Raw genomic sequence first — 56,233 nt, 5'->3', positions numbered from 1 at the left:
CGCGCACCGCCTCTTCGATCTGCTGCGGCTTGCTGGCCCCGGCAATGGGGGAGGTCACGCCCTTGTGCAGCAGCCAGGCATAGGCCAGCGTGGCCGCGCTCACGCCTTTTTCCGCGGCCAGCACATGCAGGCGCGAACGCGTGGTGAGGTCTTCCTGCCTGCCGTAAAAGCGCTGGGTGGTCGCGTCCGCGGCAGCGCGCGCCGACGTACTGGCGCCATCGCCCTGCGACGCCAGAAAGCCGCGCGCCAACGGGCTCCAGGGCAGCAGCGCCACGCCGGAGTCCTGGCACAGCGGAATCATCTCGCGCTCTTCTTCGCGATAGACCAGGTTGTAGTGGTTTTGCATGCTGATGCAGCGGCTCCAGCCGTTGTCGCGCGCGACCTGCTGGATCTTCGCGAACTGCCAGGCCCACATGCTGCTCGCTCCCAGGTAGCGCACCTTGCCGGCCTTGACCACGTCATGCAAGGCCTCGAGCGACTCTTCGAGCGGGGTGGCGGGATCGAAGCGGTGGATCTGGTAGAGGTCGATATAGTCCACGCCCAGGCGCTGGAGCGAAGCATCCACCGCATGCAGGATGCGCTTGCGCCCCAGGCCGTCCTTGTTGGGGCGGCGGCGAAACCCGGCCGCGGCATCGCCTTCGAAAGCCATGTCGACCGGGTTGAACACCTTGGTGGCAATCACCGCCTCCTCGCGCCGGCTGCCCGGGAAAAATTCCGCGAGCAGCTTTCCCGTGACCACCTCGCACTCGCCACCGGAGTAGGTATCGGCGGTGTCGAAGAAGTTGATGCCCAGCTCCACGGCCTGGCGAAACAGCGGGCGCGAGCCCGCCTCATCCAGAACCCAGGACCGCCACGCGGGCGAGCCGAAATTCAGCGTACCCAGGCAGATCCGGGAGACCGCCAGTCCGGAATGGCCGAGATGGACGTATTGCATGCAGGCCTTTCTTCGCCAGTCGCTGGGGTGTCGGCTTATTGCGGTTCTACGCCCGCGGCTTTGAGAATCGCGCCGTAGTTGGCTGAATCCTGGCGGATCATTTCCGCCATTTCCTGCGGCGTGCCGCCGATCGGGTCGAGGCTGAAGTCGGCGAACTTCCTGCCCATCTCGCCCTTGAGGGCCTTGTTGAGTTCGGCATTGAGCCGCGTGATGATCGCGGGCGGCGTGCCGGCCGGCGCCGTCAGCCCTATCCAGGTGATCGAGTCGAAGCCCGGCACACCGGACTCGGCCACCGTGGGCAGATCGGGCACCAGCGGCGAGCGCGTGGCGCTGGTGATGGCGACTGCGCGCAGCTTGCCGTTGCGCTCCTTGGCGTAGGGCAGGGCGGTGGGCGACGTCTCGAACATCACCTGGATCTGTCCGCCCAGCAAATCATTCATCGCCGGCGCGCCGCCCCTGTAGGGCACATGCAGCATGTTCAGATCGAAGGCCGACGCGAACTGGCGCGCGGCGATGTCCTGCCCCGTTCCAATGCCGGCGTTGCCGATGATGATCTTGCCGGGCTGGGCCTTCGCCAGCTTGATCAGGTCCTGCACGCTGTTCACCGGAACCGACGGGTGCACCAGCAGGATGTTGGGCTGATTGACCAGGCGGATCACGGGCGTCAGATCCTTTTGCGAATCAAAGCCCGGGCGCTTGTAGAGGAACTGATTGGCGGTGAGCACGCCCGAACTGCTCACGAACAGCGTCTGGCCGTCGGGCTTGGCGTTGGCCACCGCAGTCGCACCGATGTTGCCCGAGGCCCCGGGGCGGTTGTCCACCACAAAGGTCTGGCCCAAGGCGTCACCCAGTTGTCTGGCGATGGAGCGCGCCACCATGTCGACGCTGCCGCCCGGCGGGAACGGCACGACCAGCGTTACCGGGCCCTTGGGGTAGGAGGGCTGCGCACTCGCCAAGCCGGCGACGGCGAGCAACGACAGCGCCAGCAGGCTGCGGCGGCAGAGGTTCTTGACGGAAGTGGAGTGAATTGACGACACGGTGAGCTCCTGAGGGTGGATGGGTAAATCGGTCTGCGGTCGAACGCGTGCTGGCCGGTGCGCTATGCGGCGCCCTTTGCGGCCTCGATGGCCTTCTCTATCACCTGGGTCGAACCCATGATGTCGGGGTATTTCTCGCCGGCGTCTATGCGCGCCAGCGTCTTCTTTTCGTCCTGCATCATCTGCAGCGCGCGCCTGGCGCTGGCCTCGATATCCGCCGCGGGCAGCACCAGAATGCCGTTTTCGTCGGCCAGGATGGCGTCTCCGGGCACCACGGAAACACCGCCGCAACTTACGTGCCCGCAGAACTCGCCGCCCAGCCCCAGGGTCTTGACCGTGACGGCCGAGGTGCCGCGCGACCAGACCGGCACGCCGTACTGGCGCAGCTCGCCCAGGTCGGTCACCAGGCCGTCGACGATGATTCCCACGACGCCTGCGGCGCGCGCCGCATAGGCCACGGCGCCGCCCAGTGCGGCGATGGATTCGTCGCCGCAGCGGTCGATGACCAGAAAGTCTCCGGGCCGGGCCTGGCCGACCGCGTAGTGCACCATGGCGCCGTCCATTGCGGGGGCGCACACGGTCACGGCAGTGCCGGCAACGCGGCGGTCCTGGAAATGCGCCTTGATTGCCGGGCTCATGAACCCGGTGTAGCGAAAGTGGCCGATGACGGCAGGCTCGGCCTGCACGAGCAACGACAGCAACTCGGGGTCCACAGGCTTGGGCAGGGCATTGAGTACGTACATGGCTTGCAAAGAAAATTGAATGAGCCACCAATCTATCAGCGGGCTTTTTGAAAGAAAAACGCCTTATTTGAGGAATAGTTGATAAGATTTCTGAATCATGCGGACAACCCTGAGGCAAATCGAAGCATTTTTCTGGACGGCCAAACTGGGCAGCATCCATGCCGCGGCCGAGCACCTGAATTTCAGCCAGCCGGCGATTTCAAGCCGCATCAAGGAGCTGGAAGCGGCGCTGAATCTGCCGCTTTTCACGCGGCAAAATCAGCGTGTGCAGCTGACGCACGAGGGCCGCGATGCGGTGACGCTGGCGGAAAGGGTGCTGGGCGCGGCTCAGGATTTCGAGCGCATGGGCCGCCTGGGCCCGCCCCTGGAAGGCGTGCTGCGCCTGGGCTCGGATGAATCCACCGCGATGGTGGCGCTGTCGGAGATCCTGCGGCAATTGAAGCGCAGGCATCCGCGGCTGGTGGTCGAAATCACCATCGACGTAGGCAGCGTTCTGCGGGAAAAACTGCGCAAGCGGGAAATCGACGTGGCGCTGCACACCTACTCCAGCTCGGCTGCGCATGTGGTGGATCAGCTGCTCGGCTGGGTCGATTTCGCGTGGTTCGCGGCAAGTGAAATGCCCATGCCCGACGGCCCGTTCACGCCCAAGGTCGCTTCCCAACTGCCGCTGGTCACCAACTCGCCGCCATCGACGCTGAACTCCATCGTTCACCAATGGCTGCGCAGCGCGAGCGTCGAGTTCGAGGGCATCAATTCCTGCAATTCACTCTCGCTGATGCTGCGTCTGGTGCGCGAAGGCCATGCCATCGCGGTCCTGCCCTTGCCGGTACTGCGCGAACATCTGGCCAGCGGCGAGCTGCGCTGTCTGCCCGCGTCGCCGCCCATCCCCAATATCGCGTACTACGCCTCGTACGTGGTGGACGAAGCCGATCAGGGCACGGCTATCGTGGTGGAAACCGCCAGGAACGTGCTGATCGACAAGCGCTTCTTCGTGCGCCTGCCGGATGGGGAGCTGCTGCCGCCGATCTGAGCGGCGGCCTTTGTTTTTTCCTTTTCTTCCAAGCCCATGACTCCTCGCGCGCCGAATTCCAGCCAAGGCATTGCCGACTTTCTCGCGCCATGGGACTGGTTCCGTGCGCTGTCGCCCGAGCTGCGCCTGCTGACGCAGCAGACCGCCGTCACCCGCAGCGCGCAAGCCGGCGACTACATTGCCCGCGAAGGCATGCCCAGCACCCACTGGTATGGAGTCATGCAGGGCTGTCTGCAGATGTATGTGGCGGGCGCCGACGGCAGTGAAACCACGCTTTACTGCATGCGCGAAGGCGAGTGGGGCGGCGACGGCTCGCTGCTCAAGAAGGAGCTGCGGCGCTACGATTTGCGCGCGCTCACGCCGGCGCGGATCTGCCTGATCCCGGCACAGACTTTCGAAGTGCTGCGCAACAACTCGATCGCGTTCAATCACTTCCTCACGGACATCATGAACGCGCGCATGGGGGCCTTTGTCACCATGCTTGCCGCAGCCCGCCTGCTCACGCCCGAGCTGCGGGTCGCCCGCGGGTTGCTGATGGTGGCCGATGCGCAGGCGACGGGCCCGCAGGAACTGGCGATTTCCCAGCATGAGCTGGCGTTGATCTGCGGGCTGTCGCGCCAGCGGGTCAACCTGGCATTGGGCGAATTCAGACAGCTGGGCATGGTGGGCACCGAGCCCAGGAAAGGCCTGCTGATCGCCGATGCGCGTGCGCTGCGCAGCTACCTGCGCAGCCAGACAGAAGGCCTGGACCGCGCCTGAAACCGCGGGTGGATTTACCCCCGGCTTTGCGCTGCGCCCTGGCCCCGGTGCATGATTTCCTGCCGCCGGCGATCCTGGGCACGGCGATTGCCGGCATCGCTCATGCCGGCCGGCAGCTGCGCGTCCAGCGCCACGCTGTGCTCCTCGATCTGCCGCATCACGCCGTCCTGCAGGGCTTTCTTGGACATCGCATAGGCCACATTGCAGTCGGGAGTGATGCAGCGCGCATAGTCGATTGCCGTGGCGATGAGCTGATCGGGCGCCACGACCTCATGGAAGAAGCCCAGGGCTTGCGCTTCATCGAGGTCATACAGCTTGCCGCGCAAGGTGGTCAGCGCCGCGACCTGGTCTCCGAGCGTGTACTTGATGATCTCCACATAGGCCGCGGGCATGGGGATGCCTATGGGCACCTCGTTGAGGCCGAACCTGGCCGAGGTGCGCGCCGCGACGCGAAAGTCGCAGACCAGGGCGGTGATCAGGCCGCCGGCAATCGCATGGCCGTTCACCGCAGCCACCGTCGGCCGCGGATAGGTGAAGATGCGCAGGTTGGTCTCGCGGTAGGCGCGATACCACGCGCTGATCTTGTCCGGCTCGCCGCTGCCGAAGATGTCGAAGCTCGACTGAAAGTCTATGCCCGCGGAGAAGGCGCTGCCTTCGCCGGTGAGCACGACCGGAAGATCCTTGAAATCACGTTCCAGCCGGTCAAAGGCGGCATGCAGATCGCCGAAGAACTGCGCGTTCTGGACATTGACCTTGCTGGTATTCATGCGCACCACCGCGCACCCGTTGACGGTTTCAATCTGCCAGGCCATTTGTCGGTCTCCTTGAGTTGGTGGACCCAGTCTAGAGAGCGCGGCCTGCGCATCTTGTCATCGCAACGACATCAGGAATTCGGATGCCGATGCATCTCGGTCATGCATGGCGCTCGCGCACCCCACAGCCCACGACACTGGCGTGTTCTCCAGCACAGGGGCCGCACCGATCAGGGCGGTGAGCGCGCCAGCCGAGCAGCCACCGGCCAAGCTGCTGGCCGGCAGCATCGAAACCGAGGTCGGCCGGCGCATGGAAGCTGTGGATTTTTTAGCGGCTGAAAATGTGGAAATGTGCTGGATGCGGGCTTGCTCGGCAGGCCGTGGGGCAGCGCTGACTTGGCCTTTTTGCGCCAGGCTGGCCGGGCAACAGGCGCGTTCTTTCCAGGGCTTATCGCTGCGCGGTGGCGAACCAGCTGCCCGATGCGACAGACCAGAAAATGAGCAGGCCGTAGGCAGCCATTGCCGCTGCGCCGAGGGCGAAGAAAGCCGTGAGCGATCCCGTCACCACGAGTGCCGCCCATCCCAGACCGGCGCAGACGCTGGGCGCGGCGCGCGGAACGCCGGCGCTGCGCGTGCTCAAGCATTACCGCGACGCGGCGCGCGCGCTGGTGATCGTGACCAGCACCCTGTATCCGGAAAATCGCTACTCCATCGTCACCACACTGGCCAGAAGCGCTTGAACTGCGCCCCTGGCCGCCTTGCGTTTTCTAGCGCCGTGACTGCCAGGTCGTGACCGCGACCATGATCGTCGTCGTCATCAGGATGGTCACGACGCTCATGGCCATGCCCTGGCCGACCGAGCCCTGTTCGAACTGCCGCCAGATGAACAGCGAGGTGGTCTGTATGCCCGTGGGCGCGAGCAGCAGCGAGGCCACCAGTTCGCGCGAGGCGACGGCAAACACCAGCAGCATGGAGGCCAGCAGGCTGGGCAGCATCAGCGGCAGCAGCACGCGCACCAGCATCTGCACCATGCTGGCGCCATGCACCCGGGCGGCGGCTTCCATGTTGTCGCCGATCTGGGACAGCGCGGCCGTCGCATAGCGCACCGGATAGGGAATCAGCAGGCAGCAGTAGGCCAGCAGCAGGATCAGCCAGGTGTTGTACGGCGTTGCGGGCCAGAACGACTGGTTCCAGGCAAGTATCAGTCCCACGGCGACGACGATGCCGGGCAGGGTATTGGGCATGATGGACAAGGCGTCCAGCAGCACGCGAGCGCGCATCGAGGTCTTGAGCACGCAGTAGGCCACCAGCAGGCCCAGCACACCCGTGACCAGGGCCGTGCCCAGGCCCAGCGCGGCGCTGGTCGTCAACGCGCGCAGCGCGGTTTCCCCGCTGGAGAAGATCGCCGCGAAGTGGACGAAGGAGAAATTGCCCGGCGCCAGACCGCCGGACAGCGTTTTCGAGCAGGCGGTGATGAGAATCGCGGCCAGCGGCGTCACCGTGGCCGCCAAGGCCACGCCCGCAAACACAGCCGTGACCGGCCATTGCCATGGGCCCAGGGCGCGCAGCGAGGTGTCGCCCGGCTTGCCGGTGGTGGTCTCGAACACCTGCTTGCCCAGCAGTCGGCGTTGCAGCCAGAACGCCAGCATGGCGAGGATCACCAGCACCACGGACAGCGTCGATGCGCCGGGCAGGTCTATGGGCCAGTCGGAAAAGCGCCGTTCTATGCCGGTCACCAGCACGAAGAAGCCGGCATGGGCCGCCAGCGCCGCGGGCGTGCCGTACTCTTCGATCGCCATGGCGAATACCAGCAGCAAGCTGGCGGCAATGCCGGGCAGGGCCAGGGGCAGGGTGATGCGGAAAAAGCATTTCCAGGGCCCGCCGCCGCACACGCGCCCAACATCCGCCAGGCGCGAGCCGGTGCTGGCGAGGGTACGCGACACCGCGAAATAGACCACGGGAAACACGTTGAGCGTCATCACGAAGACGACGCCGGGAAACGAGAACAGGAAGGGCGCGGCATGCAGGCCGAAAAGCTGCTCGGCGTAGCCGTTGGGCTGCAGCGTCATGATCCAGCCCAGCGCCGCGATATAGGGCGGAATCATGAAAGGGATCAGAAACAGCAAATCCCACAGCGCGGCAAAAGGCAGCTGGAACAGGCCGCGCACGGCGCCCAGAGGAATGCCGATCAGCGCACTCAGCAGCACCACGCAGGCGCCCAGGCGCAGCGTGTTGAGCGTCAGCTCGAGCAGCGCGTCATCGGCAAACACCGCGCGCAGATGCGACAGCGGTGCGGCCAACGAGCCGTTCGCGAGTTCGGGATAGATGGCTTGCAGCAGCACAAAGGCCAGCGGCAGGGCCACCAGTCCCAGCAGCGCCGCCGTGGTGCCCGCGGCAATCGCCGACGGGCCCAGCTGGAGACGACCCGCTGCCATCACCGGCGCCCGAACAGGGTCGAGAAGCGGTGCAGCAAGGCGGCGCGCGAGGCGTAGTTCTCATTGCCTTGCGGCTCGGGCAGCAGCTTGATGTCCTGGAGCTTCATGCGCTTGGCCGCCACATCGTCGCGCGCCGGAATCAGGTAGGCCTCGGCCACGCGCGCCTGGCCTTCGGGCGACAGCACGAAGTCGATGAACCTGCGCGCATCGTCCTGCGATTTCGAGGACTTGAGCACCATCATCGGCCGCGGCGCTACCACGGTGCCGCTGCGGGGGAAGATCACTTCTATGCTTTCGCCCCTGGCCTGGCTGCCCAGCGCCACGTAGTCCACGGCGCCAAACACTGCGGCCCTGGCGCCCTGCAGCACGGGGTTCATGGCCTGGGCGTTCGGCCCGGAAATCACCATGCCATTGGCCTTGAGGCTGGCAAACAGCTCCCAGGCCTTGTCGCTCTGGCGCTTTTGCAGCGCCGACAGCAGATCGAGCGAGGCGCCCGACTGCGCCGGGTCGGGCATGGTCACCTTGTCCCTGAATGCGGGCAAGGTGAGATCGCTCCAGTCGCCCGGGCGCGGGGTATTGCTTTTGGTGTTCCAGACAATGGACAGCACCGACAGCCCCTGGGCCACATAGTTGGCCTGGCGGTACTGGGGCGCGACCTTGCGGGCGTTGGCGCTTTCATGGGCCACCAGCATGCCGCGGCGGTCCAGGTCCTGGGCGCTGTCCCACGACGCCGAGATGACGACGTCGGCGCGGGGATTGGTGGCTTCGGCCTGCAGGCGTGCCATGACCTTGCCGGTATCGGCCTGGAACACGTCGACCTGCACGCCGGTCCTGGCCTTGAAATCGGCGGCCAGCGTGTCTATCAGTTTGCCGGGGCCGGCGCTGTAGATGGTCAGCGCGTGCGCGGCGGGCAGTGCGAAGACAGACGCCACGGCCAGCGCCATGGCGCTCAATGTGCGAGCATTTTTCATGGAAATTTTCTTGAATTTGAAGTGTGGGGCGGCTCGCTTCAGGCGGCCTTGGGCAGCCAGCGCAGCACGTTCCAGTCCAGACAGAGGTCAACGACTTCTTCGCTGGCAAGGCGCTGCGGTGTAGTGAAGCGCAAGCCCTTGCAGTCGGCGCCGGTCCTGACATGGGTGATGAAGCGGCCATGCCGATAGCGCTGCGATACCACCTGGGCACGCAATGCGGCCTGCGGGTCGCTGCCTACGCGTAGGGCTTGCTGCGGAATGAACAGATGCGCGTGCTGATCTCCGCGGGGCAGCGCCTGGGCCGGCGCGCGCCAGGCCTGCGGAATATCCTGCGCATGCAGGACATTGCCCAGCTTCAGAAAATCCGCAACCAGCGCGCTCTCGGGCGAATGCATCAGCTGTTCAGGCGTGGACAGCTGCTGTATGCGCCCGGCGTGCATCACGGCAACGATGTCGGCCAAGGCAAACGCCTCTTCCTGGTCGTGCGTCACATACACTGCGGTCGTTCCCATGCTGCGCAGCAGCAGGCCGATTTCGTGGCACAGGCTTTCGCGCAGATCACGGTCGAGATTGGACAAGGGCTCGTCGAACAGCAGGACCTGCGGCTCGGCAACGATGGCGCGGGCCAGCGCGACGCGCTGCTGTTGCCCGCCCGACAGGCTCGACGGCTGGCGGTCGGCGTAGCCCTTGAGTCCGACGATTTCCAGCGCGCGCTCCATGCGCGTGGCGCGCTCGTCCCTGGGCACGCCGCGCATCTCCAGTGCGAACGCGACGTTCTTGCCCACGGTCATGTGGGGCCACAGCGCATAGTCCTGGAACACCATGCCCAGGCCGCGCTTTTCCGGCGGCACGAACCGGCCCTCGCCCGCGACCACCGTGTCGCCTAGCCGTATGCGCCCGTGGCCGGGCGCCACGGGGATCAGGCCGGCCAGCAGCTTGAGCAGCGTCGTCTTGCCGCAGCCGGAGGGCCCGAGCAAGGCCAGCACCTGGCCGCGCGCCAGCCGCAGATCGATGCGGTCGAGCACGGTATTGCTGGCGAAACGATGCGTCAGGCCTTCGACCGAAATCGAAGTGCCCTTGTGCGGATTGGGATCGTCCCTGCGCATCAGAACGCGTGGCGTATGCCAGCCATGGTGCCGAACTGGTTCTTGCCCGCGGCCACGCTGGAGCCGAAGCCGTTCACGCCCAGCGTCTGGGCCTGGCTCGCGTTGTCCTTGTTCGCGGCATAGGAGGCGATCAGGTACAGGTCGGTGCGCTTGGACAGCGCGTACTTCGCCATCGCGATGACGGACGTAGGGTCCTGGTTGGAGTTCTTGCGGTCGGTGTGGTAGATCGACGCGCTCAGCTGCAGCGGGCCCGTGACCTGGTAGCTGCCGCCAATCCAGGCCAGGTTGGTGCGTACATCGGCCGCGCCCACGGCTTCCTGCTTGCGCGTCAGATAGCCGCCCAGCACTTCGGCCTTGCCGAACCTGTAGCGCGCGCCCAGCGTCAGGTGCTTGTCGGCGTTGTCCTTGGTGGCCAGCGTCGTGCCTTGCTTCTGGTCATACAGCGCGGCCATGCTGAAGCCGTCGCCGCGGTACTGGAAGCCCAGGCCGTACTGGCGGCCCACCTTGGCGCTGTCGGAGGATTCCTGGCCGTTGTAATGGGTGCTGTAGTAGGTGGCCATTTCCACGGCGCCGAACTTCTGCGTGTACTTGATGGCGTTGTCCATGCGGTCCGAGAACGCACCGTCATGCACCTTGGCCGACCAGGTCGCGTTGTCCATGGTGTTGTACTTGCTCATCCACTCCAGCATCATGCTGTTCTGGCGGCCGAGGTACAGATTGCCCCAGCGGCCTTGCAGACCGATCAGCGCCTGGCGCCCGAACATGCGGCCGCCCTGCAGGGACGTGCCGGTGTCCAGGCCGATGCCGGCCTCGAGGATGAAAACGGCCTTGAGGCCGCCGCCCAGGTCTTCGGCACCCCGGAATCCCAGGCGCGAACCCGACAGGTTGCCGGAGCTCAGACGCGACAGGGTGCGGTCGGCGCCGGCCGCGGCCGGCGCGTTGTTGATGATTTCAACGCCGTTGTCAGCGATACCGTAGATGGTGACGTTGGACTGGGCGAAGGCCTGAGCCGTCAATGCCATGGATGCGACTGCACCAGCGACCATGGCCGCTACTTTTGCTTGCATTACAGATACCCCTCGGAGGCAGGATTGTTATATTTGCTAATGAATTGGCTGCGCTACCACCATCGCCTGAGCCAGCGATTCGAGGATGAAAAACGGTTTTGCCCTACACCCGGTGGTAGGGGCGAAGATTAGAAGCCGAATGTTGCGATACCGTGACATGCGCATAGGTACGGTCGATATGTCGACGCTCACGCCAGCCCAGGCGTAAGCCGTGACCGGGGCGCGCTGGCAGCGGAGCGCCCGTTGCGTGGTTTTTAGCCGCTAAAAATCGACGGGCCTGGCGTGAGCGCCGAGATGCGTGAGCGCTTGCCACCCTTGCGACGCCGCGTGCTTGGAATGCGACATGGCATGCAGGCCCGTGCCGTTGCCTTCCGGGTCTTCCATTTGCGCAACGAAGCCGGACGTGCCGACCGCCGTCTGCGCACAGAGCACCATGCCGCCGGCGTGCACGGCCTTTCTCAAGGTGTGCCGAATATCGGCCACATCGAAGTGGAGGTGAACGCCTGACCTTGCGGGTTCATGGGATCTGCGCATCATTGCCTTGCATTGGCGAACCAGCTGCCCGATGCGACAGACCAGAAAATGAGCAGGCCGTAGGCAGCCATCGCCGCTGCGCCGAGGGCGAAGAAAGCCGTAAGTGAGCCCGTCACCACAAGCGCCAGCCATCCCAGTCCGGCGTAGAGGAACAGGCGCAGCGCCCCGGCCAGCAAGGGCCATTTCAGGCGCCCCGCGCCCTGCGAGGCGAAGTACAGCGCGATGCCCATGGCAAAGAAGCCATAGAACGGGCCGGCGATGCGCAGGTACTGCGCGCCTGTCTCCAGCATGCGCTCGTCGGAGCCGAACAGCCTGAGCCAGGCCTCGGGCCAGAGCGCAGCCGTGAGGCCCACGGTCTCGCCGATGGCGAAGGCGATCGCGCCCCCGACCAGCGCGATTTTCCGCGCACGTTCGGGCTGGCCCGCGCCAATGTTCGCGCCGACCAGCGCGACCATGGGCGCGCCCAGGCCGAAAGCGATGGGGATCAGCAGATACTCCAGCCGCGCGGCCGTGGCATAGCCGGCCAGGGCCTCGGAGCCCGCGTGCGCGCCCACGATGGCGGCCGTCGAGGCGATCAAGCCGTTGGTCAGCAGGGGGTTGATGCAGGCCAGGCCGCCCACGGTGAGAATGCTGCGCATGGGCGCCCAATGCACCGGCCCGGCACGCAGCTTCGCGGCGTTGTGCTCACCCATGCAATACCAGGCCAGCACCAAGCTGCCTATCGCGTAGTAAGCCACCAGGGCCCAGGCGCCGCCGACGACGCCCAATGCCGGAATCGGCCCGAACCCGAAGATCAGGGCCGGGCAGATGGGAATCAGCAGCAGCGCGCCGCCGCAGATCACGGCGCCGGGCAGCAGCATATTGCCCGTGCCGCGCACCACGCTGGCCAGCGCGTTCATGATCCACATGAGCACCAGCCCGGCGAACACCACATGTCCATAGTCCTGGGCCACGGCCAGCGCCGCGCCCCGGGCACCGAGCAGATGGAACAGCGGGGTGCTGAATCCCATCAGAAGCATCGTGAAAACCAGGCCCACCGCCGCGCTCAGCACGACGGCATGGCGCGCCAGCGAATCCGCCAGCGCCGCATGGCCCGAGCCCAGCGCACGCGCCACCGCTGCCGAGATGCCGCCGCCCAGGGCACCCTGCGACATGTTCTGCATCAGCATCAGAACGGGAACGACCACGGCGACGCCGGCCAGCACATCGGTGCCGAGCTTGGCCAGAAACCACATCTCGATCAGCCCTGTCGATGCCTGGGCGAGCATCATCAGCATGTTCGGCCAGCTCATGCGCAGTATCGTCGGCCCTATAGGGTCCTGCAGCATGGCGCGCACGCGCGGGCTCGCTGGCGGCATGCGAGGTGCCAGCACCTGATCGACATTCATGGCTTGTTTTCCTGATAATGTTGCATATGCAATATTTGCAGGTGCAATATATCACGCAAAAAAACACGGGAAGCGTTCATGCTGCCTGCCCGCGCCAGCAGACCGCAGGCGAGACGATCGGCACCATAGGCGCAGGGACGTGGCTGGCCAGCGTCATGGATACTGGCGCGATCCCCATGGCAAAAAGCCCCATGGCCTAGGCCATGGGGCAAACGCAATGATCTTAAATCCCTGCGCTATCAGAACGCGTGGCGGATGCCCACTTCTGCGCCAGCGGACTTGCCGCCAGCGGCCAGCCCGGGTGCGCCGCCGGCCAGGCTGAAGCTGGCGCCGCCCTTGTTGTGGATGTACGAAGCGGTGCTGTAGATGGCGGTTCGCTTCGACAGATTGTGGATGTAGCCGATCGAGTACTTGTCTGCATCGCTGCGATTGAATGCTGCAGGGCCGCGGCGGGAGTCCGTACGGACATACGAGCCGCGGATCTGGTGGGCACCGACAGGCGCGGTAAAGCCCAGCAGAATGCGATCTTCGGTACCCGCAGTGGCCGTGCCGTAGGTGCCGAATGGCAGTTCGTCACGCTGATAGAAGCCCATCAATCGCACCGCGCCCAGATCGTATGCGGCGCCAACGCCCATTTGCTTGAGCTTGTCACCGGCGACGTTCACGAAGGTCGTGCCGTAGGAGGCGGAGAGATTCAGCGGGCCGTTGTCATAGACCAGGCGTGCCGCGGCATGGCGGCCGGCCTTGGTCGTGACGCTTTCGTCGGGCGCGTACATCACTTCCAGCTGGGCTCCGCCCAGGGCAGGCGTGAAGTACTGGATGGCGTTGTCGTGGCGATAGTACGAAGCAAAGGTGCCAGGCATGCGGCTTGCAACATTGGAGCCGGCGACTCCGACGACACCAAACGGGTCGAATTTCACGACGTTCTGGCTCGCGGGGGAGAAATCGCGTCCAAGGCGCAGCTCACCAAAATGGCCCATCAGGCTGACCGTGGAACGGCGCTGGAAGAACTTGCCGGTGGGGCTGGTACTGCCGGTGTCGGCCAGCACATCGGATTCCAGCCAGAAGCCTGCCTTGAGGCCGCCCCCGAGGTCCTCCACACCGCGAAAGCCCAGGCGACCAGTGGAGAGTCCGCCGCTGTTCATCGTGACATTGCTGGGCAGATTGCTGTTCTTTACATAGCGCACGTTGGCGTCCACGATACCGAACACGGTGACCGACGACTGGGCATAGGCACCAGCGCTGACAAAGATTGCTGCCAGTGCAGCGGCATAGGTGGGGCGAAGTTTCATTTCGAATCCTTGGGTTATCAAGACGATTGGCAGATGCCTTGAGACATCAGCCGCAATCGTAGGCAGCGCCTGCAGGAAAAAATCGCGCTGATCCCTATCTGCCCACCCTTCGCAAGCCATATGGGCGAATAGCGCTTCATTTCGTCAAGAGAAAGCAACGACTCCCGAATTTGTCTCCTGTACCTGTGCGGGTTTATAAAGTTCGCATTAAAAAGGTGACAGAAATTTAACAATCATGTAATTCAAGCTGTTTCATCGGAAAGATAGACTGGGCGCGTAAAGCACCAATATTGCCGTGTGCTTGGCTCAACCTAAAATACTAATGAGACGAGAAAATATTCGACTTAGAGCGCTTGCAAGAGCTGGGGATCTGGAGGCAAAAGTGAAGCTGGGGGGCTTCTATTTGAAAGGTGTCCTGGATTTTCCTAGAAATATAAAGCTTGCTCTCGAATATCTTTCTGCGCCAGCATTGAGGTACAGAAGCGAGGTGGCCGTACTGATCTGCTCGCATCTGGGAATTCTGGAAATTCTGGAATATTCCCAGGTTGAAAATCTCAGAAAGGCTGCTGCTATTGACAATTCCGCCCGCATCAAGCTCATCACGCTGCTGATCATCAGGAGAAATCTGGAAGAACTTGCGTTCTGGGTCGGTAAGAATGATTCCGTTCTTTGCAAGGAAACAAAGAAAATACTGTCTGAAACCCATGGCGCGGACATGGCGCAGGCATTATTCAGGATTTCGGAAAAGCATGATATTCCATCTCTGGAAATCATTGCGGCTGAAGCGTGGTCGGCGCTGAGCGAAGGCGCCTACAGCAGAGCTGAGGAAGCCTTGAGCCTGGTGGCGCCCGATGCGGATTCCATTCCACATGCCATTTATGAAGCGATCGCGAAAATCGTAGCGGTGGCCGAGGAAAGTGGAAAGACTCTGGAGAAGATACCATCGACATTGATAGAGTCCAGCCTGGAGCACTCCGCCGCCACGAGCAACAAGAACTCCTGCTATCTGCTCGGCAGAATGCTGGCCGGACTCAAGACGGAGTTCGTCGGTGCATCCCATCGTTCCGGCGCCATCAACCTGCGCAAGGCAACGGCACTCCTGTTGAAAGCGGCAGACAATGGGCGCTCGGAAGCCTGGATGGACCTCTTCTACCTGTGCTCGGATTACCGAAGTTCCGTGGCCAACCCGTCGATGGCGCGGTTTTTCCTCGAAAAGGCCTCGTTTTCCGGTATCGCAGAGGCCAAGCGTCGCCTGGGCGCCTTGACACTCAAGGAGGCGAAAGGCATAGAGCACATGGAAAAAGGGCTGTCGCTCCTCTATGAATCGAGCATCGACGGGGACAGTTTTGCCAACGGCATCATCAAGACCCTGGTTCTTGATGTCAACGGTTGTGAAGAAGAGGCGGATTCCGGCATACAGGAGGTTCAACAGATCGCTCCATTGCTTGCCACCCGGCTGCGCCTGGCAAGACATTTCGGCCTCACCAAACTGGAAGCCCTTTCCATCAACCCCTCCACGGCGATTCGTCCATGGGGACTGGTGGTGGAGCGAAATCTGCATATAAGAAAGGGCAACCTTTCCGAGCCCAGGGCAGTACCCGCTGCATCCCGCAAAGCCATTGAAACCATTCGCAACGCAGCCATGGAGTTTGCACCTCACGGTGAGATAGCGGATGTGCTGGAGGGATCCCTGCGCGCCAGAGCATTGAAGCAAAGAAGAGTATTTCAAAAAGTCAACTTGCAGGAAAATCTATTCTTCTCGCAAGCAAACTCATCCCAGCGGGATGCCTTGAGAATAGGAACGCGCTGGGCTCAAAATCAGAAGAAATTCCTGGATCAGGCGCTGGCTTGAAATAACAGATCCGCTGCAATCAAATATGAAATCCTTGAGAATTCTCATGGTTGACCAGGATTCCCATTTTTTGAGGCGACTGGAGCAAAAGCTGTCGGGCATAGGGCACCAATCCTATCTGTTTGATTGCTATGCACGCGCCGGTCAGTCTGTTCTACAGGGAAACTACAATCTGCTGATTGTAAATATAGAAAATACCGGTGACGAAGGATCGAGATTCGTTGAAAGGTTCAGCAAGGAAAGAAGTACACCAGTCATCGTTACTTCAACCAACGGGGAAGTAGAAACAAAGATCCACCATCTGAAAATTGGAGCCGTTGACTATGTGGTCAAGCCTGTGGATTTCGAGGAATTCATGGCGCGGGTGAGTGTTCAGCTCGGCAAAGGAGTTGCGCATTCTGTGGTGACGTCAAAGCTTGTTTTTGACGATCTGACAATACACCTGTCCAGCAGCAGTGTGGAGCGCGGCGGCAGGCTAATCAGCCTGACGAAACAGGAATTTTCCACCTTGCTGTATCTGGCCCGCCACCAGGGTGAGCCGGTGAGCAGGGAGAAGCTGTTTGAGAATGTTTGGGGCAACAAGAATTTGCGCCAGGCAAATCTGATCAATGTCGCGATAGGGCGATTAAGAAAGAAGATTGACGATTCTTTCGAGAGAAAATTCCTTCATACCGTGCATGGCATTGGATATGTTGCGGAATACAGGGATTGATGTCTTGAGCGGATCGCGCCGGCCATGAACAAACCATTGCACATCAAACCCCGGCGGTGTGTCACCAGCGCACGCCGAACGCGCTTTCAAGTTCCGCGACCTGAGTCGGCGTCAGCGGCGCGGGAGGCTTCTCCAGCATCAGCCACAGCCGCGCCGTCTCTTCGAGTTCTTCCAGCGCATGGCTGGCGCGCGTCACGCTTTCGGCCCAGACCACGGGGCCCAGGCGTTCGAGCAGCACGCCGCGGACTTCGCCGGCGATGGCTGCGACCTGCTCGGCGACCGTGGCTGCACCGGGCCGCGCATAGGGAATCAAGGGCACGCGGCCTATCTTCATGACCTGGTAAGGCGTGATCGGCGGCAGCACCGCATCGGGCGCGGCGACGCCGGCCAGCGTCAGCGCGACCAGGTGCGTGGAGTGGGTGTGCAGCACGCAGCGCGCCTGGGCGTTGCGTGCGTAGATACCGTGGTGCAGGGCCAGCGTCTTCGAAGGCTTGTCGCCCGAGATCCACTCGTTGCCGGCATTGACCTTGGCCAGGCGCGCGGGGTCGAGCCGGCCCAGGCAGGCGTCGGTGGGCGTGATGAGCCAGCCGTCGGCCAGGCGCGCGCTGATGTTGCCCGCGGTGCCGGTGGTGTAGCCGCGCGCATGCAGGCTCGCGCCGACTTCGCAGATCTCCTCGCGCAGGCGCGCTTCGTCGTCGGGTGCTGTCGTCACGCGGCGGCCCCATCGAGGTGCTTGAGCGCCTTGTCGAAGAAGTCTTCGCTGCCGAAGTTGCCCGACTTGAGCACGACTGCGAGCGCCTGGTCATCGCCCAGCGATTGCGTTTCCGGCACGCCCGGATCGATCTGGCGGCCTATGCGCAGCGCCTGCAGTTCCAGCGCCTGGATCACGGCGCCCGAAGTCTCGCCGCCGGCGACCACGAAGCGGCGCGTGCCCGCGGCGCGCAGCCGCGCCGCGACCTGGCCCAGTGCCTCTTCGATCAGCGCACCGGCACGCGCGACACCGAGCTCGGCCTGCACGCGGCGCACTTCCTCGGGGCTGCTGGTGGCGTAGACCAAGGCGGTCTCGCCCGCGCCGGCCACTGCCAGCGCGGTGCCGACCACATCCTCGCCGCGCGCCAGCGCCAGGGGGTCGATGCGGTAGGCGGGCCGGCCGCTGCGCAGCCAGGCCGCGACCTGGCCGTTGGTGGCCGTGGACGCGCTGCCCGACAGCACCACGGCGGGGCCGGCGATGCGCTCCAGTTGCGCGGCGTCGCTGCCCCGCAGCTTGCCCTGGCGGCGGAAGTTCGCGGGCAGGCCCTGGGCCACGCCCGAGCCGCCGGTGATGAGCTGGGCGTCGGTGCAGGCTTCGCCCAGGGTGACGAGATCGGCATCGCTGATCGCATCGGCAATCGCCAGACGCACGCCCTGCGCACGCAATGCCGCCATGCGCTCGCGCACGCCGGCCGCGCCCTGCGCCACCGCGGGCTGGGCGATGAGGCCGACCTTGGCCTGGCTTTGCGACTGCAGCACGCGCACCAGGTCGGGGTCGCGCATGGGCGTGAGCGGGTGGTTTTCCATGCCCGATTCATTGAGCAGGCGCTGGTTGACGAACAGGTGGCCTTGGTAGACGGTGCGGCCGGCGCCCGGAAACGCCGGGCAGGCGATCGCGAAGTCGCAGCCCAGCGCCTGCTGCAGCGCCTCGGCCACGGGGCCGATATTGCCGACGGCGGTCGAGTCGAAGGTCGAGCAGTACTTGAAGAAGAACTGCGTGCAGCCCTGGGCCTGCAGCCAGCGCAGCGCTTCCAGGCTCTGCGCCACCGCCTGCTCCACGGGCGCGGTGCGTGATTTGAGCGCGATGACGATGGCATCCGCGTCCAGCGAGGCGGCCAGCCCGGCCGAAGGCACGCCTATGGTCTGCACCGTGCGCATGCCGCCGCGCACAAGGATGTTGGCCAGGTCGGTGGCGCCGGTGAAGTCGTCGGCGATGCAACCCAGCAAGGGAGGAAGCTTGTTCATAGGTCTGGTGAAAGTGTGAATAAATGGTACGCGACTTCACAAATTTGAACAACCAAGGGGAATCCCTGTGATTTTGTGTGATGTTTTGTGAATAATAGAGCCAAGCGCTGCCCTCACTGCAATGGACCACCTATGAATTTTGAACTGCTGTTCGCCGACCAACCCGAGCGCAAAGTGCGCTACACCCTCACTGGTGCCAAGGGCGGCTTTGCCCGCACGCTGCTGGCGCAGACGCGCCTGATGCCGCGGCTGATCCCTGCCGCGCTGTGCGACCTCGATGTGCCTGGCCTGCGCGCGCTGTGTGAAGAATTGGGATATCCGGCCAGCCAACTGCGCGAATGCCTGAGCGCCGCCGATATCGCCGCGCTGCCCGTCGATGCGATCGCGCTGGTGGCCGACGCCGGCCTGCTGCGCGAAGTGGCGCACGACATCCTGGTCGAGGCCACGGGCAATCCCAAGGTCGGCTACCGCGTGGCCTGCGAGGCCATCGAGGCCGGCCGCCATGTGGCCATGGTCAGCAAGGAAGTCGATACCGTGGCCGGCGTCACGATGTCGCGCCTGGCCGCGGCCAAGGGCGTGGTCTACACCACGGCCGACGGCGACCAGCCAGCGAACCTGATCGGCTGGGTCAGCTGGGCGCGCACGCTGGGCCTGGAAATCGTCGCCGCCGGCAAGTCGGGCGAGTACGACCTGGTGTTCGACCCGCGCAACGGCCAGGTGCGCCAGCTCGACGAGACCCGCGACATTCCCGAAATGGCCGAGCTGCTGACGCTGGGCGACGACATTCCCGCGACGCTGGCCGCGCGCCGCGCCGCGCTCAAGGGCTGGAAGACCAGCGCCACCGCCGACTACTGCGAGATGGCCGTGGTCGCGTCGAACACCGGCCTGGTCGCCGATGTCGAAGCCATGCACTATCCCGTGGCGCGCACCGCGGAGCTCGCCGACATCTACGCGCTGCGCGAAGACGGCGGCATCATCGGTCGACCCGGCGTGATCGACGTGTTCAACGTATTGCGCCTGCCCGACGAAGCGAGTTTTGGCGGCGGCGTGTTCGTCATCGTGCGCACCGGCGACGGCCCGACCTGGCAGCTGCTGGCGCAAAAGGGCCATGTCGTGAGCCGCAACGGCCGCTATGCCTGCATGTACCTGCCCTATCACTTCATGGGCGTGGAAACGCCTATCACCTTGCTGGGCGCCGTGCTGCATGGCCGCGCGTCGGGCAGCGACCGTCCGGCCCAGCATGCGGTCTTGGCCGGCCGCGCGATAGCGACGATTCCCGCGGGAACCGTGCTGCGCATGGGGGGACACCACCACGACGTGACCGGCGTCGCGCCGGTGCTGCTGGCACGCGCGCAGGCGCCGGCCGATGTGGCGCCGCTGTATCTCGCCGCGCACGCCACGACGGCGCGCGAGATACGCGCGGGCGAACTGATTGGGCTGGACGACATTGCCGGTGACGATCCCGCACTGCGCGCTGCCTGGCTGGCTGGGTTGGCGCACTGAGTCTTGGCACAGGAGCAGGCAATGAATGACCTCATCGACAGCGCCACCGGCCGGGCCGCGGGGCTGATTCCCGAGCAGCGGCGCGAGATGATCGTGCGGCAATTGCGCAAGCACCAGGTGCTGAGCGTGCACCAGCTCACGGAGCTGCTGGGCTGCTCGCACATGACCGTGCGCCGCGACGTTGCCGCGCTCGAGGAAAAGGGCCGGGTCTACGCGATTGCGGGCGGCGTGCGCATTGCAAGCCACCAGATCGTCGAGCCCAGCCACCAGGCGAAGTCGGTCACCGAGCAGGCGGAAAAACGCGGTATCGCGGCCCAGGTCGCGCGCCTGCTCAAGCCGGGAATGACGGTCTACCTCGACGCGGGCACGACCACCGCCTGCCTGATCCCGCAGATCGTCGCGCTGGCCGACATGACGGTGATCACCAATGACTTCCACGTCGCGCTGTCGCTGGGTGAAGCGCCGCATGTCACGGTGCTGCACACAGGCGGTGTGCTCGACCACCGCAACGGCTCGAGCATAGGCCCGCTGGCCGCGGCCACCTTGCGCCAGCTGGTCGCCGACATCTCGTTTCTTTCGGCCAGCGCCTGGGACCTGGAGCGCGGCGTGACCACGCCCTCGGCGCCCAAGGTCGAAGTCAAGCGCGCCGCGATGGCCATCGCCTCGCAACGCGTGCTGCTGGCCACCAGCGCGAAATACGGCACCTACGGCACCTACCGCGTGGCGGGCCTCGACGAGTTCGACCTGGTGGTGACCGACGACACGCTGTCCGAAGCCGCCGTGCAGCGCATACGCGAAACCGGGCTGGAGCTCGAAGTCGCGAGCGCCTTGCCGGATGCGGCCGCGCAGCCGCACTGATTACGTTCATTAGAAAAGTTGGAGATATAGCCATGGCCTTCCGAATCAAGTTTTCCGCTCTCGCCGTCGCCGCGCTGTGCGCCGTGCCCCTGATGGCATCGGCGCAACAGAACTGGCCGACCAAGCCGGTCACCATCGTGGTGGCCTACCCCGCGGGCGGCGCGGCCGACATGCTCGCGCGCCTGGTCGCGCCCAAGATGGCGGCGGTGCTGGGCCAGTCCGTAGTGATCGAGAACCGCGGCGGCGCCGCAGGCCAGATCGGCGCGGGCTATGTCGCCCAGGCCAGGCCCGACGGCTACACCATCCTGGTTGACGGCGGCGGCTACGCGATCAACCCCACGCTGTTCCCCAAGCTGCCCTACGACCCGGCCAAGGCCTTCACGCCGCTGGGCATCCTGGGCGTGTTCCCCCTGGTGCTGACCGTGTCGCCCAACTACAGCGCCAAGACCACGGCCGAGCTGGTGCAGACCGCGCGCTCAGCGCCCGATTCGGTCTCCTATGCCTCGCCCGGCACGGGCTCGACCCAGCACCTGGCGACCGAGCAGTTCCTGCAACAGGCCAAGGTGAAGATGGTGCACATCCCCTACAAGGGCGGCAGCCCCGCGATGGCCGACGTGATGGGCGGCCATGTGCCGGTCTATGTCGCGAACATCGGCTCGTCGCTTACCAACATGAAGGCCAACAAGCTGCGCCCGCTGGCCGTGATGGCCGCGCGCCGTTCGGACTTGCTGCCCGATGTGCCGACGCTTGCCGAAGCCGGCGTGCCCAACGCCGAAGCCTACGAATGGAACGGCATGTTCATGCCGGCCGGTGTGCCGCCCGCGGTCGCGGCCAAGCTGTCCGAAGCGCTCAAGGTCGCGCTCGATGCGCCCGATGTGAAGGAGCGCATCACCAGCGTGGGCGGCGAGCCGTTCACGGGCAGCAATGCCGAAGTCAAGAAGTTCATCGACCTGCAGACGCAGCGCATGGGCAAGGTGATGCGCGACGGAAACATCAAGGCCGAGTAACGCGACGCGCGCTCTCGCATCCGAGCCCATCCCGGACGCCGTCCTGGATGGGCTCAGACATGTGCGGGCCCCGCGCTTGGATTTTTAGCCGATAAATCTGCGGCGGCGGCATGGGGTGCCCCAGCATGCGTCGGTGTTCCGCGCACTCCCAGTACTCTGTGAATGAGGCGCGCACCTGCGCCGCAATCTTTTCAAGTGCATCGGTTGCGCTCCGGCGTATGGAGATCGTGGCCGATGCGATCATCGCGGCTGATCGTGCGCGGCGCACTCCGATCCGGCACCCCTTCGCCGGCCGGGCAGGCGTTATCAGAGCGCCTTGGCATCCATCGCTCCACGGTACGAACGGGCAGAAAGAGAAGCGCAGGCGAGGGCGCTTCGCCGTACCACTTGGTGCCACGATGGCAACCGGCAGTCCGCACAGCGGAACGCGGGTGCGCAATTGTGATGCGGCGACCTAAAGTGAATGTCATGGCAGATGGATTCTTGCATCCACCCAGCCAGGCCTACCAGATTCACAAGGAGACAACGCATGACTCTCACCGCCTCACCATTCAAGCAAGGCCCGGCCCTTGAGCGCCTGGCCACATGTCCCGCAGACCAACTGATCGCGCCCGATTGCCGCGGCATGAACTTTTACGCCATCGATCCCGGACTGTCGGATCTGCTGGACATGTATCTTCCCACTGACGCGCGCGCATTTCTCGAGCCGCACCTGCAGGCCCTGGGGCAGGTCTCGGGCCAGCGGCTCGACGAGCTCGCCACGATCGCCGACAAAGAGCGCAACAAGCCGGTGCTGCGCACGCGCAACCGTTTCGGCGTTGACGAGGATTGGGTCGAGTACCACCCCTCCTATCTGGAGATGGAGCGGATCGCCTTCGCCGACTTCGGCATCCATGCCATGACGCGCGTGGATGGGGTGCTGGGCTGGCCTGGCAAACATTCGCCTCTGGCGAAGTACGCGTTCCAGTACCTGTTCGTGCAGTCGGAGTTCGGGCTGATGTGCCCGATTTGCGTCACCGACAGCTCGGCATTTCTGATTGAACGCTATGGTGACGAGGCACTCAAGACGCGTTTCCTGCCGGGCATGTCCAGTACCCAGGCGGGTCAGTACCTGCGCGGCGCGCAATTCATGACCGAGCGCTCAGGCGGCTCGGATGTCGGCACCAACCGGTTGCAGGCGCAGTGGGATGGAACGAACTGGCGCTTGTCCGGCGACAAGTGGTTTTGCTCGGCGGTCGACGCTGACGTGGTGCTGTTGCTGGCCCGCCCCGAAGGGGCGCCTGAAGGTTCTCGCGGGCTGGCCTTGTTCGCCATGCCCAGGCGGCTCGATGATGGCCGGCGCAACAGCTACCGGGTCGCGCGGCTCAAGGACAAGCTCGGCACGCGTTCTATGCCCAGCGGGGAAGTGATCTTCGAAGGCGCCGTCGCCTATCTGGTCGGTGACATCGAGCGCGGGCTCAAGCAGATGCTCGACCAGGTCAATCTCTCGCGGCTGTCGCATGGCGTGCGGGCTGCGGCGATGATGCGGCGCTGCTTGAACGAGGCCCTGGCCGTCTCCAACTACCGCGCCGCCTTCGGGCAGCGCCTGATCGACATGCCGCTGCAGCGGCGCCAGCTGATCAAGCTGATGCTGCCGACCGAACAGGCATTGTCCGTGTTCGCCTATACGGCGCACCTGTTCGGCCAGGCTGAGGAAGGCGACTCCCGGGCCGAGTTGCAGGTGCGCCTGCTCACGCCCCTGCTGAAATTCCGTACCTGCCGCGACAACATTCGCGTGGCCACGGGATCGATGGAAGTGCGCGGCGGCAATGGCTATATCGAGGATTTCGTCAATGAGCGCCTGGTGCGCGATGCCCATCTTGGCGTGCTGTGGGAGGGCACGAGCAACATCAACGCACTCGATGCGGTCCAGCGCGCAGCGGGCAAGGAGGGGGCGCACCGCGTGCTGGCCGAGTCGCTCGCCGATCTGCTGCAGCGCACTGCAGGCTTGCCAGACCGCTTTTGCACGCAACTGTTGGACAGCCTGGAGAGGGCGACCGTCTTCATGGACCAGTGCACGCAGACGCGCGAGGCGCAAGTCGACAGCCGCAGCGCGTCTTCGCAGATGTACCACGCGGTCAGCGCGGTGCTGCTCGCGGTCGAGGGCATGCAGGTGGGGCGCAAGTCGGGCGATGCGCGCCGGTTGCTGATCAGCCGGCAGGTGCTGCGCCACCGCCTGCAGGTGGCCGCGATGGCCGGTGACGCAGAGGCCGAGATCGAGCAGCGGCTGCTCACGCAGCAAGCGATCCCGCTCGAAGACGCGCTCGGCCTGCTGCTTCGCTAGGGATCATCCCTGCGGCCGCTGGCAGCACGGCTAGTGCGGTCCGCTGCGTTGCTTTTCTTGCCAATAGCCGAGCTATTGGCTGCGAAAAGACGCCTTGCGGCCCATCCCGATCCGCACTACCTCCGTCTTGCGAGGTTTATGCGGAGTATCCCTGGCGGTACGCGCCATCCGCGGCGCCAGTCACCGCGCGCAGCGATGCGTTCGCCGTGGACCGCCTGTTTTCCATAACGACAAGGAGAGAGACATCATGACGGGTACATTCCATCGAAAGTTCACAGTCGCGGCGCTTGCCGTGGTGCTGGTCGGCGCCGCATCGGCCCAGGAGTTCCCCACAAAGCCGATCCGGCTGATCGTTCCCTATGCGGCCGGCGGGCCCACGGATGGGCTGGCGCGCATGCTCGGCGAGGGGCTGCACAAGCGCCTGAAGCAGGTGGTCGTCGTGGAAAACAAGCCCGGTGGAGGCAGCATCATCGGCGTCGACCAGGTGGCCAAGTCCCGGGGCGATGGCTATACGCTGTTGTTCGCCACGGGCGCGCCCTTCATCATCAATCCCGCCTTGAATGCGAAGCTGCCCTACAAGGTGCAGGATTTCGCGCCGATCGCCACTGTGGCCAGCTATTCGATGGTGCTGGCCACCGGCAAGAACCAGCCGTTTGGCAGCCTGCCGGAGCTGCTCAAATATGCGCGCAGCCATCCGGGCAAGCTGTCCTATGGCTCCGCGGGCGCGGGCACTTCGAACCATCTGGCCGGGGAGCTGCTGGCCCACGCGGCGGGGCTCGAAATGATCCATACGCCCTACCGCGGCAACGCACAGGCCATGACGGATGTGATCGCGGGCAACCTCGGCTTCATGTTCGACATGCCGGCCACGACCCTGCAGCATGTGCAAAGCGGGCGCGTGAAGCTGCTGGGCTCCACAAGCGTGGCGCGCAATCCGTTGACGCCCGATGTTCCGACGATCGAGGAAGGGGGCTTGCCGTCCTACGATGTGACCTCGTGGTGCGGCCTGTTTGCGCCCGCTGGCACGCCGGCAGCGGTGGTGCAGCAGCTCAATCGTGCCGCGAATGACGCCATGTCCGATCCCGATGTGGCGGTCCGGCTGCAGCAGGCGGGCTATGAATTCAAGGCCGAAACTCCCGCGCAGGTGGCGCGGCGCATCGAGACCGAGTCCGTGGGCTGGGCGGCGCTGATCCGCAAGGCGAACATCAAGGTCGATTGAGGCACAGCGCCAGGGCGCCGTGGCGATCCTGCCGCGCGCATTCGCCTGGCGCACTTTTCCATTCCAGCGGATCGAGAAAGAGCATTCATGAATCAGCCCCCCAATCTGCCTGCGCTGCCGTTGTCGGGCGTGACGGTCGTCGCGCTCGAACATGCCATCGCCGCGCCATTCGCCACGCGCCAACTTGCCGACCTCGGTGCGCGGGTCATCAAGATCGAGCGCGAAGGAGGCGGTGATTTCGCCCGTGGCTACGATGCCCATGTCAACGGCCAGTCGGGGTTCTTCGTCTGGGTCAACCGCGGCAAGGAGAGCCTGCAACTCGACATCAAGACCGATGCCGGCCAGGAGGTGCTGCGCCGATTGATCGCGCGCGCCGACGTGCTGGTGCAGAACCTGTCGCCCGGTGCTGCACGCAAGCTGGGTTGCGATTTCGAGCGCCTGCATGCGCTGCACCCGCGCCTGATCGTGTGCGACATCTCGGGGTATGGCGAGGGTGGACCGTACAGCCAGAAGAAGGCCTATGACCTGCTGATTCAAGCGGCCACAGGACTGATCAGCGTCACGGGCACGCCAGAGCAGCCGGCGCGCGTGGGCATATCGATCGCCGATATCGCGGCGGGCATGTATGCCTACACCGGAATCCTGTCGGCATTGCTGCAGCGCCATCAGACGGGAGAGGGCGCGCATGTCGAGGTCAGCATGTTCGAGGCACTGACCGAGTGGATGTCGTTCCCTGTCTATGCCCACCACTACAGCGGCCGGCAGCCGCTGCGGTCAGGCATGGCACACGCAGCCATCACGCCCTATGGCCAGTATGCGGTTGGCGATGGCGAGAAGATCGTCTTCGGCCTGCAGAACGAACGGGAGTGGGAGGCCTTCTGCCGCCTCGTCGTCGAGGAGCCCGGCTGGGTGGCCGACGCGCGTTTTGCCAGCAATATCGCCCGGGTACAGCACCGCGAGGAGCTGACCGGGCTCATTGAGGAGAAATTCTCGCGGTGCTCGCTCGATGCGCTGGTCCCGCGGCTGGAGCGAGCCGGCATTGCGAACGCGCCGCTGAACACCCCTGAGGATGTCTGGAACCATCCCCAGCTGGCAGCCCGCAACCGCTGGCGCAGCGTGCAGACGCCCGCCGGCGCGATCGGCGCGCTGCTGCCCCCGGCGACCGTCTCGGGCTTCGAGGCCGCCATGGGCGATGTCCCGGGCTGTGGCGCGCACACGGCGGCGATTCTGGCCGAACTCGGCTTGGGCGAGCCGTCTCTGCAGCATGAAGTGGCGCCGCAGTGCAGCGCCGCTGGCCTGGGTTAGAGTGCGGTCATGACACAAGCGGAGGCACCTGCGCAGCAGGACCGGCAAATGGTCACTGCGGTGGCCCGGGGCATGGCATTGCTCGCGAGTTTTCGTGCCGAGCGTCCGCTGCTTTCCAATGCCGACCTGGCCAAGGCTTGCGGGCTGCCGCGCTCATCGGTCTCGCGCCTGACCCATACCCTCGTCAAGCTGGGCTACCTCGAATACGACACACAGTCCTCCGCGTATCGGCTCGGTGCCAAGGTGCTCTCGCTGAGCTACGCCATGTCGGGCGGCATGCTGCTGCGAAGCCTTGCGGCACCCTATCTGCAGATACTCGCCGACGAATCGAAGAGCCATGTGGCGCTTGCGACATGCGAGGACTTCAGCATGCTGATCCTGGATGTGGTGAGCGACGACGAGACGCGCGCCCAGCCCATGCAGGTCGGTGCGCACATGACGCTCGACACCACGGCCATGGGGCGTGCCTACATGGCGTCGTGCAGCCAGGCGGAATGCGGGCGCATCGTCGATCACCTGGTGAGTCAGCGCGGGCGCCACCGACCTGCGCTGGAGCAGGTCATTGCGGATGCACGCAAGGAGTACAGCGCGCGTGGCTATTGCACTTCCATGCATGCCTGGCGCCAGGGCGTGATGGGCGTCGCCGTGCCCCTGTTTCTCACGAACCTCGGCCGACGCATCGTGCTCACCTGTGGCGGCGTGTCCTCGCAAATGCCCGAGGAGGCCATCCACGCGCGTGTCGCGCCGCTGCTGGTGAAGACATCGCAGAAGATCGAGAAGGCGAGTTCGCACCTCAAGCACTTCTAGCGAGCATGCCCGCGCGGCATCTTGGCGTATCTGTTGCTGCAAGGCGGGGGCTGCCGTCCGGGCCAGTGGGCGGCCCTCGCCACGTCGACCTGCGAAGGATGGATGGCTGAGCGGCTTTTGCACGGACATGGCATCAAGACGTCGCAGACCGGCGTTTGATCGGCATGGTGATCCAGGTACTGGTTTTACCCCCATGGCCCGATGACGCGTTCCTCTTGTAGATGCGCGCATGGATCCGGCACCGCCGTGCCAGGAGGGGGCTGAGAGCTGGGGACGGCGATGGTGCCCGGCCCATGGGGGCCGGGCAACGGGAGATCAGTCCACCGAGGCGCCGGAAATCTTGACGATCTGCTGCACCTTGGGCGCGTCTTCGCGCAGCATTTTTTCAAATGCGGTGGCATTGAGCAGCCGGGGGAAAAATCCCACGGTCAGCAGTCTGGCCCGGGTGGCGGGCTCTTGCACAATGGCGGTGATGGTGGACTCCAACTGGTCAACCACCGCCTTGGGAGTGCCGCGCGGCGCAAACGCGCCTATCCATACGCTGCCTATCAGGTCGGTATAGCCAGTCTCGGCAAGCGTGGGCACATTGCCCAGCGAGGTGATGCGCTGCTCCGTACCCACGGCCAGGGCCTTGAGTTTCTTGGCGTCGATGAACGGCTGCACCGTGGTGATGGTGTCGAACGAGACATCGACGTTGCCGGCGATCAGGTCGGTGAGCGAGCGGGCGCTGCCGGTGTAGGGAACGTGCATCAGGTCGACCTTGGCGGCCTGCTTGATGGATTCCATGGCCAGGTGCGACGTGGTTCCGTTGCCGGGGGTGGAGTAGGTCAGTCGGCCCGGATGCTTGCGCGCGAACTCGATCATGCCCTTGAGGTCTTGGAAGGGAGCGCCCGGACGGGCCACGAGCACCAGGGGGATGTCGCCCATCAGCATCACGGGCTGAATGTCTTCCGGCTTGTAAGACAGCTTTTTCTGCAGGAACTGGTTGGTCAGCACCGCGCCGGTGTTGGCGAACGCGATGTTGTAGCCGTCGGCCGCCTGCTGCGCGAGGTAGCCCAATGCCAGGCTGCCGCCCTGGCCCGGGCGGTTTTCCACCAGGAACGGCTGGTTCATGCTTGCGGTCAGGCGATCGGTCAGAACGCGTGCGATCAGGTCGGTGGCCTGGCCGGCCGGAAATCCCACGGCGATCTTGACCGGGCGGCTGGGATAGCTGGTGGCGCTGCCCTGGGCCAGGCTGCCAGCGCTGCCGAATGTGCCCAGCGCGGCGAGGGCGGTGCTGGTGGTGATGAAGTGACGTCGTTGCATGTCTCGGGTACCTTGTTATTGGAAAAGGGAAAAGTCGGAGTTACTGATCGGCGCGGCGCTTGATGAGGTACTTCTGCACCCCTTCCATCACGCATTCGCTGCGCTGGTTCGTGATGCGCGAACTCAGGACCACCACACCCGTGGTCCGCCCAGGGACCAGCTCCGAGACGGTCAGCAGCGGGTACAGGGTGTCGCCCGCATAAACGGGCTTCAGGAACCGGCTCGACTGCTCGATGAAACCCTTCATCGAGTCCTCCACATAGTGGGGAAACCAGCCCGCGCCCGCCGCGCTCTGGATCAGGATCTGAAAGCCATGCGCGCCCAGGGCCGGCATGCCCCGCTGGCGGCAGTACTCGATGTCGTAGTGGCTCGGGTGGTTGTCGGCGCTGGCCAGCTGGAAGGCGGCGAACAGCGCATCGGTCATGGTGCGCGAGGGAATCGGAAACTCTTCACCGACGGTGAAATCATCGAAGTAGTACTGCTTGAACATATTGAATGCGGGCATGGTGGTCAGGGGCGATGGGGTGAATGGGTTGGGGGCGAAGGCGCTGCTGCGACGCTCACTGCGCGGCGACTGCGGGCGGGGCGCTCGCAGCCACCACCCCTGTGTGCGTCAGCTGCGCAATGTCGTCTTCGGAGAATCCCGCCTGCGCCATCACCTCGCGGGTGTGCTCGCCGAGCAGCGGCGGCGTGCGGCAGGCGCTGCGCGCCTCGCCGTTGAAGCGGATGGGCAGGCCTACGTTGTGCAGCTCGCCCAGCACCGGATGCTCGGTGCGCACGAGCAGTTGCCGGGCCTGCAGCTGGGGGTGCTCCAGGGCCTGGTCCAGCGTATGGATGGGCGAGCAGGCGACGCCTGCGGCGCGCAGCGCAGGCAGCCATTCGGCTATGGTGCGCGTGCGCATCACCTGCGCGACCCGCGCCACGGTGTCGTCGAAATGGGCCACGCGGTCGGCATTGGTGGCAAAGCGCGGGTCATCGCGCATGTCCTGCAACTGCGCGACGGCGCAAAACCGCTTCCACTGCGCTTCGTTGCCTACGCCGACCATCATGGGGCCGTCCGCGGCTTCGAATGCCTGGTACGGCGCCATGGCGGGATGGGCCGTGCCCATGCGCTGGGGCAGCTTGCCGGTACGCCAGTAGTTCTGCGCGAGATAGGTCATCAGGCCCATGGCGGTATCGAGCAGCGACACTTCGACATAGACACCCTTGCCCGTGCGCGAGCGCTCGATGACCGCGGCCAGCACGCCCGCCACGGCATTGGTGCCGGTGTTCAGGTCCACGGGCGAAAAGCTGGCGCGCGCGAAAGGTCCGTCGGGCGCGCCCATGGTGCTGATCATGCCGCTGAAGGCCTGCAGCATCACGTCGTAGCCGGGCTCGGCGCCCAGGGGGCCGTCGCGGCCGTAGCCGGAGATCTCGAGGTAGATCAGTTGCGGGTTCAGGGCCGACAGCGTCTCGTAGTCCACGGCAAGCTTGCGCGCCGTGCCGCCGCCAAAGCCCTGCAGCACGATGTCGGCGTCCTTGACCAGCGCGTGCACGATCGCACGGCCGGCTTCGGTCTTGAGGTCGACGGCCAGGCTGCGCTTGTTGTGGTTGACCGAGAGAAAGGTTGCCGACTGGCCCTTTTCTTGCGGCAGCCAGGAGCGTGTGTCATCGCCGGCGGCGGGAGGCTCGATCTTGATCACGTCCGCGCCGAGTTCGCCCAGATGCTGGCCGCACAGCGGTCCTGCGAGCACTTTGCTGAGGTCAATGACCTTGAGGCCTTGGAGAGGAGTCATGGAAATCCGTGTGTCAATGCGCCTGCGCTTGAGCGCCGCGCAGGTGTTCTGGGTGATTGCCCGTGGCACGCAGGGCGCGTTGGCAGGCTGTAGCAGCAATGCTAGAAGTCACCCGCCGTGAACGCAAAGAGCGTTTTCGTATGCAGGCCATAACGGTGGCATATACCCATCGGGTGATGGCGCCGCGGTCGCACGCGCGGCAGTTGGCGAATTCAGCGTGGCGAGCTGGTGGGCCAGCGGTCGTCGGCCTTCATCTGCGCGACGATGGTCTGCAGCAGGTCGATGACCGCGAGCGTGGCCATCGTGGGCTGCGCTCCCGCGCTGCGGCACAGGTAGACCGAGCGGGTGATGGCCGGGTGCGTGATGCGCGCCACCGAGACCTGGCCGGCGCGCAACTGCGTGCGCACCGAGGCATAGGACAGGATGCTCCAGCCAATGCCTGCGCCCGACAGTTCTATGAGCTGCGCGATCGAGCTGACTTCCACCGCGGCATGCAGCGTGATGGAGGCCTTGCGCTGCAGTTGCTCCAGCAAGGCGCGCAGGCTTTGTGCGCCCTGCGGCAGCACCATGGGCTGCCCGTCGAGATCGCGAAATCGCACCTTGCAGGCTTTCTTGCTGTTGAACTGCGCGTAATCGGAGAAACGCCCCGGTGGGCCGATCAGCACCAGGTCTTCATGCACCAGTTCTTCGCAGCGGATGCTGTGCATGTCGGAGGCAATGAAGGTCAGCCCCAGATCGATCTCACCCTTGAGCAGCGACTGCGGCACATGGCCGGTGCTGAGCTCGACGAATTGCAGGCGCACCTTGGGCAATTGCGCCATGGCCGCGCGCACCAGCTCCAGCGTGATGAGCTGGGCCACCGACAAGGGCAGGCCGATGGTCACCTGTCCCTGAGGCTCGGCGCCTGCGCTGCGGATATCGCCGTACAGGCTGTCGACGCGCGCCAGAATCTCCTGCGCCCGTTCCTGCAACAGGCGGCCCGCGGCCGTGAGCACCACGCCCTTGGGTGTGCGCTCGAGCAGCTGCGTGCCGAGTTCTTCCTCGAGCTGGCGCATCTGCACGCTCAGTGCCGGCTGGGCAATGTGCAGGTTTTCCGCCGCGCGCGAGATGGACTGCGCGGCGGCCACTCCCAGAAAGTAGCGCAGGTTGCGGATGTCTAAAGCCATGGAGGGTATTGGATGCTGAAGTTCCCGTCCCGCGTGCAACCAGGGGCACTATCTGGGCCACGCGTGCGATGTTCCCCGCATTTGTCGTACGTTTCTAGACTTCTGGTCGGCGGGTAACTCCGCTTTTCACGCACCGCAAGAAGCTGGCGGTTTCAATTGCATGCGGAGTGAGATTAAGAACGCATTGAGTATGAAGCCTCAAACGCATCCGCCTTGATGTCGGGAAGTTGCTGTGGATGCGTGCATTCATGACATCACGACGTTGTGGAGGCGAGCGGCTGCAATCGCATATTCCTTCTGCAGCCTCTGCACGGTGTGTGACACGGGCTCGGTGCAGCCAGCAGCGAATATGGGCATGCCAATGCCGTTGGCCCCTCTTGGCGGGCGCAACCCCGCAGGGTCTCGCCCACTTCACCGCTCCTCAGAGTTCGAGGTGACCGAGGACTACTCGGTGCGCGCGCCAGAGACTTTCACCAGCCTTTCGAGTACCGGTCGGCTGGCTTCGAAATTGCGGCGGAACTCCTCGGCGGAGCCCCCGATGGGGTCCAGGCCCAGCACCTGAAAACGCGCCTTCATTTCGGCAGAGTGGGCGATTTCACGGGCGTGTTTTTCGAGCAGATCAAGAATGGGCTGCGGCGTGCGCGCCGGCGCTGCAAAAGTGAACCAGGTCATTGATCGCAATTCGGGATCAGGAAAGCCCAGTTCCTTGATCGTTGGCACGTTCGGCAGCGCAGGCAGGCGATTCTCTGCCAGCACCGCGATCGGCCTGACCTTGCCCGACTGGATGTGGGGCTGCATCGGCGCGAGTGTCCCCATGCCCCAGGGAACGATGCCGCCGGCGAGATCCTGGGCGAACGGCGCCTCGCTTTTGTAGGGCACATGCGCCTGGGCAAGGCCACGGCTCTCGTTCAGGTACGCCGCAGCCAGGTGCCCGGCGGAGCCAATGCCGATGGAGCCATAGCTCAGCTTGCCCTTGCCCTGCTGGGCCCAGGCCATGAAATCCTTCATGTCCTTGACGGGCAGCTCGTTGTTGACGACAAGGATGAGGTTGTTGGCCGCCACTTCAGAGACGACGGCCAGGTCGCGGCTGACATCGTAGGGGACCTTGGCGAACATGTGCCGCGCATAGTAGATCGGTGCCGAGTAGGCGAACAGCAGCGTGTAGCCGTCGGGGGCTGCGCGGGCTACCGCCTGGGTGCCGATCATGCCCGATGCGCCCGTCTTGTTGTCGACGATGAAGGTCTGCTTCAGGCGCTTTCCGAGCTCGTCGGCCATCGCCCGCGCGAGGATGTCGGTGCCGCCACCGGCACCGGCTGGCACCACGATCGTCACCGGCCTGTTGGGATAGTTCTGGCCCCAGGCAAAGCCACTGCAGGCGAGCGCGGCGATAGAGAGAAGGGTTTTGATTCGCACGATTGTCTCCTTGGTAGTTATGCGTGCCTGATGGATGCCAGGCACGGTCGTCGAGTCGATGGATGAGGCATGGAAAGCGCCCCGTTGCCATGCGCCAGGCGTTGAACAGCTTGCGCTGCCTGCTGCCCAGCGTCATTCGCCTGAACCGAGCCCGTAGTACTCCAGCACGCGGGGATCGCGGCCTTTGCCGGCTTCAAACACTTCTAGCAATACGTCATCGGGCGCCTTGACCATGAAGTAGCCACCGCCGTCGTGCTCGCGGATAGGATTGAGGAGTTCCACGCCCGCAGCCTGCATCCGGTCATAGACGTCGCGCAGGCCAACAACTTGCATGCCCAGGTGGTGCACGGCGTTGCGGCCCAGGTCCCGTGGCGATTGCTCGTACAGGTGTATCGCGCCTATGCCGATCTTCATGAACACGTTTCTCGCGCCACCGTAGTCGCCATCCCAGGCGATGCGTGCATCGAACCACTTCGTGTAGAACGCCATCGTCTCTTCGATGTTCGAGGCGAACAGATGGATGTGTTGAAGGTGGTAGCGATCGGTGAGTCCGTATGGATGCTCCGGGCTGTGTGTTGCGGAAATGGCGGCTGCGGTCATGGATGTCTCCTTCGTTGTTTCAAATCGAATGGTGTGGTGCTTCACTTCTTCCAGCGCTTCTGGTCGCGTACGTCGTGCAGGCCTGGCAGATCCGGGCGAAAGCCGTCAGGGAAGAGCCGGTGCTTCTGCACTTTTTGCGTACCGGTGATAGGCAGTTCATCAACGAAATAGATCCATCCCGGCGGCTTGTAGTAGGCCAGGCGCTGCTCCGCAAACGCGTGCAAGGACAACGCAAGCGTTCGATCGCGGGCGACTTCGTCCGCCGCAATGACGCAAGCCAGCACCTCCTCGTCGCGCAGCGCGTCAGGCACGGCCGCGACTGCCACTTGCTTGACCAGCGGGCTGGCGGCCAGCACGGCCTCGACTTCCGCACTGGAAATGTTCTCTCCGCTGCGCCGCACGATGTTTTTCTTGCGGTCGACGAAAGTGAACATGCCGTCGGCTGCGCGCGTGCACAGGTCGCCGCTGTGAAACCAGCCGCCGGCCCATGCGGCTTCGGTGGCGGCCGGGTCATCGAGGTAGCCGCTGAAGAAACCGTAGCGTGGCGCCTGGGCGCTGTGGCGCACCACCAGTTCTCCGGTCGTTCCGTGCGGGACTTCCTGGCCGGAGTCGTCAACGATTCGTGCCTCCAGACCCGGCAGCGGCCGTCCGCAGGCCCGGGTGTGGATCTGCCGAGGTTCCTGATCGACGCACATGAATCGCCCGCTTTCCGTCATGCCCCAGACTTCGATCAGCGGAATGGCGAAACGCTGCTCGAACCTTTCATGGAGCACCGGGTCCACGCCCGCGCCGAAGGCGACTTTCACGCCCGAGTGGCGATCACGGGGCGCGGCTGGCTGGCCCAGCAAGGCCGGAATCATGATTCCCAGATACTTGAAGCGCGTGGCCCGGGTATCGGCAACATCGTCCCACCAGTGCGTGGCGCTGAAGCGTCCCGGCATCACATAGCACGAGCCGGTCATGATGGCTGCCCCCAACGAGTTGATGGCATTCATGTGATACAGCGGCAGGGGGTTCATCTGCCGCTCGGCGCCCGCCGCAAAGGCCAGATGCGGGGGAAGCTGCAGGTTGTAGCCCGCCGCTTCCTGCAGGTACACGTTGGTGAGCACACAGCCCTTGGGTTGGCCCGTGGTGCCTGAGGTGTAGAGGATGGCGGCCTCGCGCTCCATCGGCTTGGAGATGGGTGCGCTGCGACCGTGTTCACGCCACAGTGCGCGCAAACCTTGAGGACCATTGGTGCTTAGAGGGATATTCCTACCCGTGGCTTCGATGGCGCGGCGCAAGAGCGGCGCGAGCGCCGCCAGTCCGAGCACCGCGCTGCACCCCGAATGGCCGAGCTGGTACGACATCTCGGGTACGGTCAGGTCGGTATTCAGCGGCACGATGCAGGCGCCCAGCGCGTTCAACGCCAGGTAGTGGAAGACGAACTCGGGCCGCGATTCGAAGGCCAAAGCGATTCGGTCTCCCTCGCCAATGCCCTGTGCTGCATAGTCGTTGCGCAAGGCATCGACGCGCTCGAGGGCCTCGCCGTACAGAATTTCATTCGGGATTTCCCAGGCCTGTGCCAGGCGGCGGGGCACGGCCAGAAAACTGCTCGTTGCAAAATTTTCGGCCGCCAGGCGGAATTGTTCGTAGAGGCTGTTCTTGAGGTCCATGGTCATTTTTCAAGCTAAGTTGTCGACGCTCGGTTGACCGGCCCGGTGTGGCCTGCAGACGAGCGAAGCACGACCGCTCCCACTTGGATTCATGGGGCATGCGGCGGTGTACGACGAGAAACCCGTCGTCGCATGAAAAGGACTTTAGGACTGGCTCGGCGACTTTTCTTCCTGAATCGATTCCGGGAAGGAATGCAGGGCCGGCGGCATCAATTGGGGAAATTGCTGCGTGCCTGGGCTTCCAGCCTGCTCTTGAGGTTCATCAGCACGCCGACGGAAGGCGTCTGGCGCCGGTAATAGATCGCGGCATCTCCCACGAGCGCGGCCAGGTCCACGTTCAGGGCGGCGAGCCCATGGGCAGACAGCGGTTGATGCTTTTGCTCGGCGAGCACCGCCACCAGGTCCGTCTTGGCCAAAAGAGGAATCAAAAGCGTGGCCGAGCTGTCTGTTTCAACGCGCACATCCAGGGCGCCGAAGCCTGCGTCGGCAAACATCCTGTCGATCTCCGCGCGCAGCGTCACTTCAGGATCTGGCAACAGCCAGCGCAACCTGGACAGTTCTTCAAGGCCCGGTGCAGTTCCTGCCAGGGGATGCCCTGAGCGGACGACCAGACGGTAGCGCTGGCGGCCGACCAGCGTTCGTGCGACCTGCGGCTGCACGTGCTGGACGCCAAAGCACACGGCCAGGTCGAGCTTTGCCTCTTCCACGAGATGGACCAGTTCGATGGATGGCTTGACGATCAAGTGGATCTGGACGGCTTGCGGGCCAGCGAGCAGATCCGCGATCACCGGCGAAACCACGCTGTTGAGCAGCGCGGGTACCACGCCAAGACGTATCGTTCCGCGCAGCGCTGCGGCCTCGCTCGCCATGTCGTGCCGAGTGACGGCAGAGAGCCGGCCCAGTTCCAGCGCACGCGCATACAGGGTGCGCCCCGCCGGGGTCAGCGCAGCCTTGCCGCTGCCTCGTTCCAGCAGTTGCAAGCCAAACTCGTCCTCCAGCTTGCGGATGACCTTGGTCACGGCCGACTGTGTCAGCCCGGAGCGCTGGCCCGCGCGCTGAAAGCTGCCGGTTTCATGAACTGCACGAAAAACTTCAAGATCTTCAAGTCGCATCGTGCGAGCATAGCCGCGCAAGACCGGGGGAGCGGGCGGCGTGTCAAACCTCGCCCTTCCGCACGGGAAGAAAAGCGTGGGCGCCATCGACGTCCTTTTTCAGTGAGGCGTCTGTCGCCTGGTTGCTGCCGGATGAGTCACTCGCGAAGGGAAGGGCGCCCAGGGCACTCGCGTGCCCGGCCCGGGTCAGACACCTCGGTCCGCGACTGCGATGGGTCGGTCCGTCAGTGCCCATGCCATCCATCGGCACCGCGGGGCCCGTTTGGATGGTGCTCCGTCCTACAGCATCCTGCGCGCCGCACGCATAGCATCCAAAGCATGCGCGCTGCAGCGGACCTGATCGTCGCCCGTCCCGAAGGACTGTATTGCCCGCCGGGCGACTTCTACATCGACCCCTGGCGGCCGGTGGAGCGGGCCGTGATCACCCATGCGCACAGCGACCATGCGCGCTGGGGCAGTGCGCATTACCTCGCCCACCACGACAGCGCGCCGATACTGCGCCGGCGCCTGGGCGAAGACATCACGCTGCAGACGCTGGCCTATGGCGAGGTCATAGACCACCACGGCGTGCAGCTGTCGCTGCACCCGGCCGGCCATGTGCTGGGCTCGGCACAGGTCAGGCTCGCGCATGGCGGCAGGGTCTGGGTCGCGTCGGGCGACTACAAGCTCGAGAATGACGGCACCTGCGCGCCGTTCGAGCCCGTGCGCTGCGACACTTTCATCACGGAATCGACGTTCGGCCTGCCGATCTATCGCTGGCCGACACAGCAAGCGCTGTTTGCCGAGATCAACGCCTGGTGGCGCAGCAACGCCGAAGCCGGGTGCGCGTCCGTGCTCTATGCCTATGCGCTGGGCAAGGCACAGCGGCTGCTCTACGGCGTGGATGCGGGCATAGGGCCCATCGTCGCGCATGGCGCCGTCGAGCCGATCAACGCGATCTACCGCGCGGCCGGCGTGGCGCTGCCGCCCACGCACTACGCAACCGATGCGGCGCTGGACAAGGCGGCGCTTGCGCGTTCGCTGGTGATCGCGCCGCCCTCGGCCGGGCGCAGCAGCTGGCTGCGGCGCTTCGGCCCCAACCCCTCGGATGCGTTTGCCAGCGGCTGGATGCTGCTGCGCGGCACGCGCCGGCGGCGCGGCGTGGACCGCGGTTTTGTCGTCTCCGACCATGCGGACTGGCCCGGCCTGCAGTCGGCGATTCTTGCGACCGGGGCCGAACGGGTGTTCGTCACGCATGGCAGCGTGGCGGTGATGGTGCGCTGGCTGGGCGAGCAGGGGCTGCAGGCCCAGGGCTTTTCCACGGAATATGGCGACCACGACGAAGCCGACGACGCCGCGCCGCGCACGGCGGATGAAGAATCGACGCCTGACTCCGCATGAAGGCCTTTGCCGATCTCTACCGCGAACTCGACGCTTCCACGTCCAGCCTCGCCAAGCAGGCCGCGCTGCAGCGCTATCTGCGCGCCGCGCCGGCGCGCGACGCGGCCTGGGCGGTGTATTTCCTCGCGGGCGGCAAGCCGCGCCAGCTCGTGCCCACGCGGCTGCTGCGCGAACAGGCGCGTCTTGCGGCCGGCCTGCCCGAATGGCTGTTTGACGAGAGCTACGAAGCCGTAGGCGATCTGGCCGAGACGATGGCGCTGCTGCTGCCCGTACCCGCTGCGGCGCTCGAACTGCCGCTGGCCGACTGGATGGAGCAGCATCTGCTGGCACTGCGCGGCCAGGCGCCCGAAGCGCTGGCGCGCATTCTTCAAGACCAGTGGCGCATGCTGGCCGCGGCGCAGCGGCTGGTTTATTTCAAGCTGATCACGGGGGCGTTTCGCGTCGGGGTTTCCAAGCTGCAGGTTACGCAGGCACTCGCGGCGGTGAGCGGTGTCGACGCCAAGGTGATCGCCCAGCGCCTGATGGGCTATACGCACATTGGTGCCCGGCCCTCGGCCGAAGATTACCAGGCCTTGATCGCCCCCGATGATGCCGCGGGCGAGGGCAACGGGCCGCGCGGCGGCCAGCCCTATCCGTTCTTTCTGGCCCACCCGTTCAATCTGCCGCTGGCGCAGTTCGACGCGGCGCTGGGCCCCGCGGACGGCTGGCTGGTCGAGTGGAAATGGGACGGCATACGCGCCCAGCTCGTGCGGCGCGCAGGCCAGGTCGCGCTCTGGACGCGTGGCGAGGAACTGGTCAGCGAGCGCTACCCCGAACTGCAGGCAATGGGCGCCGTGCTGCCCGAGGGCACGGTGCTCGACGGCGAGATCCTGGTCTGGCGCGACGGCCGGGCCCAGCCGTTTGCCCAGCTGCAGCAGCGCATAGGCCGCAAGGCGCTGAGTGCCAAGCTGCTGCGCGAATTGCCCGTGGTGCTGTGCGTCTACGATCTGCTCGAGGACCAGGGCGCCGATCTGCGCGCGCTGCCCCAGCATGCGCGGCGCGCGCGGCTGGAACACCTGGTCGCGGCCTTTGCCCATCCCCAGCTCGAACTGAGCCCGCTGCTGCGCGGCGGCGACTGGGCGGCGCTGGCAAGCCAGCGCGAGCAGGCGCGCGCGCTGGGCGTCGAGGGCATGATGCTCAAGCACCTGGACGCGCACTACGGCGTGGGCCGCACCAAGGACGTGGGTGTCTGGTGGAAATGGAAGATAGACCCGCTGTCGGTGGACGCGGTGCTGATCTATGCGCAGCGCGGCCACGGGCGCAGGGCGAGCCTCTACAGCGACTACACGTTTGCGGTCTGGAACGGACCGCAGGACGATCCCGCGCGCCAGCTCGTGCCGTTTGCCAAGGCCTATTCGGGCCTGACCGATGCGGAGATGCGCGCCGTCGATGCGCAGATCCGCAAGACCACGGTCGAGACCTTCGGCCCGGTGCGCAGCGTGACACCGACCATGGTGTTCGAGCTGGGCTTCGAAGGCATAGCCGCCAGCAAGCGCCACAAGAGCGGCATTGCCGTGCGCTTTCCGCGCATGCTGCGCCGCCGTGAAGACAAGCCGGTGGAGGAGGCCGACACGCTCGCGACCTTGCAGGCGCTGCTGCAGGGGGGCGGCTGATGGTGGCGGGCAAGCGCGCGCGCACCGACCCGGCACTGCCAGCCTGGATGGCGGCCCAAGGCTGGAAGACATTCCCTTTCCAGCGCCGCGTCTGGGCCGAGATGGCGCAGGGCCGCAGCGGCCTGCTGCACTCGAGCACGGGCAGCGGCAAGACGCTGGCGGTCTGGCTGGGCGCGCTGGGCGCCTTGCGCGCGAACATGGGGTCCAAAGGTGTCGCGCCCGATGGCGGGGGCAAGGGCGCAGGCCAGCCGCCGCCGCTGACCGTGCTGTGGATCACGCCCATGCGCGCGCTGGCCGCCGACACGCTGCGCGCCCTGCAGGAGCCCATGCTCGCGCTGAGCCCCGGCTGGAGTTCGGCGCTGCGCAGCGGCGACACCCCCTCGGCGCAGCGCGCCGCCCAGGACCGCCGCCTGCCCACGGTGCTGGTCACCACGCCCGAAAGCCTCACGCTCTTGATGTCGCGCGCCGATGCGCACGAGCTGCTGCGCCATGTGCGCCTCGCCGTGGTCGACGAATGGCATGAACTCATGGGCAACAAGCGCGGCGTGCAGACGCAGCTCGCGCTCGCGCGGCTGCGGCGCTTTGAGCCCGCGCTCATGACCTGGGGGCTGTCGGCCACGCTGGCCAACCTCGACGAAGCGCTGCGCACGCTGCTGGGCACCGCGCCCGCGCCCGAGGGCCAGCCGCCGGCCATCGTGCAGGGCGAGACCGACAAGACGCTGCTCATAGACACGCTGCTGCCGGCCGCTGCCGAGCGCTTTGCCTGGGCCGGCCACATGGGCCTGCGCATGCTGCCCCAGGTGGTGCAAGCCATAGAGGAAAGCGCGAGCTGCCTGGTGTTCACCAACATGCGCTCGCAGGCCGAGCGCTGGTACCGCGCGCTGCTTGAAGCGCGGCCCGACTGGGCGGGCGTGCTCGCGCTGCACCATGGTTCGCTCGACCGCGGCGTGCGCGAATGGGTGGAGCTGGGCCTCAAGGAAGGGCGCATCAAGGCCGCGGTCTGTACGTCAAGCCTGGACCTGGGCGTGGATTTCCTGCCGGTGGACCGCGTGCTGCAGATCGGCTCGGTCAAGGGCGTGGCGCGTCTTGTGCAGCGCGCGGGCCGCGCCGGCCATGCGCCGGGCCGGCCGTCGCGCATCACGCTGGTGCCCACGCACAGCCTGGAACTGGTCGAAGCCGCGGCCGCGCGCGAAGCCGTGCATGCGGGCCGGATCGAGGCGCGGCCCAGCCCGCGCGCGCCGCTCGATGTGCTGGTCCAGCACCTGGTGACGATCGCGCTGGGCGGGGGCTTTCGGCCCGACGAGCTGCTGGCTGAAGTCCGCAGCACCGTGGCCTATGCCGAGATCAGCGAGGCGCAGTGGCAGTGGTGCCTGGACTTCGTGCGCCAGGGCGGGCCCTCGCTCGCGGCCTATCCCGATTACCACCGCGTCGTGCCCGACGAGACCGGCCTGTGGCGCGTGCCCGATGCGCGCCTGGCGCGCCGCCACCGGGTGAACATCGGCACCATCGTCAGCGATGCCTCGATCAGCGTGCAGTACCTGGGCGGCGCGCGCCTGGGCAGCGTGGAGGAAAGCTTTGTCGCGCGGCTCAAGCCCGGCGATGCGTTCATGTTCGGCGGCCGGCTGCTCGAGCTGGTGCGCGTGGAGCAGATGACGGCGCTGGTGCGCCGCGCCGCGGCCGGGCGCGCCACGCTGCCGCGCTGGAGCGGCGGGCGCATGCCGCTGTCGAGCACGCTGGCCGACGCCGTGCTGCGCCAGCTGCAGGCCGCCGACCAAGGCCGTTTCGACAGCCCCGAGATGCAATGCGTGCAGCCGCTGCTCGAACTCCAGCGCCGCTGGTCGGGCCTGCCCACGCCACGCACGCTGATTGCCGAAACGCTCAAGTCGCGCGAGGGCTGGCATCTGTTTGTCTACCCGTTCGCGGGCCGGCAGGTGCATCTGGGGCTGGCCAGCCTGCTGGCCTGGCGCGCGGCCCAGCCCGAAACCGGCACCTTCTCGATAGCGCTCAACGACTACGGCATCGAACTGCTGAGCGCCAAAGCCATTGACTGGGCCGGGTGCCTGCCCGCGCTGCTGGCGCCGCGCCCCAGGGAGCAGCTGCTCGCCGAAGTGCTGGGCAGCCTCAACGCGACCGAGCTTGCGCGCCGGCGCTTTCGCGAGATCGCGCGCATTGCCGGGCTGATCTTCCAGAGCCACCCGGGCGAGCGCCGCAGCAACCGCCAGCTGCAGGCCTCGGCTTCGCTGTTCTTCGAGGTGTTTCAGCGCTACGACCCGCACAACCAATTGCTGGCCCAGGCCGAACAGGAACTGCTGACGCAGGAGCTGGACGTGCGCCAGCTCGCGGCCGCGCTCGAACGCATAGAAGGCCAGGCCTTGCAGCTGCATGCGCTGCGCAAGCCCACGCCGCTGGCGTTTCCATTGATGGCCGAGCGCTTTCGCGAAAAGCTCAGCAACGAGCCGCTCGCCGACCGCATCGCGCGCATGGTGGCCGAACTCGAGCGCAGCGCGGGCGGCGAAGCCGTGGGCACGGCGCATGCGAGCGCGGACCAGGTGTTCGCTGCGCGGCAATCGCGGCAAGTGCCCGAAGCGGATATAGCCGCGGCGCTGGCGCTGGAGACGCGCGGCGAGACATCGGGAACCCGCAAGCCGCGCATGCGCAAGGACGGGCGCGCGCGCCGCTCGCCTGGAGCCGCGCAATGACCGCCCCGCCGGGCGCGCTGTCCATCGTGCTCGCAGGCGAGGCGGTGGCGCTGCTGGCCGAGCGCGCGCTGTGGTGGCCGCGCGAGAAAACGCTGTTTGTGGCCGATGTGCATCTGGGCAAGGCCGCGAGCTTTCGCGCGCTGGGCCAGCCCGTGCCCTCCGGAACCACGCGCGACAACCTGGACCGGCTCAGCCACCTGATCGACGCCCTGGCCGCGCAGCGCCTGGTGGTGCTGGGCGACTGGCTGCACGCGGCCACGGCCCGGCAGGCGCAGGTGATGGATGCCGTGCGTGCCTGGCGCGCGCGGCATGCGCAGCTGGACTGCCTGCTGGTGCGCGGCAACCACGACAGCCATGCAGGCGACCCCCCGCCCGCGCTGCGCTTCGATATCGTCGACGAGCCGTTTCGCCTGGGCCCGTTCGCGGCCTGCCACCATCCGCAGACGGTGGGCCATGCCCTGGTGCTTGCCGGCCATCTGCACCCCGCGGTGCAACTGCGCGGCCGCGCCCACGACCGCGCGCACCTGCCGTGTTTTTGCGAAGCGCCGGGGTTGATGATCCTGCCCGCATTCGGCGCGTTCACGGGCAGCACGCGCGAGCTGCCGGCCGCGACCGTGCGCTGCTATGCGGTCGGGGGCGGGCAGGTGGTGGCGCTGCCGTGGTGGGGCGGCGGCCGGTGATGGGGTTTTTTAGCGGCTAAAAAACGCCAGGCATGGGCTACTCTCCAGCCGCCAGATACCGCAGCATCGTCACCGCGCCGGCGACGATGGCCGCAATGGCAATCAGGCTGCCCAGGCTCAGCAGCGAGACGGCGCTGATGCCCTGGCCCACGGTGCAGCCCAGCGCGGTCACGCCGCCCACGCCCATCAGCAGCGCGCCCAGCAGATGGCGCGCGAGGTCCTGGGTATCGGCAAAGCCCTGCCATTGGAAATCGCGCCGCCACAGCGCATGCACCAGGCTGCCGGCAACCATGCCGCAGGCCGAAGCGATGCCCCAGGTCACTACCTTGTTGCTGTCGCTGAAGAACAGCAGCCAGTCGAGCGTATGCGCGACCGGCGTGACAAAGCTCAACGCCTCGATGCGCCCGCTGTAGGTGCCTATGTACATATGCTCGAGCGTTTCGGGGTGCTCGGCGACTTCGCCCACATGGCCGCCCAGCCACCAGGCCGCGGTCACGCAAAGGCCCACGGCCGCGCCGCCCAGCAGCACCGCGGTGCTTCTTTCGGCGCCTTTGGCGGGTTTGAGCGCAATGAGGACCAGCCAGCCGCCCAGGCCCATTCCGAGCGCCAGGCGCGTCGCAAACACCGGCCAGCCGCCGGCCTGGGCCAGCAGTTCGGGCAGCAGGGCCAGGGTGTCGAACTGCAGCTGCACGCTGTCGAGCCAGCGCACGCGCGCGACGGCCGTGATGCCCTTGAGCGTGGCAAACGCGGCCAGGCCCATGACCAGCAGCACGACCAGCGCCTTGAGGCTGCCGCCGCCCAGGCGCGTGAGGTTCTTGGCGCTGCAGCCCGAGGCCAGCACCATGCCCGCGCCAAACAGCAGGCCGCCGACCAGCGCCGACAGCCACATCAGCCGGTTGCTCGCATAGAGCGTGTCGGCCACGGCCACGCCGCCCCACAGCACCAGCGCCGTGGCGCCGCACATCGCCACGCCCACGGCCAGCGCCCACTGGCGCATGCGCGTCCAGTCCTGCAGATAGACCACGTCGCTGATCGCGCCCATGGTGCAAAAGCGCGTTTCGCGCATGGCAAAGCCGAGCACGGCCGCCAGCAAGAAAATGACCGCCAGAACGGCGGCCGACAGGGAGGCAAACTCGGCAGGACTCATGCGCGCATTGGACGGTGCCTGGCGCGCCCAGCGTACTGGCATATACCCGAAGGCTTCATGCAAGGCCCCGGTTGGGCGTCACATTGACCAGCCGCGGCGCATTGGGCTTGCCCGGCTTGATCACTTTCTGCGCCTTGAGCCAGGGCTCGACGATTTCCCAGATCTGTTTATTGTCCGCGTTGCGCGCCTCTTCGGCCACGGGCGCCCAGCCCGCGACCTTGTACTTCTTGTCGGCCTCGAGCAGTTGGCCATTGAGCCGCATGTCGCTGATGCGCTGGCCGGCGCTCGCTGTCGGGTCGCACTGGTACTGCAGGCCGCCCACGCGCACCATGTCGCCGCCTTGCTGGTAGTAGGGGTCGGGGTTGAACAGGTTGTCGCCCACGTCTTCGAGCACGGTCTTGATCGTCGCGCCGCTCATCTCGGTCACGGTGGCGTAGGAATAGGTCGTCGCCGTCATGTCCATCAGCCATTCGCGCGTGATGTCCTGGCCCGCGAGCAGCGAAGTGCCCCAGCGAAAGCCCGGCGAGAACGCGATGGGCGCGTCCTGCACCGCCATCATGGCGTTGAGCAGCAACTGGTCGCCCGTGCCGTTGAAGTTGCCGCGCCGGTAGAGCGTGCCGTCGGTGCGCGCCAGCACTTCGGCCAGCTGGGTTTCATAGGGCGCACGCACGCGCGTGATCAGCGCATCCATCTCTGCGTCGGCCGGCAGGATGTTGGCGAACACCGGCAGCAGCCGGTACTTGAAGGCCGCGACCTTGCCGTCCTTGACGTCGAAGTCGAGCACGCCCAGGAACTTGCCGTTCGAGCCCGCGTTGGTGACTATGGTCTTGCCGCCCGCGTTGCCCACTATCGTCGGCACGGGCATGCCGTCGTGCGTGTGGCCGCCGAGAATCGCGTCGATGCCGCGCACCCGGCCCGCCATCTTGATGTCCACGTCCATGCCGTTGTGCGACAGCACGACCACCACCTTGGCGCCCTTGGCGCGCGCCGCGTCGACCATTTTCTGCAGGTTGTCTTCCTGGATGCCGAAGCTCCAGTCGGCGACCAGGTAGCGCGGGTTGGCGATAGGCGTGTAGGGAAACGCCTGGCCGATGACGGCCACGGGCACGCGGTTGATCTCGCGGATCACATAGGGCTTGAACACCGGGTCGCCGAAGTCGGCGGTCTTGACGTTCTGGGCGACGAAATCGAGCTTGCTGCCGAAGTCCTTTTCTATGATTTCCTGCACGCGCTCCATGCCATAGGTGAACTCCCAGTGGCCGGTCATCACGTCCACGCCCAGCAGCTTGCAGGCCTCGACCATGTCCTGCGCCTGGGTCCAGAGCGACGTCGCCGAGCCCTGCCAGGTGTCGCCGCCGTCGAGCAGCAAGGCGCCCGGGCGTGTGGCGCGCATGCGCTTGACCAGCGTCGCCAGATGCGCAAAGCCGCCCACCTTGCCGTAGCGCTGGGCAGCCGCGTCGAAGTCCAGATAGCTGAACGCATGGGCGCTGGCCGTGCCCGGCGCAATGCCCATGGCCTTGAGCAGATGCTCGCCCACCAGGTGCGGCGCCTGGTTCTTCATCGTGCCCAGGCCCAGGTTGACGCTGGGCTCGCGGAAATGAATCGGTTTGAGCTGGGCGTGGCAGTCGGTCATGTGCAGCAGCGACACGTTGCCGAATGCGGGCACATCGTAGAGCGCCTTGTCGGCCAGCGCCGTGTCGGCGTGGGCATAGCGCTGCAAGCCCATGCCCGAGACGCTGGCCGCGGCCAGCACTTGCAGGAATTCGCGTTTGGAAAGGCTCATGGTTCACTCGGAAAGCGGCCGGCGCCGGCGTCAGCGCCGGCCGCAATGCATTGCAAGGGAGGGAATCAGCGATTGACCGGGGACTTGGGGTCCACGAGCAAGCCCACGAGATCGCGCACCTGCGCTTCGCCCAGGATGCCTGCATGGCCGAAACGCGGCATGCCCGAGCAGGCGTTGTAGGCCTTGGCGTTCCAGATCTTGCCCCAGGTGTATTCGACGATGGCGCGCGCCTCAAGGCTGTTCGGGTCGGTGATGCCGCGCAGCTTGCCGTAGTTGTAGAGGCTGGGGCCCAGCGTGCCGAACGAGATTTCCTCGCGGCTGATCTGGTGGCAGTTGTAGCAATTGCCGCCATTGGCGCTGCCGGGCTTGTCGGTCCAGGTCATGCCGCGGCCGTTCTGCGCGATCTTCTCGCCTTCCTTCCAGTCGCCGACGAACTTGCCGTCGGCCGGCCATTGCAGGGCCTTGAGATTGGCGGCTTCGATGGACTGGGCCTTGGTGTCGCTCAAAGGCACGCCCGACACGTCGGCCGCGCTGCAGGCGGCGTTGGATTCGTCCTGCTGCAGCCGGTCGACCTTGGCAATGCCCTGGTCGCGAAACGAGGCCTGCACCATTTGCTGGGTCAGCGTGTCCAGCGTGTCTGCGGTGTCCAGCGAGGCGCAGCCCAGCACGACCAGGGACGCGCCCACCGCGGCCACCGTGTACAGCGTGGAGAGGGGTTTCTTGTTCAACATTGCGGGCTCTCCTTAGCGCTTGATGGCGGGCGCAGTCGACATGCCGCCCTTGCCGTTGACGCCCATGAACACGCCCAGCGCCACCGTCACGTCGCTGGCATAGCCGGGGTAGGGGAAGCGCTGCTGGCGAAAGCAGTCGTTGAGGCGCCGCTGCATGCTCCACAGATCGCCCGACGACACGCGGTAGGCGGGCCAGGAGCCGAAGCCTTCGGCCGCGCCCTTGGTTTGCGTGAGATTGGGCAGGTCCTGCAGGCGTATGCGCTTGTCGTCCGCGCCATGGCAGGAGGCGCAGGAAAAGTCATGCGGGCCGCCGCGCAGGTAGAACATGCGCTTGCCGACTTCGTACATCTGCTTTTCCTTCGCATGGCTTTGCGGCAGGGCCAGCTTCATGCCCTTGGACTGCGACGCCACCCAGGCCACCAGGCCTTCCATGTTCTTTTGCTCGTCCTTGCCAAACGGCGTGGCGGCGATCTTGGCGGCGTCCAGGCCCTGCTGCACCTGCATGCAGGTCAGCAGGCGCGACTCGAGGTCCTGCACCTTGTTGGTATCGGCGAAGTAGCGCGGCAGTTCGACAAACGCGCCCTTGACCACGCCCGGGCCCTGGCCCAGGTCGCAGCGCTCGAGCGAGGCGTTCTTCGGCCCGCGCTTTTGCTTCCACAGCTCCTCGCCCTTCATCTCGAACAGCTCCGCGGGATTGCCGTCCTGCAGCATCTCACGGTACTCGGCAATGCCGTCGGCCGTGCTTTTCTGCGCCAGCGCGGGGGCGCACAAGGCCATCAGCAGGGCCGCCGCCAGTGGGGCGGCAGGGTTCATTTGTCTCATGGTGCGTCCTCTCTTTTTGTTCTCGGGCAAGGAGGCGGCGCAAAGGCTGTGCCTGCGCGCCGGCGGCGTCGGCCGCTGTCAGCTGACCGTGGCTTCGTCGGTGCGGGTCTCGCCGCGGTTGTCCTTCCAGCTCACGGACAGCTTGTCGCCGGCCTTCGCGCCCTTGACGACGAATTGCAGGAAAGGGTTCTTGGAGACCGCGGGGCCCCAGTCGGCCAAGAAGATGGGCTTGCCGTTGAGGCTGGCCGTGACTTCCTGGATGAACCAGGCCGGTATGACCTTGCCTTCCGCGTCCTTGCGCAGGCCTGTCTCCATTTCATGTGCCATCAGCACGCGTACCGTGGTCTTGTCTGCGGCGGCCTGGGCCCGGATGCGCATTGGATCTGCCATGTCTTTCTCCTTGTTCTGAGGTATCAACCGCCGCAACCGCCCAGTGTCACCTTGACTTCCTTCTTCGCGAAGAAGGCCTTGCCGTCGTTGGTGATGGCCACTGCATAGACATCCGAGGACTGGCCCAGCTTGGCGCGCGTGAGGAAGTTGGGCTCGAGCGCTTCGTTGACGGTGAACGCCGCAATCATGGTGTTGGGGTTCTTCTCCACCAGGATCAGCAACTGCTTGACGTTGGGCAGCGTGGTCGCGGCACCGATGGGCACGACGGCGCCGTTCTCGGCGATGTCGGGCGCGGTGAGCGTCACGTCCTTGCTTTCGGCCGGCGCCGACGCGCCCATGGCCTTGAGCACATCGGCCATGGTCTTGGCCTCGAAGGCCGCCTGGTTGTAGGCTGCATGCGCGGCCTGCGGCAGCATGCCCGCGGCCACGAGCAGGCCCAGCACGGCTGCGCTGTTCTTGAGTGCGTCTCTGCGTTTCATCTTCTGTCTCCTTGTGATGGATGGATGCCCTGCGACTGGCGCGGGTCCTTCATGGCTTCCTGGTCCCCGCGAGCCATTCGGCAATGATTCTGGCGTCGTCGTCGCTGAGCTGGGGCTGCGGCGGCATGGGGATGGATCCCCATACCCCCGAGCTGCCGGACTTGATCCTGGCTATCAGGTAGTCGGTCTGGCCGCCGAACTTGCTGGCGATGTCCTTGAACGCCGGGCCGACGATCTTTTGCTCCACGCCGTGGCAGGCGATGCAGGCGTTCTTCTCGAGCAGCGCCGTCGGCACCACGCTGGCCGCGGGCGCGGGCTGGGCCTTCCTGCTTGCGCCGCCATCGGTCTCCATGCCGTGCTGTGCACCGACAAGGCGGTTTTGCTGCGCCAGATTGCCGTGGTTGTTGCTTGCATGGTCGGGCAGGGCCGAGCGCACCTGGGGGGGCGGTGCGCAGTCGCGCATGCAGGCCTTGGCCTGTACATCGGGCTTGGCGTGGGCCTGGAATTCCTTGCCCGGCCACAGCGCATGCGCTGTGCTCATGCCATTGCGGTTGGGCAGCCTGGCCTGCACCTGGGCCATGTTCCTGTCGCTGAGCGTGAAGTCCTCGGGCACGATTTCGCCGAGGTTGAGCAGATAGGCCGTGACCGCATAGACCTCTTCGGTCGACAAGGTCTTGGGCGCATTCCAGGGCATGGCACGGTTGATGTAGTCCCAGAGCGTGGACAGTGTCGCGGTCTTCATCAGCGTGGTGCGGCCCGGAAAGCCCGGGTCCTTGAGGCGCGCCGCATGGCCGGTCCTGATGTCGTCGGCGGTGGTGCCGCCGACCAGCGGGCTGAAGACTTCATTGGCCTCGCCAAACACGCCGTGGCAGGACGCGCACTTGGCTTCCCAGACCTGCATGCCCTGGCGCACGCTGCCCGAGCCTTCGGGCAGGCCCTTGAAGTCGGGGCGCACATCGATGTCCCAGGCCTTGACTTCCCTGGGCGTGGCGTCGCGGCCAATGCCGGGAAAGCTGTTCGTACCTTGGGCGGCCGTGCCCAAGGCCAGTATGGCCAGCACGCCGGCAATGGCCAGGCGGAAACTACGCGAGCTGGACATTGGCCACCTCCCCATTGGCGTGCACTGCCCACGACTGGATCGCATTGTTGTGATAGATCGAGCGGCTGCCGCGCACGGCGCGCAGCTGCTGGTAGGTGGGCTGCACATAGCCGGTCTCGTCCATGGCGCGGCTCTGGATGATGCATTCCTCGCCATTCCAGACCCAGTCGAGGTTGAAGCGGGTCAGGCACTTGTCCATCACCGTGCCTTCGAGCCGCGCAGTGCGCCAGTTGCGCCCGCCATCGACGCTGACGTCGACGCGCCGGATCTTTGCGCGCCCCGACCAGGCCAGGCCCGTGATGTTGTAGAAGCCCTTGTCCAGCAGCATCTGCCCGCCCGAAGGCGTGGTCACGACGCTCTTGCATTCCTGGATGCTGCTGTACTGGCGGTGCTGGCCATCGGGCATCAGGTCGACGTAGTGGATGGCTTCGTCCTTGGTCGCGTAGGGCATGTCGCCGACTTCGATGCGGCGCAGGTACTTGACCCAGCTCACGCCCTGCACGCCGGGCACGACCAGGCGCAGCGGATAGCCTTGCTCGGGCCGCAGCATTTCGCCGTTCTGCCCATAGGCCACGAGTACTTCGCCCGAGGTGATCAGTTCCATGGGAATGGTGCGTGTCATCGACGAGCCGTCCGCGCCTTCGGCCAGAACGAACTTGCCTTTCTTGAGGTCGGCGCCCGCCATCTCCAGCAGGCGGATCAGCGGCACGCCCGTGAATTCGCTGCACGACAGCATGCCGTGCGTGTACTGCACCGTGGGCACGGCCACATTGCCCCATTCCATGCCGGTGTTGGCGCCGCATTCGATGAAGTGAAAGCGCGAGACCGAAGGCAGGCGCATGATTTCATCCATGGTGAAGACCTTGGCGTTCAACACCAGGCCATTGACCATCAGGCGGTGCTTGGACGGATCGATGTCCCACCAGCCCTGGTGGTGGCGCTCGAAATGCAGGCCGCTGGGTGTGACGATGCCAAACAGTGACTGCAGCGGCGCGAACGACACCGAGGCCTGCTTGGTCTGCGTGAGCCCCGGGCTCTGGCGGCGCTGCACATTGGCTTCATATTGGGACGGCTTGCCATAGCCATCGGTGACCACGGCCTGGCCCAGCCCCTTGCTGTGCGCGGGCAACTCGAGGATATTCGGGTCGCCATCGCCGATGGCTGTTGCCCGCGCCGAGGTGGCGACAGCTGCCGTCGCTCCCGCGGCGGCCGCAAACGCACTGCGTATGAAGTCGCGCCGCCCGGCCTTGGCCTGGGCAAACACCGTGCCCACGTCCTGCGCCGGCACGAAATTCTCAGGCGCCTTGCGCACCCGGCCCGTCAGGTGATCGCGCATACGCTCCCCTTCCACGTGCAGACTTCGCCCAAGCGCCCACCGCGGCCCGCCATTTTTACTGCGCTCCCGCAAGAATCCAGGCGGCCAGCGTGCCGGCATCGGCTTGGCTGAGCGCGGCCTGCGCCGGCATGGGAATCGGGCCCCATTTGCCCGCGCCACCTGCCTTGATGCTCTTGGCGAGTTGCGCCTGCGCATCGGCCTGGCCCGTGTATTTCCTGGCGATATCGCCGAACGCGGGACCGACGAGCTTCTTGTCGATGGCGTGGCAGGCCATGCAGGCGTTCTTCTGCGCCAGCGCCTGATTTGCCGACGCCATGCCGGGCGCACCCATCGCGGCCACCAGCGCCACACCCCCGAGCCAGGATTTCCAATGCTTCACCGCAGTCTCCTTATATTTGTATATAAGCATGTTGTTATGCATGAGTGTCCGGCAGGCGCAGGGGTTTGAGATTGGGCAATTACCCTCGTTGTTCTTGTTTGGAATAGCGCTTTTGCATTGCGCTCTGAAACGCCCTTCTATTCTTCGACAGGATGTCCTGCGCCAGGCTGAGGGCGAGCGCCCCCGTTCGTGGTGAGCCCGTCGAACCATGAACGGCCTGCCTTAGGAAAAGACCTCTTCGACTCTTCGACTCTTCGATACTTCGATACTTCGATACTTCGATACTTCGATACTTCGATACTTCGATACTTCGATCCTTCGCAGGCTCGGGACTCAGGGTGAATGAATCACCCTCAGCGCCCCCGCACAACCGCCCGTGCCTGTGCCAGCCGGTCGTCGAGATAGGCACCATAGAAATCCGGAATGGAGCTGCCCGCCAGCCGCTCGGCCACTTCGCGCTGGCCAGTGCCATGGAACAGCACCGTGGGCGCGACTTCTATGCCCAGCTGCCGCACCAGCGCGCCATGCGTGGTCTGCGCGCCGGACATATCGCGCAGTGGCGCGCGCGACAGGAAATGGATTTGCGTGACCAGCGCGCCCGCGCGCTGCAAGGGCAGCAGGTGGTGCTCCCGGACCACGCGGCAAAACGGGCAGCCGTGCAGCGTGGCCATCACCACCAGCGGCTCCTGGCGCGCCAGGGCCGTGGCCAGGTCCTGTTGCAGGTCGCTGCTGCTGGGCAGCAGGCGCTCCGATGCATCGTGCGCCGCCAGGGTGGGGGAGAGCGCGGGCGGCAAGGCCAACGCCGCCGCCATGCGCAGCAGCCAGCGCCTGCGTGCGGCCAGCAGATCGCTCATGGCTTTTCCTGCTCCATCAGCAAGAAGGTGTTGTAGGCATTCATGCGATTGGCCTCCTTGAACAGCGGGTAGTGCGCGAAGCGCGACCAGTCGGTCGAAGCGTAGGCCTCGTCGAAAGGATCGAGATTGGCCGCCGCCTTGCCCATGGCTTCGCGCAGATAGGCCAGATAGTCGCGCGTGAGCTGCATGTCGGCCTTGGGGTGGGTGGAAGCGGGGCCATGCCCGGGCACCATGACCTTGACCGGCAGCTGCAGCAGGCTGTCGAGCGCCGCGATCCAGTGGCGGCTGTCGGCCTGGCCCACATAGGGAATGCGGTTGCGAAACACCACGTCGCCGATGAACAGCACGCCGCTGCGGGGCAGGAACACTGCCGTGTCTTCGGGCGCATGGGCCGGTCCCATGTGCTGCAGCACGAAGTCCGTGCCGCCTATGCGCAGCGTCTGCGTCGCGGCGCGGATCCATTGGCTCGCGGGCACCATGCGCGTGTTCCCGTCTATCCAGGGCGCGAGGTCCTGGCGCGAAGCCTCCAGGCGCAGCCGCGCGGTTTCCGACTGGATATATTCCCGGGCCAGCGCGTTGGCGACGATCTTCGCGCCCAGGGCCTCGAACACCTGCAGGCCGTAGATATGGTCGGCGTGGTAGTGCGTGATGATCACATGGCTGATGGGCTTGGCCGTGACGGCCCTGATCTGCTCGACCAGCTCCTGCCCGAGCGCGGGCGAGCCCAGCGCATCGATCACCACCACGCTGTCGTCGGTGACCACAAAGCCCGCGTTGGAGATGAAATTGCGGTTGGCCGGCGAGCCTAGCGCCGACGCGCCCTGCACGTAATAGGCGTTGCGGGCCACCGGCTGCAGCTGCATGCGCACAGGGGCCGCTGCCGTGGCCTGGGCCGGTGCATCATGGGCCAGCGCAGGCTGCGCGCCCACCATCGTCAACAGCGCGAGGCTGGCTGCGGCCAGCGTATTTCTTGCCATGGTCTTGTCTCCACTGAGCGGGTCCTGCGCCTGCCTGCAGCGCCAGGCAATAGCACTTGCCCTATTTTTCTATGGTCGTGCGCAGCTAATATAAGCCAGTAGTGATGTTTGAAAGATGCCATCTTTCCCTGATGGCCCCCGCACTCCAGGAGACTCCCATGAAAAACGCCCTCATTGCCATTGCCTTCGCGCTCGGCACCGCAGTCGCCGCGGCGCAGGACATCGTCAAGGTGGTCTATCACGTCAACACCGGCGTGGAGACCGCGGCGACGATTCTCAACAACATCAACAATGGACTCAACGCCTCGCCCACCGACAAGATCGTGGTCGTGACCCATGGGCCGGGCATTGATTTCCTGCTCAGCGATGCCAAGGACAGCAGGGGCCGCGAGTTCAGCGGCCAGGTCAGCGCGCTGGCCGCGCGCGGCGTCGATTTCCGCGTGTGCCACAACACTTTGCAGACCCGCAACATCGATGCGGCTACGCTGCTGATGGAGGCCGAGATCGTGCCTTCGGGCGTGGCCGAAGTCGCGCGCCTGCAGGCGAAGCAAGGGTTTGTCTATCTCAAGCCCTGAGTGCTGCGCAGCACAAGGCACCGATGGCGCCTTTGCCTTTTCCCGCAGGCTTCAGTTCTGGTCGATGGCAATCTGCACGCAGATCGTGCGGCACATGTGCACCACTTTCTCGTTGGCGATGAAATAGTAGATGCTCACGCCTTCGCGCCTGCGCCCCAGGATGCCGGCCTGGTACAGCGTATTGAGATGCTGGGACATGTTGGGCTGGGTCGTCAGGATTTCGGCGCGCAGCTCCGAGACGTTCTTTTCGCCATTGCACAGCGCGCTGATGATCTTCAGCCGCATGGGCGCGGCCATGGCCTTGAAGAGCTCGGCGGCGCTTTCAAAGACCCTGTCATCTTCAATATCTGGCGATTTCATTGTGCAAGCCTACTCCTGAGCAAACGATGAACGACCTGGTGCGGTGGGTGACCCATGGCCCAGATCTCCCTTTGACAGCGAGTCCCGGCACGATTCAGCGAAGTCTATCGGAAACCGCAAAGGGCGAGCCTGGCCAGGGAGGCCGGCCTGCCGGCTTTGGCGCCGTGCGCTGTCGCTTACGATAGCCAGCGCATGCCGCGCGCCGCGCTTTTCAACGCCAAGGAACTTCCTCATGACGAAACAACCCAGGGGCATGACTGCCTGCGCCGCGCTGGTGCTGCTGCTGGCCAGCGGCGCGGCCGGTGCCGCCGAGACCCTAGACACCGCCTGCCGCAGCACCGAAGAATGCCGCGCGCAGGCCGCGAAGCTCCAGGGCAAGCCCAGGGGCGACGCCACCAGTGCCCAAGCCAGGGCGCAGGATGTCTTCTACTGGTTCGGGCGCATCAACATGGCGTCGACGGTGATGACCGTCGAAGAGGGCATCATTCCTGCGGCGCTTGCCGGGCGCATCGCGCGCGGGGTCGCGCATTCCATTGACCAGGCCGGCCAGCCCGGCGGGCACCGGCCCACCGACGTATTGCAGGTCGAGAAGCTCATCAGCGATGCCGCCGGGCCCGAAGCCACCTTGATCCATTCGGGGCGCAGCCGCCAGGACATGCACGCGACCTTGAATGCCGCGCAACTGCGCACCGAAGTGCTGGATTTCACCGCCGCGCTCAACGGCGCGCGTACGCGGCTGCTGGCGCTGGCCGCGCAGAACGTCGACACGCTGGTGCCGGCCTACACCAATGGCGTGCAGGCCATGCCCATCAGCTACGCCCACTATCTGCTGGCGTTCGCCGACGCGTTCGAGCGTGATGCGCAGCGCGTGCGCGAAGCCTATGCGCGCATCAACCGCAGCGCGCTGGGCACGGCCGTGCTCGCGAACTCGAGCTGGCCGCTCCAGCGCGAACGCCTGGCCGATCTGCTGGGGTTCGACGGCCTGGTCGTCAACGCCTACGACGCCGGCCAGGTCAGCACCTACGACATTCCGCTCGAAGCGACGGCCATCGCCAGTTCGGCGGCCATCCGCATCGGTGCCCTGATGCAGGACATCCATGTGCAATACCACCAGACGCGGCCCTGGCTGCTGCTGGCCGCGGGCAAGACCTATACCAGCAGCGCCATGCCCCAGAAGGCCAACCCGGGCATGCTGCAGAATACGCGCGCCAAGGCCACCGATGTGGTCGCCTCGGCCCAGGCCGTGACGCTGCGCGCGCACAACGTGACTCCGGGCATGACCGATTACAAGAGCGCCTGGAATGCGCAGGGCGCCAAGACCTTCGTGCTGGGCGTGCAGATGCTGGGCCAGTTCACCGATGTGCTGGACGCGCTGCGCATCGATCCCGCGCGCGCGCTCGAGGAACTTGAATCGGAATGGACCACGTCGATGGAGCTGGCCGAGACCCTGCAGCGCGAGAAAGGCATCCCTTTCCGGGTGGGCCACCACTTCGCTTCGGAGATCGTCACTTATGCGCGCGCCCACAACCTGCGCCCGCGCGATTTTCCATATGCCGAGGCGCAGCGCATCTATGCAGAGGCGGGCAAGAAGTATGCGCTCGCCGATCCCGCGCTGCCGCTCGATGAGCCCACGTTCCGCCGCACGCTCTCGGCCGAGAACATGGTGCGCACGCGCGTAGGCGTGGGCGGCCCCCAGCCGGCCGAAGTGCGCCGCATGCTGGGCAGCGCCCGCGAGGCGCTGGCGCGCGACCAGGCCTGGCTCGAGGCGCGGCACCTGGATCTGGCGCAAGCCGGCGCCCGCCTGAACCGCGCATTTCTCGACGTCGCGCGCCGTCCCTGAGGCAGGGCGGCGCCTGCGGCGCCAGCGCCATGTTAGCGGGCGGCAGCGTGCGTGACTTCCTCATGCCACGCGCCTTCGCGCCCGGCGTGCCGCAAAAGCGCAGCTTTCCTTTTCCGACCTGGGAGCGCCTGGGGCGGCAGATGCTCAAGGAATACGGCACATAGGCGCTGCGCCGCTGACCGGCAGGGGCCGACCCTGGCCCGGACCGTGCGCTTGCAGGCTTTTTTAGCGGCTAAAGGCGTGCTGCCCGACAGTCGGCGTGGGCGGCTTGATCCCGTGCGCGGCAAACCTCGCCCTTCAGGGCGGGGAAGGATAGTGCGGACGCCGTAGGCGTCCTACACGGCGCTAATGCGGCGTCTGCTGCTGTTCGATGTACTGGCGGATGACTTCGATGG

Annotated in this window: 51 protein-coding genes and 1 pseudogene (1 of these 52 cut by a window edge); 19 read left to right on the top strand and 33 right to left on the bottom strand. The window is 65.6% G+C overall.

Annotated elements, in window-relative coordinates; translation table 11 throughout:
- From GVL12_RS12990 to GVL12_RS12980, 3 genes are all read right to left on the bottom strand, one after another.
- Positions 1-934, bottom strand: the 5' portion of a protein-coding gene (locus GVL12_RS12990) for an aldo/keto reductase (protein WP_159914599.1). 83 nt of this gene lie to the left of the window's left edge; 934 of the gene's 1,017 nt are visible here — the first part of the coding sequence; it begins with the start codon at positions 932-934; its stop codon lies beyond the left edge, outside the window.
- A gap of 35 nt (positions 935-969) precedes the next feature.
- Entirely contained in the window at positions 970-1,971 is a 1,002-nt protein-coding gene (locus GVL12_RS12985; protein ID WP_200843727.1) for a tripartite tricarboxylate transporter substrate binding protein, read from the bottom strand.
- 62 nt (positions 1,972-2,033) lie between these two features.
- Positions 2,034-2,714 (bottom strand): RraA family protein, encoded by a 681-nt coding sequence (locus GVL12_RS12980; RefSeq protein ID WP_159914597.1) that lies wholly within the window; start codon positions 2,712-2,714, stop codon positions 2,034-2,036.
- Positions 2,715-2,811: 97 nt separating this feature from the next.
- Between GVL12_RS12980 and GVL12_RS12975 the strand changes: the two genes are divergently transcribed.
- Together GVL12_RS12975 and GVL12_RS12970 are read left to right on the top strand one after the other, a co-directional pair.
- Positions 2,812-3,744, top strand: coding sequence for a LysR family transcriptional regulator (locus GVL12_RS12975; protein ID WP_159914595.1), 933 nt, complete (start codon positions 2,812-2,814; stop codon positions 3,742-3,744).
- A gap of 36 nt (positions 3,745-3,780) precedes the next feature.
- Positions 3,781-4,503 carry a Crp/Fnr family transcriptional regulator gene (locus GVL12_RS12970; protein WP_159914593.1) on the top strand — a complete coding sequence of 241 codons (723 nt, stop codon included), beginning with the start codon at positions 3,781-3,783 and terminating at the stop codon, positions 4,501-4,503.
- 14 nt (positions 4,504-4,517) lie between these two features.
- On the opposite strand, the gene GVL12_RS12965 is transcribed toward GVL12_RS12970, so the two are convergent.
- On the bottom strand, positions 4,518-5,315 hold the full coding sequence (locus GVL12_RS12965) for an enoyl-CoA hydratase/isomerase family protein (protein ID WP_159914591.1): 798 nt from the start codon (positions 5,313-5,315) through the stop codon (positions 4,518-4,520).
- Positions 5,316-5,803: 488 nt separating this feature from the next.
- On the opposite strand from GVL12_RS12965, the gene GVL12_RS12960 reads away from it, so the two are divergent.
- Positions 5,804-5,995 carry a hypothetical protein gene (locus GVL12_RS12960; protein WP_159914589.1) on the top strand — a complete coding sequence of 64 codons (192 nt, stop codon included), beginning with the start codon at positions 5,804-5,806 and terminating at the stop codon, positions 5,993-5,995.
- Between the two features lie 27 nt (positions 5,996-6,022).
- On the opposite strand, the gene GVL12_RS12955 is transcribed toward GVL12_RS12960, so the two are convergent.
- The 6 genes and pseudogenes from GVL12_RS12955 to GVL12_RS12930 form a co-directional block, all read right to left on the bottom strand.
- On the bottom strand, positions 6,023-7,690 hold the full coding sequence (locus GVL12_RS12955) for an iron ABC transporter permease (RefSeq protein ID WP_159914587.1): 1,668 nt from the start codon (positions 7,688-7,690) through the stop codon (positions 6,023-6,025).
- On the bottom strand, positions 7,690-8,661 hold the full coding sequence (locus GVL12_RS12950) for an ABC transporter substrate-binding protein (protein WP_159914585.1): 972 nt from the start codon (positions 8,659-8,661) through the stop codon (positions 7,690-7,692). Before GVL12_RS12950 ends, GVL12_RS12955 begins: the two co-directional genes overlap by 1 nt.
- Positions 8,662-9,083: 422 nt before the next feature.
- Positions 9,084-9,767 (bottom strand): annotated as a pseudogene (locus GVL12_RS26575) (ABC transporter ATP-binding protein); the annotation flags it as partial.
- Positions 9,767-10,834, bottom strand: a complete 1,068-nt coding sequence (locus GVL12_RS12940; protein WP_159914581.1) for a porin — start codon at positions 10,832-10,834, stop codon at positions 9,767-9,769. The pseudogene GVL12_RS26575 and the gene GVL12_RS12940, both read right to left, overlap by 1 nt.
- A 261-nt stretch (positions 10,835-11,095) precedes the next feature.
- The gene (locus GVL12_RS27030; RefSeq protein ID WP_159914579.1) at positions 11,096-11,368 is read right to left on the bottom strand and encodes a VOC family protein; all 273 of its coding nucleotides are present in this window, start codon (positions 11,366-11,368) and stop codon (positions 11,096-11,098) included.
- A complete protein-coding gene (locus GVL12_RS12930) occupies positions 11,368-12,756 on the bottom strand; it encodes an MATE family efflux transporter (RefSeq protein ID WP_200843726.1) in 1,389 nt (462 codons plus the stop codon). Before GVL12_RS12930 ends, GVL12_RS27030 begins: the two co-directional genes overlap by 1 nt.
- A gap of 26 nt (positions 12,757-12,782) precedes the next feature.
- On the opposite strand from GVL12_RS12930, the gene GVL12_RS12925 reads away from it, so the two are divergent.
- A complete protein-coding gene (locus tag GVL12_RS12925; protein WP_159914577.1) occupies positions 12,783-12,956 on the top strand; it encodes a hypothetical protein in 174 nt (57 codons plus the stop codon).
- Between the two features lie 39 nt (positions 12,957-12,995).
- Here the strand turns inward: GVL12_RS12925 and GVL12_RS12920 are convergent, their stop codons facing one another.
- Entirely contained in the window at positions 12,996-14,048 is a 1,053-nt protein-coding gene (locus GVL12_RS12920; protein ID WP_159914575.1) for a porin, read from the bottom strand.
- Positions 14,049-14,370: 322 nt separating this feature from the next.
- Between GVL12_RS12920 and GVL12_RS12915 the strand changes: the two genes are divergently transcribed.
- Entirely contained in the window at positions 14,371-15,900 is a 1,530-nt protein-coding gene (locus GVL12_RS12915) for a hypothetical protein (protein WP_159914573.1), read from the top strand.
- Between the two features lie 46 nt (positions 15,901-15,946).
- Positions 15,947-16,612, top strand: a complete 666-nt coding sequence (locus GVL12_RS12910; protein WP_159914571.1) for a response regulator transcription factor — start codon at positions 15,947-15,949, stop codon at positions 16,610-16,612.
- Between the two features lie 61 nt (positions 16,613-16,673).
- Here the strand turns inward: GVL12_RS12910 and GVL12_RS12905 are convergent, their stop codons facing one another.
- Together GVL12_RS12905 and otnK are read right to left on the bottom strand one after the other, a co-directional pair.
- Positions 16,674-17,324 (bottom strand): aldolase, encoded by a 651-nt coding sequence (locus tag GVL12_RS12905; RefSeq protein WP_159914569.1) that lies wholly within the window; start codon positions 17,322-17,324, stop codon positions 16,674-16,676.
- Positions 17,321-18,607 (bottom strand): 3-oxo-tetronate kinase, encoded by a 1,287-nt coding sequence (gene otnK / locus GVL12_RS12900; protein WP_159914567.1) that lies wholly within the window; start codon positions 18,605-18,607, stop codon positions 17,321-17,323. Before otnK ends, GVL12_RS12905 begins: the two co-directional genes overlap by 4 nt.
- Positions 18,608-18,739: 132 nt before the next feature.
- On the opposite strand from otnK, the gene GVL12_RS12895 reads away from it, so the two are divergent.
- The 7 genes from GVL12_RS12895 (at position 18,740) to GVL12_RS12865 (ending at position 27,629) form a co-directional block, all read left to right on the top strand.
- Positions 18,740-20,110, top strand: a complete 1,371-nt coding sequence (locus GVL12_RS12895; RefSeq protein WP_159914565.1) for a homoserine dehydrogenase — start codon at positions 18,740-18,742, stop codon at positions 20,108-20,110.
- A 21-nt stretch (positions 20,111-20,131) separates the two neighbouring features.
- The gene (locus GVL12_RS12890) at positions 20,132-20,968 is read left to right on the top strand and encodes a DeoR/GlpR family DNA-binding transcription regulator (RefSeq protein ID WP_159914563.1); all 837 of its coding nucleotides are present in this window, start codon (positions 20,132-20,134) and stop codon (positions 20,966-20,968) included.
- A gap of 32 nt (positions 20,969-21,000) precedes the next feature.
- Positions 21,001-21,975, top strand: coding sequence for a tripartite tricarboxylate transporter substrate binding protein (locus tag GVL12_RS12885; RefSeq protein WP_200843725.1), 975 nt, complete (start codon positions 21,001-21,003; stop codon positions 21,973-21,975).
- A 529-nt stretch (positions 21,976-22,504) separates the two neighbouring features.
- Positions 22,505-24,298 (top strand): acyl-CoA dehydrogenase family protein, encoded by a 1,794-nt coding sequence (locus tag GVL12_RS12880; protein ID WP_159914561.1) that lies wholly within the window; start codon positions 22,505-22,507, stop codon positions 24,296-24,298.
- A gap of 247 nt (positions 24,299-24,545) precedes the next feature.
- Positions 24,546-25,517: a tripartite tricarboxylate transporter substrate binding protein gene (locus GVL12_RS12875; RefSeq protein WP_159914559.1), complete on the top strand. Its 972-nt coding sequence runs from the start codon at positions 24,546-24,548 to the stop codon at positions 25,515-25,517.
- Between the two features lie 87 nt (positions 25,518-25,604).
- The gene (locus GVL12_RS12870; protein ID WP_159914557.1) at positions 25,605-26,822 is read left to right on the top strand and encodes a CaiB/BaiF CoA-transferase family protein; all 1,218 of its coding nucleotides are present in this window, start codon (positions 25,605-25,607) and stop codon (positions 26,820-26,822) included.
- Positions 26,823-26,831: 9 nt separating this feature from the next.
- Positions 26,832-27,629 carry an IclR family transcriptional regulator gene (locus GVL12_RS12865; RefSeq protein WP_159914555.1) on the top strand — a complete coding sequence of 266 codons (798 nt, stop codon included), beginning with the start codon at positions 26,832-26,834 and terminating at the stop codon, positions 27,627-27,629.
- A gap of 315 nt (positions 27,630-27,944) precedes the next feature.
- Here GVL12_RS12865 and GVL12_RS12860 read toward each other — a convergent pair whose 3' ends face one another.
- The 8 genes from GVL12_RS12860 to GVL12_RS12825 form a co-directional block, all read right to left on the bottom strand.
- Positions 27,945-28,934, bottom strand: a complete 990-nt coding sequence (locus GVL12_RS12860) for a tripartite tricarboxylate transporter substrate binding protein (RefSeq protein ID WP_159914553.1) — start codon at positions 28,932-28,934, stop codon at positions 27,945-27,947.
- 40 nt (positions 28,935-28,974) lie between these two features.
- Positions 28,975-29,439, bottom strand: a complete 465-nt coding sequence (locus GVL12_RS12855) for a MaoC family dehydratase (RefSeq protein WP_159914551.1) — start codon at positions 29,437-29,439, stop codon at positions 28,975-28,977.
- A 55-nt stretch (positions 29,440-29,494) separates the two neighbouring features.
- Positions 29,495-30,709: a CaiB/BaiF CoA-transferase family protein gene (locus GVL12_RS12850; RefSeq protein WP_159914549.1), complete on the bottom strand. Its 1,215-nt coding sequence runs from the start codon at positions 30,707-30,709 to the stop codon at positions 29,495-29,497.
- 212 nt (positions 30,710-30,921) lie between these two features.
- Positions 30,922-31,875 (bottom strand): LysR family transcriptional regulator, encoded by a 954-nt coding sequence (locus GVL12_RS12845; RefSeq protein WP_159914547.1) that lies wholly within the window; start codon positions 31,873-31,875, stop codon positions 30,922-30,924.
- Between the two features lie 444 nt (positions 31,876-32,319).
- Positions 32,320-33,288 carry a tripartite tricarboxylate transporter substrate binding protein gene (locus tag GVL12_RS12840; RefSeq protein ID WP_159914545.1) on the bottom strand — a complete coding sequence of 323 codons (969 nt, stop codon included), beginning with the start codon at positions 33,286-33,288 and terminating at the stop codon, positions 32,320-32,322.
- 132 nt (positions 33,289-33,420) lie between these two features.
- On the bottom strand, positions 33,421-33,888 hold the full coding sequence (locus GVL12_RS12835; protein ID WP_159914543.1) for a VOC family protein: 468 nt from the start codon (positions 33,886-33,888) through the stop codon (positions 33,421-33,423).
- Between the two features lie 41 nt (positions 33,889-33,929).
- Complete coding sequence (locus tag GVL12_RS12830; RefSeq protein ID WP_159914541.1) at positions 33,930-35,543, bottom strand: AMP-binding protein; 1,614 nt, start codon at positions 35,541-35,543, stop codon at positions 33,930-33,932.
- 209 nt (positions 35,544-35,752) lie between these two features.
- Positions 35,753-36,655 carry a LysR family transcriptional regulator gene (locus GVL12_RS12825; protein ID WP_159914539.1) on the bottom strand — a complete coding sequence of 301 codons (903 nt, stop codon included), beginning with the start codon at positions 36,653-36,655 and terminating at the stop codon, positions 35,753-35,755.
- A gap of 318 nt (positions 36,656-36,973) precedes the next feature.
- Here GVL12_RS12825 and GVL12_RS12820 point away from each other — a divergent pair, with 318 nt between their 5' ends.
- Genes GVL12_RS12820 through pdeM form a run of 4 tightly spaced genes read left to right on the top strand, consistent with a single transcriptional unit; the run spans position 36,974 to position 43,066 of the window.
- Positions 36,974-38,035 (top strand): ligase-associated DNA damage response exonuclease, encoded by a 1,062-nt coding sequence (locus tag GVL12_RS12820; RefSeq protein WP_159914537.1) that lies wholly within the window; start codon positions 36,974-36,976, stop codon positions 38,033-38,035.
- Positions 38,032-39,687, top strand: a complete 1,656-nt coding sequence (locus GVL12_RS12815; RefSeq protein ID WP_159914535.1) for an ATP-dependent DNA ligase — start codon at positions 38,032-38,034, stop codon at positions 39,685-39,687. Before GVL12_RS12820 ends, GVL12_RS12815 begins: the two co-directional genes overlap by 4 nt.
- Positions 39,687-42,386, top strand: coding sequence for a ligase-associated DNA damage response DEXH box helicase (locus tag GVL12_RS12810; protein ID WP_159914533.1), 2,700 nt, complete (start codon positions 39,687-39,689; stop codon positions 42,384-42,386). Before GVL12_RS12815 ends, GVL12_RS12810 begins: the two co-directional genes overlap by 1 nt.
- On the top strand, positions 42,383-43,066 hold the full coding sequence (gene pdeM, locus GVL12_RS12805; RefSeq protein WP_159914531.1) for a ligase-associated DNA damage response endonuclease PdeM: 684 nt from the start codon (positions 42,383-42,385) through the stop codon (positions 43,064-43,066). Before GVL12_RS12810 ends, pdeM begins: the two co-directional genes overlap by 4 nt.
- 37 nt (positions 43,067-43,103) lie before the next feature.
- On the opposite strand, the gene GVL12_RS12800 is transcribed toward pdeM, so the two are convergent.
- The 11 genes from GVL12_RS12800 to GVL12_RS12750 all read right to left on the bottom strand — a co-directional run bounded on the left by GVL12_RS12800 (position 43,104) and on the right by GVL12_RS12750 (position 53,063).
- The gene (locus tag GVL12_RS12800; RefSeq protein ID WP_200843724.1) at positions 43,104-44,255 is read right to left on the bottom strand and encodes a YeeE/YedE family protein; all 1,152 of its coding nucleotides are present in this window, start codon (positions 44,253-44,255) and stop codon (positions 43,104-43,106) included.
- 13 nt (positions 44,256-44,268) lie between these two features.
- A complete protein-coding gene (gene soxB, locus GVL12_RS12795; protein ID WP_159914529.1) occupies positions 44,269-45,996 on the bottom strand; it encodes a thiosulfohydrolase SoxB in 1,728 nt (575 codons plus the stop codon).
- A gap of 65 nt (positions 45,997-46,061) precedes the next feature.
- Positions 46,062-46,727 (bottom strand): sulfur oxidation c-type cytochrome SoxX, encoded by a 666-nt coding sequence (gene soxX / locus GVL12_RS12790; protein WP_159914527.1) that lies wholly within the window; start codon positions 46,725-46,727, stop codon positions 46,062-46,064.
- A 12-nt stretch (positions 46,728-46,739) separates the two neighbouring features.
- Positions 46,740-47,549: a sulfur oxidation c-type cytochrome SoxA gene (gene soxA, locus GVL12_RS12785; RefSeq protein WP_159914525.1), complete on the bottom strand. Its 810-nt coding sequence runs from the start codon at positions 47,547-47,549 to the stop codon at positions 46,740-46,742.
- Between the two features lie 78 nt (positions 47,550-47,627).
- Positions 47,628-47,939, bottom strand: a complete 312-nt coding sequence (soxZ, locus tag GVL12_RS12780) for a thiosulfate oxidation carrier complex protein SoxZ (RefSeq protein ID WP_159914523.1) — start codon at positions 47,937-47,939, stop codon at positions 47,628-47,630.
- A gap of 23 nt (positions 47,940-47,962) precedes the next feature.
- Positions 47,963-48,418 carry a thiosulfate oxidation carrier protein SoxY gene (gene soxY / locus GVL12_RS12775; protein ID WP_159914521.1) on the bottom strand — a complete coding sequence of 152 codons (456 nt, stop codon included), beginning with the start codon at positions 48,416-48,418 and terminating at the stop codon, positions 47,963-47,965.
- Positions 48,419-48,467: 49 nt separating this feature from the next.
- Positions 48,468-49,517, bottom strand: coding sequence for a c-type cytochrome (locus GVL12_RS12770; protein ID WP_159914519.1), 1,050 nt, complete (start codon positions 49,515-49,517; stop codon positions 48,468-48,470).
- On the bottom strand, positions 49,501-50,853 hold the full coding sequence (gene soxC, locus GVL12_RS12765; protein WP_159914517.1) for a sulfite dehydrogenase: 1,353 nt from the start codon (positions 50,851-50,853) through the stop codon (positions 49,501-49,503). Before soxC ends, GVL12_RS12770 begins: the two co-directional genes overlap by 17 nt.
- 55 nt (positions 50,854-50,908) lie before the next feature.
- The gene (locus GVL12_RS12760) at positions 50,909-51,232 is read right to left on the bottom strand and encodes a c-type cytochrome (RefSeq protein ID WP_200843723.1); all 324 of its coding nucleotides are present in this window, start codon (positions 51,230-51,232) and stop codon (positions 50,909-50,911) included.
- 353 nt (positions 51,233-51,585) lie between these two features.
- On the bottom strand, positions 51,586-52,086 hold the full coding sequence (locus GVL12_RS12755; RefSeq protein WP_159914513.1) for a hypothetical protein: 501 nt from the start codon (positions 52,084-52,086) through the stop codon (positions 51,586-51,588).
- The gene (locus GVL12_RS12750) at positions 52,083-53,063 is read right to left on the bottom strand and encodes an MBL fold metallo-hydrolase (protein WP_159914511.1); all 981 of its coding nucleotides are present in this window, start codon (positions 53,061-53,063) and stop codon (positions 52,083-52,085) included. The genes GVL12_RS12755 and GVL12_RS12750 overlap by 4 nt, the downstream gene beginning before the upstream one ends.
- 158 nt (positions 53,064-53,221) lie before the next feature.
- Between GVL12_RS12750 and GVL12_RS12745 the strand changes: the two genes are divergently transcribed.
- On the top strand, positions 53,222-53,638 hold the full coding sequence (locus GVL12_RS12745) for a DsrE family protein (protein ID WP_159914509.1): 417 nt from the start codon (positions 53,222-53,224) through the stop codon (positions 53,636-53,638).
- A 51-nt stretch (positions 53,639-53,689) separates the two neighbouring features.
- Here GVL12_RS12745 and GVL12_RS12740 read toward each other — a convergent pair whose 3' ends face one another.
- Entirely contained in the window at positions 53,690-53,998 is a 309-nt protein-coding gene (locus GVL12_RS12740; RefSeq protein WP_159914507.1) for a metalloregulator ArsR/SmtB family transcription factor, read from the bottom strand.
- A 232-nt stretch (positions 53,999-54,230) separates the two neighbouring features.
- On the opposite strand from GVL12_RS12740, the gene GVL12_RS12735 reads away from it, so the two are divergent.
- Positions 54,231-55,838, top strand: a complete 1,608-nt coding sequence (locus GVL12_RS12735) for an argininosuccinate lyase (protein ID WP_200843722.1) — start codon at positions 54,231-54,233, stop codon at positions 55,836-55,838.
- Positions 55,839-56,233: the final 395 nt, after the last annotated feature.

The organism is Pantoea sp. 18069, from assembly GCF_902706035.1.
In the GTDB taxonomy this organism is placed as follows: Bacteria; Pseudomonadota; Gammaproteobacteria; order Burkholderiales; family Burkholderiaceae_C; genus Comamonas.
This window is presented reverse-complemented; position numbering and strand designations above follow the sequence as displayed.

What these genes read in the sequence shown, in the direction of transcription:
- GVL12_RS12980 (WP_159914597.1), bottom strand. Translation starts at nt 2,714, where the DNA reads ATGTACGTACTCAATGCCCTGCCCAAGCCTGTGGACCCCGAGTTGCTG.
- GVL12_RS12975 (WP_159914595.1), top strand. Translation starts at nt 2,812, where the DNA reads ATGCGGACAACCCTGAGGCAAATCGAAGCATTTTTCTGGACGGCCAAA.
- GVL12_RS12970 (WP_159914593.1), top strand. Translation starts at nt 3,781, where the DNA reads ATGACTCCTCGCGCGCCGAATTCCAGCCAAGGCATTGCCGACTTTCTC.
- GVL12_RS12965 (WP_159914591.1), bottom strand. Translation starts at nt 5,315, where the DNA reads ATGGCCTGGCAGATTGAAACCGTCAACGGGTGCGCGGTGGTGCGCATG.
- GVL12_RS12955 (WP_159914587.1), bottom strand. Translation starts at nt 7,690, where the DNA reads ATGGCAGCGGGTCGTCTCCAGCTGGGCCCGTCGGCGATTGCCGCGGGC.
- GVL12_RS12950 (WP_159914585.1), bottom strand. Translation starts at nt 8,661, where the DNA reads ATGAAAAATGCTCGCACATTGAGCGCCATGGCGCTGGCCGTGGCGTCT.
- GVL12_RS12940 (WP_159914581.1), bottom strand. Translation starts at nt 10,834, where the DNA reads ATGCAAGCAAAAGTAGCGGCCATGGTCGCTGGTGCAGTCGCATCCATG.
- GVL12_RS27030 (WP_159914579.1), bottom strand. Translation starts at nt 11,368, where the DNA reads ATGCGCAGATCCCATGAACCCGCAAGGTCAGGCGTTCACCTCCACTTC.
- GVL12_RS12930 (WP_200843726.1), bottom strand. Translation starts at nt 12,756, where the DNA reads ATGAATGTCGATCAGGTGCTGGCACCTCGCATGCCGCCAGCGAGCCCG.
- GVL12_RS12925 (WP_159914577.1), top strand. Translation starts at nt 12,783, where the DNA reads ATGCAATATTTGCAGGTGCAATATATCACGCAAAAAAACACGGGAAGC.
- GVL12_RS12920 (WP_159914575.1), bottom strand. Translation starts at nt 14,048, where the DNA reads ATGAAACTTCGCCCCACCTATGCCGCTGCACTGGCAGCAATCTTTGTC.
- GVL12_RS12915 (WP_159914573.1), top strand. Translation starts at nt 14,371, where the DNA reads ATGAGACGAGAAAATATTCGACTTAGAGCGCTTGCAAGAGCTGGGGAT.
- GVL12_RS12910 (WP_159914571.1), top strand. Translation starts at nt 15,947, where the DNA reads ATGGTTGACCAGGATTCCCATTTTTTGAGGCGACTGGAGCAAAAGCTG.
- otnK (WP_159914567.1), bottom strand. Translation starts at nt 18,607, where the DNA reads ATGAACAAGCTTCCTCCCTTGCTGGGTTGCATCGCCGACGACTTCACC.
- GVL12_RS12895 (WP_159914565.1), top strand. Translation starts at nt 18,740, where the DNA reads ATGAATTTTGAACTGCTGTTCGCCGACCAACCCGAGCGCAAAGTGCGC.
- GVL12_RS12890 (WP_159914563.1), top strand. Translation starts at nt 20,132, where the DNA reads ATGAATGACCTCATCGACAGCGCCACCGGCCGGGCCGCGGGGCTGATT.
- GVL12_RS12885 (WP_200843725.1), top strand. Translation starts at nt 21,001, where the DNA reads ATGGCCTTCCGAATCAAGTTTTCCGCTCTCGCCGTCGCCGCGCTGTGC.
- GVL12_RS12880 (WP_159914561.1), top strand. Translation starts at nt 22,505, where the DNA reads ATGACTCTCACCGCCTCACCATTCAAGCAAGGCCCGGCCCTTGAGCGC.
- GVL12_RS12875 (WP_159914559.1), top strand. Translation starts at nt 24,546, where the DNA reads ATGACGGGTACATTCCATCGAAAGTTCACAGTCGCGGCGCTTGCCGTG.
- GVL12_RS12870 (WP_159914557.1), top strand. Translation starts at nt 25,605, where the DNA reads ATGAATCAGCCCCCCAATCTGCCTGCGCTGCCGTTGTCGGGCGTGACG.
- GVL12_RS12865 (WP_159914555.1), top strand. Translation starts at nt 26,832, where the DNA reads ATGACACAAGCGGAGGCACCTGCGCAGCAGGACCGGCAAATGGTCACT.
- GVL12_RS12860 (WP_159914553.1), bottom strand. Translation starts at nt 28,934, where the DNA reads ATGCAACGACGTCACTTCATCACCACCAGCACCGCCCTCGCCGCGCTG.
- GVL12_RS12855 (WP_159914551.1), bottom strand. Translation starts at nt 29,439, where the DNA reads ATGCCCGCATTCAATATGTTCAAGCAGTACTACTTCGATGATTTCACC.
- GVL12_RS12850 (WP_159914549.1), bottom strand. Translation starts at nt 30,709, where the DNA reads ATGACTCCTCTCCAAGGCCTCAAGGTCATTGACCTCAGCAAAGTGCTC.
- GVL12_RS12845 (WP_159914547.1), bottom strand. Translation starts at nt 31,875, where the DNA reads ATGGCTTTAGACATCCGCAACCTGCGCTACTTTCTGGGAGTGGCCGCC.
- GVL12_RS12835 (WP_159914543.1), bottom strand. Translation starts at nt 33,888, where the DNA reads ATGACCGCAGCCGCCATTTCCGCAACACACAGCCCGGAGCATCCATAC.
- GVL12_RS12830 (WP_159914541.1), bottom strand. Translation starts at nt 35,543, where the DNA reads ATGGACCTCAAGAACAGCCTCTACGAACAATTCCGCCTGGCGGCCGAA.
- GVL12_RS12825 (WP_159914539.1), bottom strand. Translation starts at nt 36,655, where the DNA reads ATGCGACTTGAAGATCTTGAAGTTTTTCGTGCAGTTCATGAAACCGGC.
- GVL12_RS12820 (WP_159914537.1), top strand. Translation starts at nt 36,974, where the DNA reads ATGCGCGCTGCAGCGGACCTGATCGTCGCCCGTCCCGAAGGACTGTAT.
- GVL12_RS12815 (WP_159914535.1), top strand. Translation starts at nt 38,032, where the DNA reads ATGAAGGCCTTTGCCGATCTCTACCGCGAACTCGACGCTTCCACGTCC.
- GVL12_RS12810 (WP_159914533.1), top strand. Translation starts at nt 39,687, where the DNA reads ATGGTGGCGGGCAAGCGCGCGCGCACCGACCCGGCACTGCCAGCCTGG.
- pdeM (WP_159914531.1), top strand. Translation starts at nt 42,383, where the DNA reads ATGACCGCCCCGCCGGGCGCGCTGTCCATCGTGCTCGCAGGCGAGGCG.
- GVL12_RS12800 (WP_200843724.1), bottom strand. Translation starts at nt 44,255, where the DNA reads ATGCCAGTACGCTGGGCGCGCCAGGCACCGTCCAATGCGCGCATGAGT.
- soxB (WP_159914529.1), bottom strand. Translation starts at nt 45,996, where the DNA reads ATGAGCCTTTCCAAACGCGAATTCCTGCAAGTGCTGGCCGCGGCCAGC.
- soxX (WP_159914527.1), bottom strand. Translation starts at nt 46,727, where the DNA reads ATGTTGAACAAGAAACCCCTCTCCACGCTGTACACGGTGGCCGCGGTG.
- soxA (WP_159914525.1), bottom strand. Translation starts at nt 47,549, where the DNA reads ATGAGACAAATGAACCCTGCCGCCCCACTGGCGGCGGCCCTGCTGATG.
- soxZ (WP_159914523.1), bottom strand. Translation starts at nt 47,939, where the DNA reads ATGGCAGATCCAATGCGCATCCGGGCCCAGGCCGCCGCAGACAAGACC.
- soxY (WP_159914521.1), bottom strand. Translation starts at nt 48,418, where the DNA reads ATGAAACGCAGAGACGCACTCAAGAACAGCGCAGCCGTGCTGGGCCTG.
- GVL12_RS12770 (WP_159914519.1), bottom strand. Translation starts at nt 49,517, where the DNA reads ATGTCCAGCTCGCGTAGTTTCCGCCTGGCCATTGCCGGCGTGCTGGCC.
- soxC (WP_159914517.1), bottom strand. Translation starts at nt 50,853, where the DNA reads ATGCGCGATCACCTGACGGGCCGGGTGCGCAAGGCGCCTGAGAATTTC.
- GVL12_RS12755 (WP_159914513.1), bottom strand. Translation starts at nt 52,086, where the DNA reads ATGAGCGATCTGCTGGCCGCACGCAGGCGCTGGCTGCTGCGCATGGCG.
- GVL12_RS12750 (WP_159914511.1), bottom strand. Translation starts at nt 53,063, where the DNA reads ATGGCAAGAAATACGCTGGCCGCAGCCAGCCTCGCGCTGTTGACGATG.
- GVL12_RS12745 (WP_159914509.1), top strand. Translation starts at nt 53,222, where the DNA reads ATGAAAAACGCCCTCATTGCCATTGCCTTCGCGCTCGGCACCGCAGTC.
- GVL12_RS12740 (WP_159914507.1), bottom strand. Translation starts at nt 53,998, where the DNA reads ATGAAATCGCCAGATATTGAAGATGACAGGGTCTTTGAAAGCGCCGCC.
- GVL12_RS12735 (WP_200843722.1), top strand. Translation starts at nt 54,231, where the DNA reads ATGACGAAACAACCCAGGGGCATGACTGCCTGCGCCGCGCTGGTGCTG.